Source organism: Serinibacter arcticus, assembly GCF_003121705.1.
Lineage (GTDB): Bacteria > Actinomycetota > Actinomycetes > Actinomycetales > Beutenbergiaceae > Litorihabitans.
Window position 1 is genome coordinate 2,818,199 of record NZ_PYHR01000002.1, and the last position, 57,671, is coordinate 2,875,869.

Genomic DNA, 57,671 nt, shown 5'->3' on the forward strand with positions numbered 1-57,671 from the left:
CCGTGGTGAGCACGTCGCTCCCCGTGATCATCGCCGACCTCGGCGGCGACCAGTCGGCGTTCACCTGGGTCGTCACGGCCACGCTGCTGGCGACGACCGTCAGCACACCGGTGTGGGGCAAGCTCGCCGATCTGTTCAACCGCAAGCTGCTGCTGCAGCTGGCGCTCACGCTGTTCGTCGTCGCGACGGCGATCGCCGGCTTCTCGACCACCACCGACATGCTCATCCTGATGCGCGTGTTCCAGGGTCTCGGCGCCGGTGGTCTCGCGGCCCTCTCGCAGATCGTGATGGCCGACGTCGTCTCGCCGCGTGAGCGCGGCCGCTACGCCGGACTGTTCGGCGCGGCCATGGCGCTCGGCACGGTCGGCGGCCCGCTCCTGGGCGGCTTCCTCACCGACACCCTCAGCTGGCACTGGAACTTCTACGTGGCGATCCCGTTCGCCGTCGCCGCCCTGGTGATGCTGCAGCGCTCGCTCCACCTCCCGAAGCAGACCCGCTCGAGCACGCGCATCGACTACCTCGGCATCGTGCTGATCTCCTCGGGCATCTCGCTCGTCCTGCTGTGGGTCTCCTTCGGTGGCGCGCAGTTCGCGTGGTCGTCGCTGCCGTCGTACGCGATGATCGGCGGCGCCGTCGCGATCCTCGTCGTGGCGGTCTGGTGGGAGCTGCGCGCGGCCGACCCGCTGCTGCCGCTGACGATGTTCCGCAACCGCACCTTCACCCTCGCGGTGATCGCCTCGCTCGCCACCGGCGTCGCGATGTTCGGCACCTCGGTCTTCCTGTCGCAGTACATGCAGCTCGCCCGCGGCGCGACCCCGATGGAGTCCGGCGTGATGACCATCCCGATGATGGCCGGACTGCTGATCACCTCGACCATCATCGGCAACGTCGTCAGCCGGACCGGCATCTGGAAGCGCTTCGTCGTGACCGGCTCGATCCTCATGGTCGTCGGGCTCGCCCTGCTCTCGACGCTGCACTACGACACCGCGTTCTGGATCGTCGGCGTCTCGATGGCCACGCTCGGCGCCGGCGTCGGCATGGTGATGCAGAACCTCGTCATCGTCACGCAGAACGCCGTCGAGACGCGCCACCTCGGCGTCGCCACGAGCGCCGTGACCTTCTTCCGCAGCCTCGGCGGCACCATCGGCGTCTCGGCGATGGGGTCCATCCTCGGGTCGGTCGTCGCGTCGCAGATCACGACGTCGATCGGCAGCCTCTCGCCGACCGACCAGGCTGCCGCGGCCCAGGCCCTGGGTGACGGCACCATCCCGAAGCTCGCCGAGCTCCCCGACGCCATCCGCGTGGTCGTCGAGGCCGCGTACGGCATCGGCATCGGGCGCGTGTTCCTCGCCGCCCTGCCGCTCGCCGTGATCACGGTCGTCGCCGCGTTCCTGCTCCCGAACGTCCCGCTCGGCACCCAGAACGCCGTCGAGAAGCGCGCCGCCGAGGCCGGGGAGGTCGTGGACGAGGGCGGTCTCCACCGCGTCAGCGCCGCCGAGGTGCTCGAGGAGGCGGAGGACCTGACGATCGAGTCGGCCTCCGCCGTCGCAGCCCTCCCGGCCGTCGGCTCCGGCCGTCGGGGTGACAACGTGCGCGACGGCTCGGGAGAATGACACCGTGACCGCGCCCGCCCCGACTCTCGCCGAGGACCCGACGCTCGACGACGTGCCGACCGCCGCCGTGCACGATCCCGCCGCCGTCGCCCTGGTCGAGGAGCAGATCAGCGTGCTGTTCCAGCGCGCCAAGCTCCTCTGGCGCCGGGCCGCGGAGTCGGTGCACCCCGAGCTCCAGCCGGTCGGGTACCGCATGCTGAGCCAGCTCGTGCACCGCGGCCCGACCAACGCCGGGACGCTCGCCGACTGCCTCGACACCGACAAGAGCGTCATCAGCCGTCAGGCGCGCGTCCTCGGCGACCTCGAGCTGATCACGGTCGAGCCGGACCCGAGCGACGGCCGCGGCCGCCTGTTCCAGGCGACCGAACCTGCGCGCGAGCTCGTCCTGCGCACGCGCGCCGAGATGTCGCAGATGTTGTTCGGCGGGCTCGGCGCGCTCGACGCCGAGGAGGTCGAGCAGCTGGGCGCCATGCTCGGACGGCTCAACGAGGCCGCCCGGCCCGCGGTGGGCTGACTCCCGCGGCGAGCGCCCGCACCGCCGCGGCGCCACACCACCCCGCACCACCGCGACCCCCGCGCAGCCGTCGCTGCCCGGGGGTCGCGGCATTCTCACCCGCCCTAGATGTAACGTGAGTAACACGTTAGGTAACCGTTTGGTTACGACTTACTTCTGGGGGTGCGTCCCGCTCTCTCGGCCTCTACGTTCGTCCCAGGTGAGCACGTCCCGCTGTCAGCGTGGCGCGCCACCGAGGCCGGGGGGCCCACGCCAGTGCAGGGAGCACCACCACGATGTCGACGACCGGCCGGCACCCCGCGAGTCGCCGCGGGCTGCGCCGTCGTCGTCGGGAGCGCACGGCCCGGCTGCGGTCCGCCGTCGTCGTCGTCCTCGCCCTCGTCGTCCTGATCTCCGCGAGCCCGGCCCTCGCGCTCCGCTTCGGAGCGGTGACGGTCGGCACCCCCGCGACCACCGCGACCCAGACCTACACGCAGGCCAGCACCCCCAACCAGACGGCGACGTGGACCACCAGCCCGACCTCGCTCTCGACGGGCACGACGAGCTGGCAGTGGTTCGGCATCACCGATGCGGTGCTGGGCGCCTCCGGCTTCCCCGCCACGGTGCCGACCGCCCAGCGTGTCGCCCGCTCCATCAGCGTGCCGGCCGCCGGCTGCAGCTTCACCGCCCCGCTCGTGACCGAGTGCGTGAATCGCGGCACGGTCACGGTGACGTTCGACCGCGCCGTCACCAACCCGATCCTCTACGTCGCCGGCCTGGGCGAGGCGCCCCTCCTCAGCTTCTACCGCATGGGGGCCTACCTCGACGTGACGACGGCGAACGTCACGATGGCCACTCCCACCGCCGGCGCCACCAACCTCCAGGTCGTGGGTGGCACGCGGCTGCAGACCGTCAACACGCGGCCGTCGGGGTCGTGCAACCCGCTGCTCGGCCTCGACAACCAGGCGGGCTGCGGCGCCGTGGTGCTCCAGGGAACGTTCACGTCCGTGACCTTCAGCACCGGGATCCGGGTCCAGGGCGAGATCGGCAGCGGCAACGTCGGCGCCGGCGTCGTCGACTCCCTCGCGCTCTACATCGCCCTTCAGGACCAGCCGCTCCCGGTCGCGAACCCCGACACCTTCTCGGCCGTCGCCGGGACGACCGGCGCCCCGCAGAGCCTGCTCGCCAACGACGTCGCGGCGGCGGGCTTCCCCCTCGTCCCCGCGAGCACGGTGTTCACGGCCACCACCGGATGGACGCTGACCAACAACAACCGCACGGCCACCGGCGCGGGCATCGGTACCGCGGAGATCAGCGCCACCACGGGCCTGGTCACGTTCGCGCCGGTCGCCGGGTACGCGGGTCCCTCGGGCCCGATCAACTACCAGATCACCGACAGCGTCGGCAGCACCGCCACCTCCACGGTGACCTTCAACGTGGCTACGGGCGCGCTCGCGTGCGGCACCACGGTCTACCAGATCAACGCCTCGGGCGAGGTGCGCGGTGTCCCGACGAGCGCGGTCGGCAACGCCGCGAACGCGACCTCGACGCCGCTACTCCCCGCCGTCAGCGGGACCACCGAGGCGAACGCCCTCGGCATCGCCGCCGGGGGCACCTCGGTCATCTACATCGCCACCCGCGGCGGCTCCGCCGTCGCCACCCGGTACGACACGGTGGCCGGCACCTACACCCACACGACCGTGACCCCGCCGGGCGTGCGCGTCGCGGGTGCCGTCAACCCCGTCAACGGCTTCTACTACTACGGCGGCGTGGCCACCGGCAGCGCGATCTACATGTTCAACCCCACCACGGGCGTCAGCTTCCAGGTCGGCACCTCGCCGGGCTCGGCCGGCGGCAACGGCGACTACGCCTTCACCTCGGCGGGGGACATGTTCATCCTCAGCGACGCCGTGATCACGGCGGTCAGGGCTACCGACCTCCCGACGACGCAGGGCACCGCTGCGATCACCGGCTCGGTGATCTCGAGCGGACAGTCCCAGACGAGCAACGGCATCGCGTTCGGCGGCGACGGCTTCATGTACGTCAACAACACGAACACGGGCAGCTCGAACCTGCAGCGCGTCGACCCGGTCACGGGTGCGCTCGGCGGGACGCTCGGCACCACGACGCGGGCGACGACGTCCACGTTCGCCAGCATCGACCTCGGGGCGTGCGCCCCGACCGCCAGCATCCGGGTGGAGAAGGACGTCGCCGCCCGCGCCCTCACCACCGACCAGTTCACCCTGCAGCTCGCCACGACCGGCGCCACCGCGCTCACCGGCACCACGACGGGCGCGGCGACCGGCGTCCAGAGCGTCGCGGCCGGGCCGATGATCGGCCAGGTCGGCCGCACCTACACCTTCACCGAGACCGGCGCCGGGACCCCGGCGGCCCAGCTCGGCGCCTACCGCCCGACCTGGACGTGTCGCAACGGCGCGACCGGTACGACGCTCACCACCGGCACCGGTGCGACGGGCACGTACGCCTTCACGGAGGCGAGTCCCACGACCGTCGTCTGCACGTTCCGCAACGCGACGGGTCCGCTGCTGTCGGTCGACAAGACGGCCTCGGCCACGAGCTTCACGGTCGGTCAGCCGGCGAGCTACGCCGTCGCCGTCACGAACACGGGTCAGAGCGCGACGACGGCGCCCATCACCGTGACCGACGTGCTCGCCACGGGCATCACGTTCACCGGGGCGTCCGGCGCGGGCTGGTCCTGCACGGGCACCGGCACGCTCACCTGCACGTACACGGGCACCCTCGCACCGGGCGCGACGACGACCCTCACGCTCGGCGTGACGCCCACGATCGCCGCCGTCACGGGCAACAACACCGCCACCGTCAGCGGTGGCGGTGACCCGACGTGCTCCGCGGCGGGACGCTGCTCCGACCAGGTCGCCGTCAGCCTGACGGCCAACTCCGGGCGCCCCGTGCAGTGCAACGCGCTGTGGGGGCTCGCGGGGGGCTCGCCCACGGCCACGCCGGCAGGCAACCAGGTCTACACGTTGGACACGACCACCGGGGCGGCCACCCGCTTCACCACCACCCCGGTCTCGACGACGAACAACGACCTCGGCAACACCTCGTCGCTGGCGATCGACCCGCGGACCGGACGACTGTTCGCGGCCGACAACCTCGGCACGCTCGCGATCCGCACGCTCGCTCCCGGGTCGACCACCTGGACCACGACGACGGCGGTCGTCCCCGGCGCGGCCGGCGTCAACGGCGTCGCCCGCGCGGTGATGGACGGCGGCGGCTTCCTCTACATCGGCCGGAACACCGCCGACAACGGGACGATCTACCGCTACCCGGTGGGTCTGGACGGGTCCGTCGGGGCACCGACGACGATCCCCGTCACCGGCATCCCGACCACGGGCCTGGGCGGCGGCGACTTCGCGATCGCGCCCGACGGCACGTTCTACCTCGGGGCGGCCAACGCCGGCACCGTCTCGCTCTACCGGATCGCCCCCACGGCTCCGGCGACGTCGATGAGCGCCGCGGCCGCGGCGACCGCCACCCTCGTCCCGACGTCGCAGACGGTGTCGGGCTCGACCGACCTCGGCGGCCTCGCCTTCCAGAGCGGGACGCTCTACGGCGCCGGGTCCACGGCGTCGCTCTTCCGGTTCAACCTCACCTCCTCCGGGCCGACCGGCACGTGGCCCGCCGCCGGCGGCACGACCGTGATCGGTCCCACCGGTGTGGCGATCTCCGACACGGCAGGCTGCGCGGGAGCGGCGACCGTCCAGCTGGCCAAGACGTCGGTCTCCGGGACCGGCACGTTCGGCTTCACCGGGCTGACGAACGTGGCCGACAACGTCGGCACGGCCGTCACCACCGACCAGATCACCACCACGACCGCGGGCACCACGGTGCGCTCCGCCTCCACCCACGTCGTCACGCGGCTCGCGACGGCCGTGACGGCGACCGAGACGCCGACCCCGGGCTGGAGCGTCGTCTCCGGGGCCGGCCTCTGCACCGACACCAACAGCGCCGTCACCGGCAACCCCGCCACGTTCGGCACGATCACCGGCGCCGGGGCGCTCGCCGTCCCGGCCGTCAACGTCCGCGCCGGCGCGGCGATCGTCTGCACGGTGACGAACACCCTCGACCCCGTCCTCGCGACGTCGAAGACGCTCGCGCAGGTCAACGGATCGGCGGCCGTGCCCGGTCAGACGGTGCGCTCCGGGGATGTGCTGACCTACACGATCACGACCGGCAACACCGGCGGGGCCGGGAGCGTCACGCTGACCGAGCAGGTCCCGGCGGGCACCACCTACACCGGCGCCGGGCAGGGCTGGAGCTGCGCCGGCGGGTCGACGGCGGGGACCGGGTGCTCGCAGAACGTCTCCGTCCCGGCCGGCGGCTCCGCGAGCCGCAGCTTCACCGTCACGGTCGGCGGTGGCACGCTGCCGGCGTCGATCTCCAACACGGTGTCCGCCTCGTCCGGCACGTGCGCCTCGTGCACGGTGACCACCGCCGTCACCCCGCTCGTGCCCGTGACGAAGGTGGTCGTGAGCCCGACGCTCCCGGCCGTCGCGGGCGGCACGGTGGTCACCTACCGCCTGACGCTCGCCAACGGCGCCGGGGTCGCGGGGTTCGTCGACCACCAGGACGTGTTGACCGGCGTCCTCGACGACGCCGTGTGGCCCAGCCCCGGCGGCGTCCCCGCGCAGCCGCAGGTCGCCCCCGCCGGAAGCGTCACCGCGAGCTACTCCGCCGCGACCCAGCGACTCACGCTCGGCGGCACGGTACCCGCCGGTCAGAGCGTCACCGTGACCTACCAGGTGCAGGTGAAGCCGTGGGACGAGGTGGCGGCGGGGGCGGGGGACGCGACGCTGCGCAACGCCGTCGTCCGCACCGGCGCCACCCCGCCCCCGACGTGCGCGCCCGGCTCCACGACCTGCACCACGACCCCGATCGCCAGCTACTCGCTGACGAAGTCGTCCCTGCCCGTGCCCGCCACCTCGGTCGACCCGGGCGAGCGGATCGACTACACCGTCACGGTCGCGAGCGCCGCGCGCAGCACCGGGCCGGTGACGGGCGTGCAGGTCACCGACAACCTCACCGACGTGCTGGCGGACGCCGCGTTCGTGCCCGGGTCCGTCGTGCTCACGGTCGGGGCGGGCGCACCGCAGCCGCTCGCCGTCGCTCCCGCGCTCGACCCGGTCACGCAGCAGTGGCTGCTCACCTCGCCCGCGTTCACGCTCCCGGCCGGCGCGACGGCGACGCTCCGGTACGCCGTCGAGGTGGCCGACGTCGCGTGGTTCGCGCAGCTGCGCAACGTCGCCGGCGTGACTGGGGGCATCCCGCCGGCGCAGTGCCTCTACGTGCCCGGCGCCCCGCCCGGCGGTCCCACCCTGCCGGCGTGCGAGAACGTCCACGTCGTCAACGGGTTCGTCGAGCTGGCCAAGGTCGGGCTGGACGGGTCGGGGAGCACGGTGCCGATGGCGGGCTCGGCCTTCGCGATCCACACGATCGTGGTGCAGGACGACGAGCCCGTCCTCGGGCCGGTGCTCGCGGGTGTGACGCCCGAGCCGGTGCCTGGCCTGACGGGGCGGTTCGCCGTCGCCGGCATCCCGGTGGGCAGCTACCTCCTCGTCGAGACCCGGGCCCCCGAGGGCTACTCGCTGCTCGCCCGGCCCGTCCCGTTCGAGGTGACCGCGCAGGGCACGGTCCTGCTCGACGGCGCGCAGGCGCCCGCGGTCACGGTCGCCAATCCGCCGGGGGTGACGTTCCCGGTGCTGACCGTGCGGGACGTCCCCCGGTTCGCCATCCCCGAGGCGGGAGGGACGGGCCAGAACCCGTTCCACGCCGTCGGGCTCGGCCTCCTCGCGGGTGCGCTCGCGATCCTGGGCCGTCTCCAGCTCCGGCGACGTGCCGGCACCCGCCCCGCCGTCGAGGGGAGGAGCTGACCGCCGCCGGGACGACGTGCGGCTGCTGACCCAGCCGCTCCCGAGCCGGGTCGACCACGGACGGTCGACCACCCGCAGTGCCTGCACGACGCCTGACCCGCTCGTCTCTCTGCACCACCCCTGCACGACCTTCTGCACCACCCCCTGACAGCTCGACCGACCACCGAGGAGTGGACACATGACTACGACGACCCGGACGCGCACACGCCGCGTCTCCGCCGCCGCCCTTGCCGGGGCGGTGCTGCTCGCCGTCGGCCTGGGCACCGCCGCCGTCGCGGCCCCCGTGATCGAGGAGGGCACGGTCGGCTCGCTGACCGTGCACAAGTTCCAGGCGCCCGACACCCTGCCCGACCTGCCGAACGACGGCTCCGAGATCACCGAGCCGATCGACGCCCTCCCGCTCGCGGGCGCCCAGTTCACGATCTACGAGGTCGAGGGGATCGACCTCACGGAGAACCAGGGCTGGCAGGACGCCGCCGCGCTGGAGGGGACGTTCGACCCCGCGACAGTCCTGCCCGGCTCCGTCCCGGCGACCGCCGGCGCCTACACGCTGACGCAGGTCGGTCAGCAGACGACCAGCGCGACCGGCGTCGCGGCCTTCACGGGCCTGCCGATCGCCCTCTACCTCGTGGTGGAGAGCTCGACGCCGACCGGCTTCACGCCGGTGCCCTCGTTCATGGTGACCGTGCCGCTGACGCTCACGGCCGAGGGGGCTACCGAGCAGGCCTGGGAGTACGACGTCCACGTCTACCCCAAGAACCCGAGCTTCACGGCCACGAAGACGGTCGCCGACGCGATCGACCAGGAGGACGCCGTCGTCGGGGACCAGATCGTCTACACCGTGACCGGTGACATCCCGGCCCAGGGTCTGGACGCGTACCGCATCGCCGACACGCTCGCGACGCAGCTCACCTACGCGCCCGACGACACCCAGTCGGACATCGTGCTCTCCGTGAGCGGCTCGGCAGGCGAGACGCTGACGTTCGGGACCGACTACACGGTCGCCGTCGCCGGCCAGACCCTCACGGTCGACCTCACCGCGGCCGGCCTCGCCACGGTGGCCGAGGCGAAGTCGCTGGACGCGACCGCCCAGGTCGTCATGGCGCTGACCGTCACGGTGAACGCTCCGGGCGAGATCTCCAACACGGCGAACGTCTTCCCGAGCGCCGCCGCGATCGCGAACGTCATCCCGACCGTCACGCCCGCGGTCGTGTCCAAGTGGGGCAGCGTCGCGATCGCGAAGACGTCCTCCGACACCACGATCACGGCCCTCGGCGGAGCGACCTTCGAGGTGTACTACACGACCGGGAGCGAGTGGGACGGCGACCCCGACACGGCCACGCAGGTCGACGTCAACGGCGTGACCACGTGGACGACGACGGCCACCGGCACCGTGACCATCGGCGCCCTGCGCTACAGCGACTGGGCGAACGGCGCGGAGGTGCCGGCCGGTGCGGACGACTTCCGTCAGTACTGGCTGGTCGAGACGGTCGCCCTGGCCGGTCACGAGCTGCTCGCCGAGCCCGTCGGCTTCCTCATCGAGGATCTCGACGAGACGACGACGACGCCGACCGTGGCGCCGGCCCCGATCGTCAACGTGCCGAGCAACGCCGGCTTCGAGCTGCCCTTCACCGGTGGCATCGGGACCGTGTGGTTCACGGTCGCCGGGGTTCTGCTGCTCGGTGGTGCCACGCTGCTGGTGGTGCGTCAGCGCCGTCGCACGCAGGCGTGACGTGCGGGGGCGTCCGTGGGGGCGAGACGCCCCGCGCGTGATGTCGAGCGTGTGACGCCGTCGGGGTGGGCGGGGCGGACCCGCCCACCCCGACGGCAGGTGGCGGCGTGCCGGGGGGCACGCCGCCACCGTCCTCGTCCCCCGGCTGATGCCGCGTCCGCGAACGACCCAAACTCGAGGAGAGGAGCACCGCGATGAGCCGGACCGTCACCACCGCCCGCCACGGCGCGGTACGCACGGGGCTGCTCGCCGCCTGGCGCCGGAGTTCCGCCATGACCTGGCAGCATTGGCTCGTCGTGGTCGTCGCCGTCGCCGGCGTGGGCGTGCTGCTCTACCCGACGGCGGCGAGCTGGTTCACCGCGAGGGTGCAGGCCGGCCAGATCGCGAGCTACAGCGAGAGCGTGGAGGCGATCGGGTCGCAGGAGGTCGATCAGATGCTCGCCGACGCGCGGGCCTACAACGAGTGGTTGCCCAAGGGCCCGCTGCGCGACCCGTTCCGCCCCGACGGCGTGGTTCAGACCGCCGTCGGCGACTACGTGGCGGAGTACTACAGCAAGCTCGCGGTCCCGGAGAGCGACGCGATGGCTCGGCTGAGCATCCCGGCGATCGGGGTGGACCTTCCCGTGCTGCACGGCACGGATCCGGCGGCGCTCACGCGCGGGGTCGGTCACATCTTCGGCTCCTCCCTTCCCGTGGGGGGTGAGGGCACGCACAGCGTGCTGACGGCCCACTCGGGCTACGTGAACGCGGTCCTCTTCGACAACCTGGCCCGGCTCGACCACGGCGACACCTTCTCCATCCACGTGCTCGGCGAGGACCTGCACTACCGCGTCGACCAGATCCTGGAGGTGCTGCCCGACGAGGCGGACAGCCTCCAGGTGGTGGACGGCCACGACTACGTCACCCTCATCACGTGCACCCCGATCGGGATCAACACCCACCGGCTGCTCGTGCGCGGCGAGCGGGTCGACGACCCGGACGCCGGCACCGGTCAGACGATCTCGGCGGCGTCGCCCCCGACCGCCCCCGGGTTCCCGTGGTGGGCGGTGGCGATCCTCGCGACGGCGGCGCTGTCCTACGGGGCGGCGCGGCTCTCGACTCCGGCGACGGCGTCTACTCCGGCGTCGCGGTAGCCCGGGTCCGCACGGTCCTGACCCGCGAGGGCCCGCCACGAGCCCGACTCAGCCCCCAGCGGGCGCACGGTCCGCCGCTGCTCAGGCCCCCTGCGGCAGCGAGACGGCTGCGGCCCGGAGCGCCGCCTCCTCGGCGCGGTAGGCCGGTGTCATGGGCACGTCCCGACCCTTGTAGCGCCAGGTGACGATCGATCCGATGTCGAAGCCGCTGCCGCACTCGCCGCACGACATCGGGTGGGCCGGGCGGCGGTGTCGCTCGGCCCGGTGACCCTGCGGGCAGGTACCGACCCAGTCGTGGGCGGGCGCCGCCGCGGTGTGGAGCGAGACGCGGCCGGTGGCGCCGATCTTGCGGGCGACCTCGCGCCACGCCTCGTCGTGCCCGTGGGTGGGTCCCACCAGCGCGTGGGCGATCTCGTGGAGCACCGTCTCGGTCACCTCGGACTCGTCCATCAGGGCCACGAGCGGGGCGCTGAGCACGATCGTCCGGCGGTCGTGGCGGCACGAGCCCGAGCTGGTCTTCGCCCGGCCGAACTCGAGCCGCCACGAGCCGACGCCGTAGCGGTGCATGAGGGTGACGGCGAGCCGTCGAGCCTCGAACAGATTCATGGTCCTCATCCCTTTCTCGAACGCGTGTGCGGTACGTGTCCGAGACTAGAGGTGGGGTCTGACATCGAGGCCGGCGGCCGCCGTCGTGCGACCCGAAGGGCCTCGCGAACGGACCCGAAGGGCCTCGCGAACGGACCCGAAGGGCCTCGCGAACGGCGACCGGCTAGCCCCCGAGCGCGCCGCTCGCCACGTGGGCGGTGAGCGCGTCACGGACGAAAGCGGCGCCGTCGGGCACGTCGTCTGCGGCGTAGTTCCGGGCGAAACGCGGGTCCGCGACGTACATCTCCGCCAGGCCGAGCACGTACGCCCGGGTCTGCTCCGGATCGCCCGCGGCGGCCGGCGTGCCCGGCGTCGCCGTGAGCCACGCGATGTGGCGCGCGCTGAGCTCGCGCGCGCGCTCGCCGTCGGGCGCCTCGCCGTCGCGCGCCGCCGCGATCCAGTCGGCCGACAGCTGGGCGACGCGGGCCTTGAACGCCGCTTGCTCGGCCGGTGTCAGCCCCCGCCACCAGCGGTCGCTCGCGGCGTAGGTCTCGCTGCCCCAGCGCTCGCTGACCTCGTCCTGGTACTGCGTGTGGTCGAACCCGTCGAACATGTCGCTCGTCATGGGCTCCTCTCCTTCCCGTGCCTCGATCGTGCGGCGCACCGCGCCGATCCGACGGTCGAGCGCGGCTCGCTCGACCTCCAGCAGCTCCAGGTGGGTGCGCAGGTGCGCGACGACGTCGCCGTCGCCGTCCACCACCTCGCCGATGGCGGCGAGGCCGAGCCCGAGGTCCTTCAGCAGCAGGATGCGCTGCAGCCGGACGAGGGCGTCGTCGTCGTAGTGACGGATCCCGCCCGGACCGACGAAGGACGCCGGGAGCAGGCCGATGGCGTCGTAGTGACGCAGCGTCCTGCTCGTGACGCCGGTGGTGCGTGACACGTCCTGGATCGTCCAGCTCACGGTGACCTCCCTGGGTGCGTGACCACGATGCATCTTGACGCAGCGTCAACCGCAAGTCGCCCTCGGTGACGCCGCCGCAACGCCGTACGACCACCCCGCCGTCGTCACGTCCGAGCGCCGGTTCCGGGGCAATCGCACCCGGAAGTGCAAGGATCGCCCCATGAACGCCTTCGACCCGCCCAACGACGCCGTCGAGCCGGTCCCGCCCACGCGCCGCGAGCGCCGCCGGGACCGCGCGAGCAGGCCGTGGTGGCACACCGCCGTCGTCTACCAGGTCTACCCCCGCAGCTTCGCGGACTCCAACGGCGACGGCGTCGGGGACATCCCCGGCATCACGGCGCGGCTGGACCACCTGGACGAGCTCGGCGTCGACGTCGTGTGGCTCTCACCGGTCTATCGCTCGCCCCACGACGACAACGGTTACGACATCTCCGACTACACCGACGTCGACCCGGCCTTCGGCACGCTCGCGGACCTCGACGAGCTCATCGCCGAGGCGGCCAGGCGCGACATCGGTGTCGTCATGGACCTCGTGGTCAACCACACCAGCGACGAGCACCCGTGGTTCGAGGAGTCCCGCTCGAGCACCGACAGCGCCAAGCGCGACTGGTACTGGTGGCGCGACGCCAAGCCGGGCACGACGGCGGGGGAGCCCGGCGCCGAGCCCACCAACTGGGGCTCGTTCTTCTCGGGCAGCGCCTGGCAGCTCGACGAGGCCACGGGGCAGTACTACCTGCACCTCTTCAGCCGGAAGCAGCCCGACCTCAACTGGGAGAACCCCGAGGTTCGCGCCGAGATCTACGCGATGATGCGCTGGTGGCTCAAGCGGGGCGTCGCCGGCTTCCGCATGGACGTCATCAACCTCATCTCCAAGCGCGTCGGTCGCGACGGGTCGCTCGAGGACGGCGCCCCGCGCGCCGACGGCTGGGGCAACGGCTTCCCGCAGTACGTCGACGGTCCGCGGATGCACGCGTTCCTGGCGGAGATGCACCAACAGGTCTTCGACGCCTTCCCCGGCACCTACCTCACGGTCGGGGAGACCCCGGGCGTCACGCTCGAGCAGGCGCGCGCCTACACCGACCCCGCCAACCGCGAGGTCGACATGGTGTTCCAGTTCGAGCACATGGGGCTCGACCACGGCGTCGGCGGCAAGTTCGACCCGAGGCCGCTGCACCTGCCCGACCTCAAGGCGAACCTCGCGCGCTGGCAGGACGGCCTGGCCGAGACCGGCTGGAACGCCCTGTACTGGAACAACCACGACCAGCCGCGCATCGTCAGCCGGTGGGGCGACGACGGCGAGCACCGCGTCGTCTCCGCCAAGACGCTCGGTACCGTGCTGCACCTCCACCGCGGCACGCCGTACGTCTACCAGGGCGAGGAGCTCGGCATGCCCAACGCCGGCTTCACCTCGCTCGAGCAGTACCGGGACCTCGAGAGCCTCAACCACGCGGCCGACGCCGAGCGGCTGGGCATCGACCCCGAGGTGCTGCTGCGCGGACTCGCGGCCCAGAGCCGCGACAACGCCCGCACCGGGGTGGCGTGGGACGGTGGCCCGCACGGCGGGTTCACCACCGGTGAGCCGTGGATCGGCTCGACGCCGGGCTGGGAGCACACCAACGCCGAGGCGGCCCGCGCCGACCAGGGATCCGTGTTCCACCACTACCGCCGGCTGATCGAGCTGCGCCACACCGATCCGGTGGTGGTGGACGGCGAGTTCGCCCTGCTCGCCCCCGAGCACGAGGAGCTGTGGGCGTTCACGCGTACGACGGCGGAGGCGCAGCTGGTCGTGCTGGCCAACCTGTCGGGTGACGAGCTGGCCGTGGACCTCGCCGAGCTCGGGCTGGCGGAGGGGGCGCCGCTGAGGGACGTCGCCGTCGCCTCGCACGCGGAGGCGGCGCGGCCCGACGGCGAGGGCCGCCTGGTGCTCCGGCCGTGGGAGAGCGTGGTGTTCCGCCGAGCGGTGTGAGCCGCCGTCGCGCCGCCGCCGGTGTGCGCAACCCCCTCGCCGATGGTGCGCAACCCCCTCGCCGGTGGTGGGTGACGGCGTCGGCGAGGGGTTTCTGCGCCACCGGCGAGGGGGTTGCGGCGCAGTCCGACGGTCGGGATCCTCCGGCGCCGGGTGTCGCGTGTCCGACGCCGGGCATAGGCTCTGCGCTGTTGCGCGGCTCACCCGAGCCCGGGGCCTGCACGGGGCAGGGGTCCGACCTCAGCGCACCCCGATCAACCGGAGGTCACCCATGGCACTCGACGACATCATCTCCAAGGCCAAGGACGCGCTCGGCGGCGGCAAGGCCGACGGCGCCATCGACAAGGCGGCCGAGTTCATCAAGGACAAGACGCCCGACAACATCGACGGCCACGTCGACACGGCGGCCGAGAAGGCCAAGGACTTCCTCGACAAGCCGTAGCTCGGTCGGTCACGACGGCGAGGCACCCACCGCGGGTGCCTCGCCGTCGTCGTTCCACCGGGCGCCGGCGACCGCGCCTCAGATCTCGGCGAGCGCCTTGCGGATCCGCTTCGCCGACACCGTGCCGCTCGTCCCGAGCTGCTGCGCGAACAGCGAGACCCGCAGCTCCTCGAGCTGCCAGCGCACGGCCGCGGCCCGCGCCCTCCGCGTCGGGGTGAGCGTCGGGCCGTCGACGACGGCGAGCGCGTCCGTCAGCTCCTGCACCTCCCAGGCGAGGGTCGCGTCACGCGCGGGGTTCTCCTGCGCCTTGGTCAGCCGCACGCCGTCGGCCCGCAGGTAGCGGACGAGGTGGCGCAGCGCCTCGGGCGGCGTCGTCACGAGGAAACCCGGGTGCACGAGCGAGGCCGCGTGCTCGCGGATCTGCTGCAGCGTGCCGAGCAGGGCGATCGACGTCGCGCCGCGGACGGCCGCCTCGAGCTCGCGGTACGCGACCAGCGCCTCGACCGTGCGGGCCACGACGCCGTACACGGTGTCCTCGAGCGACGCCCGGACGTCGGAGCGCAGCGTCCGGTAGGCGACGTCGTCGCGCACCCCCGCGAGGTCGCTCCCCTGGGTGAGCGCCGCGATCCCCGCCGCCTGGACGTCGCGCACCAGCGCCGCCGTCGTCCGGTACGGGCTGGACGCGAGCGTGAGCGCCTCGCGGCCGGTCCAGCGCGACGTGACGCGCGACTCCGAGAGCGCGAGGTCGGACAGGAGCAGCTCGCGCACGCCGGCGGCGTGGGAGGCCGCGGCCTGCTCGACGTCGGTGAGCACGCGCAGCGCGACGTGGCGCTCCTTCCCCGAGCCCTCGATGACGAGCGCCGGGTAGCCCTTGACCTCGAGGCCGCCGACGACGGTCGCCACCTCGCGCGGGATCGGGCGGCCGTCGAGCGACTCCCACGAGTCGACCTTCGCGACCTCCACCGCGCCCGACGTCGTCAGCCCCGACCCTCCCACCCCACCGAGAGGTGCGCCGGCAGCGCCACCCGAGGAGGGGATGCCGGAACGGTCCCCGGACGATGGCGGGTTTGGCGGGAGCGACCCGTCGCGCGAGGAACGAGCCGACCGGTCGCGGATGGCGGCCGAGGACCGTTCCGGCATCCCGCCCGCCCCAGCCCCGGCCTCCTTGAGCGCCCGCCGCACCGCGGACTGGACCGCCGACTGCGACTGCGCGGCGAGGCGGCGCTGCAGGTAGCGCAGGTCGCGGGACTCCTCCAGCACCTGGCCCCGCTCGCCGACCACACGGAACGTGATGCGCAGGTGGGCGGGCAGCTTGTCAGCGACGTCGTCGAACGCCTCGGGTGGCACGACGACGTCGCGCACCCGGCGCAGCGCCGCGGCGAACGCCGCGTGGAACCCGGGGGCGCCGTCGGGCGCGGGCGCGACGTCGGACCAGTCGGGCAGGAGGTCGACGGCGGCCGCCGCGGTGTCGGGGGCCGGCACGAGCTGGACGCGCACGGGCTTGGGCAGGGCGCGGATCGTCGCCGTCGTGAGCTCGGGCACGAGGGAGGGAACGAGCCAGTCGAAGCCGTCGGGGCGCACGCGCGGGAGGACGGCCAGCGGGATGTGGACGGTCACGCCGTTGGCGTCCTGGCCCGGCGAGAACTGGTACGTCAGCGGGAGCTCGAGCACCGTCGTCGAGCCGGGGACGACCTGACGCCAGACCTCGGGCAGCCCCGAGGTGTCGATCTCGGAGGCGCCGGGGGCGAGCAGGTCGAGGGAGTACGTGAGCAGGTACGGGTGCTCGCGACGGGCGTCCTTCCACCAGGCGTCGAACGTCCGCGCGGTGGCGATGTGCTCGGGCAGGACCGCGTCGAAGAAGGCGACCAGCGCCTCCTCGTCGGCCAGCAGGTCCAGCCGGCGGGTGCGCTCGGCCAGCTCGGACGCCTCGGCGCGCAGCTCGCGGTTGCGCGCGACGAAGCGGTGGTGGGTGGTCCAGGCGTCGTCGACGAGCGCGTTGCGGATGAACATCTCGCGCGCGAGCTCGGGGTCGACCTTCGCATACGGCACGATCCGGTCGGCCACGAGAGTGACGCCGTACAGCAGCACCTTCTCGTGGCACATCGCCGCGCCCTGCTTGCTCGACCAGTACGGCTCCGAGTGCGTGCGCTTGACAGTGTCGCCCGCCAGCTTCTCCGCCCACTCGGGCTGGATCCGCGCGGCGGTGCGCGCGAACAGGCGCGAGGTCTCCACCAGCTCGGCCGCCATCACGTAGGCCGGCGGCTTCTTCGCCAGCGCGGATCCGGGGAACGGGATGAACCGGGTGCCGCGGGCGCCCGCGTACTCGCGGCGTCGCTCGTCCCAGCTGCCGATGTGGCTGAGCAGGCCGGCGAGGATCGCGGTGTGGACGCCGTCGGAGTCGACGCGACGCTTGCGCACGACGGCGACCTCGGGCTCACCGTCGATCCGCAGCCCCCGCTCGGGATGGATCCCGACGGCGCCGGCCAGCTGGCGCAGCTGGCCGTGGATGTCCTGCCACTCGCGCACGCGCAGGAAGTGCAGGAACTCGGTGCGGCACATCCGGCGGAAGGCGCTGGAGCCCATGACCTGCTGCTGGTCGCCGAGGTAGTCCCAGAGCGTGAGGATGCCGAGGAAGTCCGAGGAGGAGTCGGCGAACCGGCGGTGCGAGGCGTCGGCGAGCTCCTGCTTGTCCACCGGGCGCTCGCGGACGTCCTGGACCGACAGCGCCGCCACGATGACCATGACCTCGCTGACGCAGCCCAGTCGCTGGGCCTCGATGAGCATCCGGCCCAGCCGCGGGTCGATCGGGAGCTGGGCGAGCTGGTGGCCGATGTGGGTGAGCGAGGGACCGCGAGGGGCCTGCGCAGCGTCGCCGACCTCCTGCTGCTCGGCGATGGCACCGAGCTCGGTGAGCAGCGCGACGCCGTCGCGGATCGCGCGGAGCTCGGGCGGCTCGACGAACGGGAAGTCCTCCATCCGGCCGAGGTTGAGCTCGGTCATCTGCAGGATCACGCTGGCGAGCGAGGTGCGCAGGATCTCGGGCTCGGTGAACTCCGGGCGGGAGGTGAAGTCCTCCTCGGAGTACAGGCGGATCGCGACGCCGTCCGCCACGCGTCCGCAGCGCCCGGAGCGCTGGTTGGCGCTCGCCTGCGAGACGGGCTCGATCGGGAGCCGCTGCACCTTCGTGCGGTTGGAGTAGCGGGAGATGCGGGCCAGGCCGGTGTCGACGACGTAGCGGATGCCGGGCACGGTGAGGCTGGTCTCGGCGACGTTGGTCGAGATGACGACGCGGCGGTACGGGTGCGGCTCGAAGACGCGGTGCTGCTCTGCGGCGCTCAGGCGCGCGTACAGCGGCAGCACCTCGACGGCGCCGGGGACGGTGCTCGAGGCGCCCGGCAGGGTGAAGCGGTTGCCGAGGTGGTCGCGCAGCGCGTCGGTGGCGTCGCGGATCTCCCGCTCGCCGGAGCAGAACACGAGGATGTCGCCGGGGCCGAGGTGGGAGAGCTCCTCGACGGCGCGGGCGATCGCCGTCGGCTGGTCGAGGTCCTCCTGGGCCGGCGCCTCGGGGTCCTCGCGGTCGGGGACGAGCGGGCGGTAGCGGATCTCGACCGGGAACGTGCGGCCGGTGACCTCGATGACCGGGGCGGGCTCCGCGCCGTCGGGCAGATCGCTGCCGGGGCGCGTCGCGGGGACGACGTGGCCCTTCGCATCCTGCGCGGAGTGGCTCGCGAAGCGGTCGGAGTCGATGGTGGCCGACGTGATGATGACCTTGAGGTCGGGGCGCGTCGGCAGCAGGCGGCGCAGGTAGCCGAGGATGAAGTCGATGTTGAGCGACCGCTCGTGCGCCTCGTCCACGATGATCGTGTCGTAGCGCGACAGGGCTGGATCCCTCTGTATTTCAGAAAGCAGGATGCCGTCCGTCATCACCTTGATCAGCGTCGTCGCGCTGACCTTGTCGGTGAAACGGACCTGGAAGCCGACGACGCCGCCCAGCTCGCCCCCGAGCTCCTCCGCCAGACGGTCGGCGACGGCGCGCGCCGCGATCCGGCGCGGCTGCGTGTGGCCGATGGTGCCCTCGACGCCGCGGCCCAGCTCGAGGCAGATCTTCGGGATCTGCGTGGTCTTGCCCGAGCCGGTCTCGCCCGCGACGACGACGACCTGGTGGTCGCGGATCGCGGCGGCGATGTCCTCGCGGCGGGCCGTGACAGGCAGCTGCGGCGGGTAGGTGATCTCGGGGACCGCGGCGCGGCGCGAGGCGATCAGCTCGGGGCTGGGCGGCAGCGGGCCGCGGCGCGGGCCCTGGCCGCGGCGGTGCTCGCGGGGGCGCGGTTCTCGCGGCGCTCACGCGGGGGTCGGTTCTCGCGGGGCTCACGGGGCTCACGAGGTTCGCGGGGTTCGCGCTCCACGCCCTCGCGGTTCTCGTTCGGCCCGCCCTGGCGCTGCCCACCCCGGCCCCGGCGGGGACGACGACGGCGCGGCTGACCCTCGGGGGGATCGGCTGCGGCGCCGGCATCGGCGTGGGGAGGCGGGACGGCGTCGGACATCCCTCCCATCATCCCAGCCCGGTCCACCGGTTACTCCCGCGGATCGTGCCTGGCTGCGGAGGGCGAGGCGTCAAGCGCTCGACGGCGTGGAGCGCTCAGTCCTCGCGCTCGCTCGCGGGCCGCTCGGACCCGGTCGTCTCGCCGTCGCCGGCCGCCGCCGACACCTCCGACAGCGTGCCGGACGACAGCTCCTCGGCGTCGTCCGAGTCGGGGTCCTCGTCGTCGGACGGCGGCTCCGCGAACGCCGGGTACGGGCCGACCGATGCGGCGCTCTCGCCCCACTCCCGGTCCGCCCACGCCACGGCGGCGGCCCCCAGCTCGGCGAGCACCGGAGTCGTGACGGTGAGCCGCATGGCGAGCCAGGACCAGCGCGAGCGCAGCAGCTGGCGGCGCGTGGGCGAGGGCACGCCGTCGGGGCCGATGGGGCCGTCACCCTCCAGGGCCCGCGGCAGCAGCCACGAGGTGGTCGCGACGATCCAGATCGCGGACGCGACGTCGACGTCGCCCCGCCACTCGTCGCGGTCCGTGATGTGCGGGGCGTGGCCGGACAGCGCGAGCGTGAACGCCGAGAGCATCTGCTCGGTCAGGCCCTCGGGCGGGTCGAACGCGCACCAGCAGGTCGCGAACGGCAGCGCCGGATAGGCGGCGACGAGAGCCGCGTGGCTGACGTCGGTGCCCTCGAGGTCGAGGAAGACCCACCCGGAGCCCGTGGCCAGAGCGTTGTCGGGGCAGGTGTCGGTGGGCCAGGCGACCTCGGCACCCTCCGTCTCCAGCAGCGCCTCCATGGTGTCGAGGTCGTCGGCGGCGCGCTCCGGGTCGACGCCCGCGAGCTCGGCCAGGCGTGCGACGCCGTCGCGCAGCGCCGGGGTCGGGTCGTAGACCTGGACGCCGGACAGCTCGGTGCGCACCGCCGCGAGGTCGTCCACGGAGCGTCCGGCGACGTCGCCGAGCGCGCCGGCCCACGCGATCGCGGCGGCCCACGCGGCATCGCCGTCCTCCCCGAGCAGGTGGTCGGCCAACGTCGGGGCCTGGCCGACGTCGCTCATCAGGACGAGGTGGGTCTCCGGATCGCTCGCCAGCATGGTCGGCGTGCGCGGCAGGTGGCGCAGCCCGACGGTCTCGCGCAGGAAGCTCGTGGCGGCGTCGTCACCCGTGAACTGCTTGGCGACGACGGTGCTCCCGTCCGCGAGCGTCACCCGCAGCACCCGGGACCGCGCCGAGCCCCCGAGGTCCTCGGTGGCGGTGGGCTCCTCGCCCAGCAGGCGGGTCAGGACGTCCTGGGACTCGGGCATGGTCGATCCTCACACGGTCGGACGCCCGTGAGGGCGACCCATCCGCGCCGACGACGACGCTGCGGGCATCGCCGTCGGTGCGGAGAGATCGCCCTCGCGGGTGCAGCGTGCGAGTGGGGGAGCGTGGCGTCAGCGCTTGCCGCCGCCGAGAAGGCCTCCGAGCAGGTCGCCCAGGCCGCCGCCGGGGCCCGAGCCCGCGCCGGCCGAGCCGCCCTGGGTGCCGAGGACGCCGCCGAGGATGTCGCCGAGGCCGCCGCCCCCGCCCGTGCCGCCGGAGCCGCCGCCGAGGATCCCGCCGAGGACGTCACCGATGCCTCCGCCGAGACCGCCGCCACCCTGCGCCTGACCGCGCCCGGTGCCGGACCCGCCCGCCCCGCCGCCGAGGAACTTCTTCGCGAGCCACGCCAGCACGATCGGCGCCAGGATCGGGAGGAGCTGCTTGAGGAGGCCCGAGCTCTGCGCGCCGGGCGCGGCACCGAGCGTGGCGACGACCTGGTCGGTGTTCTCCCCGAAGACGTTGCGGACGATCTTGGCGCCGTCGGCGCTGTCGACGTCCGCGAGGTCGATGCCGCCGTCGACGAGGGAGGCGTCCTTGGTCTGCAGGGCCGAGGCGAGCGACGCCGCGCCCGCCGGGTCCTGCGCGTTGGCCTGGAGCCCGGCCAGCAGGGTGGGGAGGGCGGCGACGATGCCGGCCTGCGCCGTCGGCTCGTCGACGCCGAGCTGGGCGGCGACCTGGTCGACCGGGATCAGGCTCATGAGTTCGGTGATGTCTGACATGGAGGTGCCCCGTCCGTGAGGGAGCCCGTCGGTGGGCCCGGGTGGCACGAGGCTAGGCGCTGGTCGGGGTGGGGGTCACGCCGTCGGGGAGGTGTTCACGGGTCGGTGCCGCCCGGTCGCGGTCGATCTCGGCCCGGCCGTTCGGGGCGTGCTCGCCTACGCTCGTGAGGTGTCCCCGCACCGCACGACCTCCGCCCGCGTCGCCGTCGTGACCGTCTCCGACCGGTCGGCGTCGGGCGAGCGCGCCGACGCGTCCGGTCCAGCCGCTCGCGAGGCGCTGGTCGCGGCGGGGTTCGCCGACGTCGTGGTGACCGTGGTGCCCGACGGCGAGGCCCCCGTCCGCGAGGCCCTCACGGCCGCGCTGGCCGACGGCGCCCGCCTCGTGCTGACGCTCGGCGGCACCGGCGTCGGGCCCCGCGATCGCACGCCCGAGGGCACGCGCGGCGTCATCGAGCTCGAGCTGCCCGGGATCGCCGAGGTGCTCCGCGAGCGCGGCCGGGCCGCCGTCGCGACCGCCGCCCTGACCCGCGGGATCGCCGGGACCGTCGGCGACGCTCTCGTGGTCAACCTGCCCGGCTCGCCGAAGGCCGTGCTCGAGTCGTTCGAGGTGCTGCTGCCGCTGGTGGGCCACGTGCTGGACCAGCTGGCCGGGGGAGACCACTGATGACGGTCGCGATCGCGCGCGTGACGACCGACGTGCTCGACGTCGCCGAGCACCTGGCCGCCGTCGACGACCTGGCGTGCGGTGCCGTCGTCACCTTCGTCGGACGGATCCGCGACCACGACCCGGGCGCGCAGGGCGAGGTCACGGGTATCGAGTACTCCGCGCACCCGGACGCGAGCCGCACCATCGAGGAGCTGGCGGCGCGCGCCGCCGCGAGCGACGTCGTCGGCGGCGTGGCGCGGGTGGCGGTGAGCCACCGGATCGGGGCGCTCGCCGTCGGGGACCTCGCGCTGGTCGCGTGCGTCGCGACGCCGCACCGGGCCGACGCGTACGAGGTCTCGCGGGTGCTGGTCGAGCAGATCAAGGCGGAGCTGCCGATCTGGAAGCGGCAGCACGAGGTCGACGGCCGCACGCACTGGGTGGGGCTGTGACCGGGGTGACGACGTGACCGGGGTCCCCGTGTCGATCGGTCGGCGCCGGCCGGACGAGCGGTGGTCGGGGTCGGGTGCCGTCGGCGGTCCGGACCTGGGCCGACCGGGCGAACCGCTGGTGGACACCTACGGACGCGTCCATCGCGACCTGCGGATCTCGCTGACGGACCGGTGCTCGCTCCGCTGCACCTACTGCATGCCCGAGCAGGGGATGGAGTGGCTGTCGCGGACGTCCATCCTGACCACGGACGAGATCGTCAGGATCGCGCGGATCTGCGCCGAGTCCGGGATCACGACGTTCCGGCTCACCGGCGGCGAGCCGCTGCTGCGGCGCGACCTGCCGGAGGTCGTCGGGCGGCTCGCGGCGCTCCGTGGGCCCGACGGCGAGCCCGTCCAGATCGCGATGACCACCAACGGCATCGGGCTGGACCGGGCGCTGCCCGAGCTCGAGGCCGCGGGGCTCGCTCGCCTGAACATCAGCCTCGACACGCTGCGGCCGGAGCGTTTCCGCGACCTCACGCGGCGCGACCGGCTCGACGACGTGCTGCGCGGCATCGCCGCCGCGCAGGCCTCGGGGCTGCGACCGCTGAAGATCAACGCCGTCGCGATGCGCGGGGTGAACGACGACGAGCTGGTCGAGCTGGTCGAGTTCGCCGTCGCGCACGACGCCCAGATGCGGTTCATCGAGCAGATGCCGCTCGACGTCGGGCACACGTGGGACCGTGCGGCGATGGTGACGCGCGAGGAGATCCTCGACGCGCTCGCCGTGCGCTGGGACCTCACCCCCGTGCCGGGGCGCGGCGGGGCGCCGGCGGAGCGGTGGCGGCTGGGCGACAGCGAGCACACGGTGGGCGTGATCGCGTCGGTGACGGCGCCGTTCTGCGGTGACTGTGACCGACTGCGCCTGACGGCGGACGGTCAGCTGCGCAACTGCCTGTTCTCGAACGCGGAGTTCGACCTGGTGCCGGTGCTGCGGGGCGAGGGTGCGGAGGCCGACGCCGCTGGCGTCGACGGTGGGGTCGACGCGGTGCTGCGCGCGGCGATCCACGCCAAGCTGCCTGGCCACGCGATCAACGACCCGGGCTTCCTGCAGCCGGCCCGAGGCATGAACGCCATCGGCGGCTGACCCCACCGGCGAGGGGTTTCTGCACCACCGGCGAGGGGTTTGCGCACACCGGCGAGGGGCTTCTGCACCACCGGCGAGGGGCTTCTGGTCACCACGTCCGCGGCCTCACCGTGATCCCGAGCAGCTCTCCCAGCTCCCGCTCGAACGAGTCGTCGTCGCCGAAGATCCGGTCGAACGTGGCGATGACGAACCGCCAGGCCAGCTCGTCGGACAGGCGGGCGCGCCGAGCGCCGTCGTGCTGGACGTCGGCCTCGTCGCTGTGGAACTCGCGGCCGTCGTACTCGGCCGCGACGCGGAAGGCGATGTAGGCGGCGTCGAGCCAGTACTCCCGTCCACGATGCTGGATCCGGTGGTCGACCTCGGGGACGGGGAGGCCGGCGTCGATCATCCGCAACCGCATCCACGACTCGCCGTGCGACTGGGCCCGCGGGTCGATGAGCGGCGCGAGCTCCTGCGCCTGACGGGTGCCCCGAAGCCCGCGGATCTGGCCGACGTAGGCCATCACGTCCTCGCGACGAGCGACGCCGGCGCGCACGAGAGCGTCGGCCGCGGCCAGCGCGTGCGGCCTCCAGGTGAGCCGCAGGAGGTCCGCGATGGTCCGCAGGGGAGAGGTGACCGGTAGGCCCGCGATCGTGACGACGTCGGGATCGGGCATCGTCGTCTGGCGCATGGCTGCGCGGCTCGGGTGGGAACGGCTCGTCCCGTGCTTGACCACACACATGGGGCGGAGCTCCCGGAGGGCGCCCGGCGGGTACGTGTCGACGCCGTAGACCCAGGCCGCGGAGTGGTCGCTGATGATCGCGTGGGCCGGGAGGACGAGCGCGAGCGCGGCGACCCGCAGCTCCCGGGAGTCCGGGACGGAGGCGTCGACCAGGACGCCTCGGAACACGCGTCGCAGGCGGTGGGTCTGGACCAGGCGCCGGACGCCGTAGCGGTCGAGGCCGAGCGTGGGGGCTCGCGAGACCAGGAAGGGGGCGCCGTCGTTGATGAGGTCAGGCTGCGGGTGATCCATCCAGGGATCGTGGCGTAAGCACGCGAGACGGCGTCAAACGACTCCATAGATTGGGGATAAAGCTGTGGACGAGCGGGTGTGTCGTGCGGATGGTGCGTAAGCCCCTCGCCGGTGGTGCGTAAGCCCCTCGGCGATGGTGCGTAAGCCCCTCGCGGGTGGTGCGGAAACCCCTCGCCGGGGGTCAGCCGCCGGCGAAGGGGGGCAGGACGTCGAGCGTCGAGCCGGCGGGGACCGGGGTGGCCGGGTCGTCGGTGCGGACCCCCGCGACCAGGAACGAGCAGCGGGTCAGGACGTCGGCGGTGCCCGGGCCGCCGTCGCGCGCGAGCGTGGCGACCACGTCGGCGAGGGTGGCCGCCTCGATCGTCGCCTCCTCGGCGCCGTAGGCCTCGGCCGCGCCCGCGAAGAGGCGGACCGTCACGGCCGTCACTCCGACTCCTCCGGCTCCTGCGGCCGCGCGAGCGCGACGTCCTGCACCTGACGCGCCAGGCGCGCGAGCTCCTCGCCCACCGGCTGACCGGCCGGGACCGCGCGCCCGACGGCGAGCCCCAGCAGGAACGTCGTCAGCGGGGCGGCCGGGCGCGCGACGCCGTGCGCCACGTCCCGCGCGACGTCCAGCACGACGGCGACGTCCGCCGTCGGCTCGACCTCGCCCTCGAGCCCGTACAGCGCGGCGACGCCGGCCAGCCAGTCGTCGAGGGCCTCGGGCGGAAGGTGGTGAGCGCTGGTCATCGCGGGTCCTCGGTCTGGTCGGCTGGATCTGGGACGTCGGGGTCCATCGTCGCAGCAGCGCGGGCCGCGCGGAGGTCGGCGGGGGTGTCGACGTCGCGCGTCGCGCCGGTCGGGTCCGTCACCGTGCCCAACGTCAGGCTCCGCAGCGCGGCCCGCACGGGGAGGCCGGTGAGCCCGCCCGGCTCCCGGTGCGCGACGGCGTCGACTGCCTCGCGCAGGGCCCCGAGCCGGTACCGGGCTGCGAGCCACTGGTCGCGGCCGTCGCCGTCGCGCACGACGACGCCGTCGCACCCGTCCGGGACGCCACCGTCGAGCAGCGCGACGAGCGCCGCCGCGCGCGGGAGGTCGCAGGCGAGGACGAGCACGTCGCCGTCGCCGTCCAGCAGCGCGAGACCGGCACCCAGCGCGGCGAGCGGGCCCCCGAACGGCGGGTCCTCCCGCGTCCGGAGCACGCCGGCGGGCACCTCCGCCTCCGGCCCGACCACGACGGACCGCGCGGCCGGCACCCCCGCCGTCGCGACGGCGTCGAGCACCCCCGCGAGCAGCGTCCGGTCGCCGACCACCAGCCCGCCCTTGTCCACGCCTCCCAGCCGCGACGCGCGACCGCCCGCGAGGACGACGGCCGACAACGCGCTCACCGCCTCACTCCCGGAACCAGTCGCCGGACTTCCCGCCCGTCTTCGCCTCGAGCCGGATCTCGCCGATCCACACGCCCTTGTCGAGCCCCTTGACCATGTCGACCAGCGCGAGCGCCGCGACCGACACAGCCGTGAACGCCTCCATCTCCACGCCCGTGCGGTCGGCCGTGCGGACCGTCGCGGCGATCGCGACGCCGTCGTCGGCCAGCTCGAGGTCCACGCTCGCGCCGTGCACGCCGATGACGTGCGCGAGCGGCAGCAGCTCGGCGCACCGCTTCGCGCCCGAGATCCCGGCGATGCGCGCGACGGCGAACGCGTCGCCCTTGGGCACGGTGTCGTCCCGCAGCGCCGCGATCACGCCGGGCGGGCAGTGGACGAACCCGGTCGCCGTCGCCGAGCGCACCGTCGGCAGCTTCTCGGTGACGTCGACCATGCGCGCGTGACCGGCGCCGTCGAGGTGGGTGAAGGTCATGAGGCTCCTCAGATCGGCGTGGTCGAGACGGTCGGGGTGGTCGGCGTCGTCAGCATGGTCGGGAGGACGCGGCCCCTCACGTCAGCGGGTGGTCGGTGCCGATCACGACGGCGTCCACCACCTCGCCCGCGTGCACCCGGTCGACCTCCGCGGGCACGATCGCGTAGCCGTTCGCCGCCGCGAGGCTGCCGACGAGGTGCGACTTCGAGCCGCGCGACGCGACCGGCGTCGCCACCAGCGAACCGTTGACCAGCGTCATCCGCGCGGGCAGGTACTGGGTCCGGCCCGGGGGAGTGCCCCAGTCGGCCCCCGCGGTGGCGCGCGACGGCGTGACGGTCAGCTCGCTCACGGGGGCGCCCTGCAGCGCGAGCAGCGCCGGCAGAACGAAGACGTGGAACGAGACCCACGCGCTGACGGGGTTCCCGGGCAGGCCGAACAGCAGGGGTCCGGAGGGCAGGCGCCCGAACGCCTGCGGCTTGCCCGGCTGCATCGCCACGGACGCGAACCGGACGTCGTCGGACCCGGCGAACACCTGCTTGACCGGGTCGTAGGCGCCCGCGCTCACGCCGCCGGTGAGCACGACGACGTCGCTCCCGCCCGCGCGCGCGATCGCGGCCTCGAGGGCGGCCGGCTCGTCGGGGACACGCAGCACGGCGAGGACCTCGCCGCCCGCGCGGCGCACCAGGCCGGCCAGCAGCAGCGAGTTGGAGTCGGGGATCTCGCCCCGGCGCAGGGGGGCGCCGGGCGCGACGAGCTCGCTGCCGGTGGAGATCACGGTGACGCGCGGCGCGGGGTGCACCCGGACGCTCCCGTGCCCGGCCGAGGACAGCGCCGACAGCACGGTGCCGGTCGCCGTCGTGCCCGCGGCCGCCACGAGGGCGTCGACGCCGAGGTCCTCGCCCGCGCCGCGCAGGTGCTGCCCGCGCTCGACGGTGCGCAGCACGGTGACGGTGTCCGCGACCCCGGCCATCGGGTCGGTGCGGTCGGTGTGCTCGAGCTGGACGACGGCGTCGGCGTCGGTCGGCAGGACGGCCCCCGTCATGATCCGGGCGCACTCGCCGGGCGCGAGGGCGGGGTCCAGCGACGACCCGGCGGGCAGATCGGCGACGATCCGCAGCGTGACGGGCGCGTCGGGACCGGCGTGCGCGACGTCGTCGTACCGGACGGCGTAGCCGTCCATCGCCGAGTTCTCCCACGCGGGGATCGGCACGAGCGTGCGGACGTCGGCCGCGAGGCGACGGTCGTACGCGTCGGCGAGCGCGACCTCGTGCGGCGGCAGGGCGACGACGGCGGCGAGGACGCGCGCGAGCTGGTCGGCGACCGTGACCATGCCGCCCCGCGACGTGGCGGCGCCCATCAGCGCTGCCCCGCCGTCCGCGCGAGGGTGCGCAGCTCGTCGACGCCCGCGGGGGTCAGGGCGAGTGCGGTGCGGCCGACGACGGCGAGCGGTCCGAGCGCGCGGACCGACCGGATCCCGGCCGCGCAGTAGGTGACGAGGGTCGCGTCGGCGGGGACCCCGGCGTCGTCCAGCAGGGTGGCCAGCGCGGCCGTGCCCGACCGCTCGGCCTGGCCGAGCGCCGAGATCGGCACGTTCACCGCGCCGGCGAGCGCGTCGGCCGCGAACTCGGCCGGCTCGCGCACGTCGAGGAGCACGACGGACCCCTCGAGCTCGAGGTACCGGGTGGCCCCGATCTCGACGGTCGCCTGGCCGCGAGAACGCTCGGGCTCGCGGATCGCGGCCGTCCGCCGCGAGCTGGACCGTTCTCGCGCCGGTGTGCCGCCCACCAGCGGGACCTCGCGGATCCGCATCGTCAGGGCGTCGACCACGGCGACCCGGCCCAGCAGCACGTCGCCGGCACCGACGATCAGCTTGATCGCCTCGGTCGCCATCATCGCGCCGACGATCCCGCACAGCGCCCCGAGCACCCCCGCCTCGGCGCACGAGGGCACGGTGCCCGGCGCGGGCGGCTCCGGGAACAGGTCGCGGAGCGTGATGCCCGCGACGTCGCCCGGCGGCTGCGACCAGAAGACCGAGACCTGGGCGTCGAACCGCAGCACGGAGCCCCAGACGACCGGCACCCCCAGCGCGGCGCACGTGTCGGAGACGAGGTACCGGGTGGGGAAGGTGTCGGTGCCGTCGAGCACGAGGTCCCAGCCGGTGAGGAGCTCGGTCGCGTTGGCGTCGTCGAGCCGCACCCCGTGCTGCACGACGGCGACGTCCGGCGCGAGCTCGCGCAGTCGCCGGGCGGCGCTCGCGACCTTGGGCTCGCCCACCGACGCGGCGGAGTGGATGACCTGGCGGTGCAGGTTGGACAGGTCGACCACGTCGTCGTCGACGATCCCGATCGTGCCGACGCCCGCTGCGGCGAGGTAGGCCAGCACGGGGGCGCCGAGCCCGCCGGCGCCGATCACGAGGACGCGCGCGGCCGCGAGGCGTCGCTGTCCGCTCTCGCCGATCTCGGGCAGCAGGGTCTGGCGCGAGGTGCGGAGCGACTCGGCGGCCGCGAGGGCCGGACCGGGCTCGACGAGGGGAGGGAGGCGCACGTCCGTCAGCCTAACGAGCGGACGCCGAACCACCCCGTCCCGGTCGGGTGCGCCCCCGTCGTCGCGGGAATCTCTACGAACGTGGTGGACGCCCGGTGGTTCGCCGGGTGACTCCCCCCGACCTCTGTCACGATGACGGAGCCGCGGATGAGGGTCCGGGGCGAGGGCCACCGGGCGATCGTCCAGCGGCGGGGGACGGGTCGTCGGCCGAGGTCGACGACCGGGAGGTGGTGGACATGGCCAGGTTCTCGACGCCGAGACCGGGGGTGGGGCGACGACGGTGGGCCGCTCCGGCGCTCGCGCTGCTCCTGACGATCGTGGGGCTGGCACCGGCGACGGCCGGACCCGCGGACGGGTCGACGGCGGAGGGCCCCGCTGCGGCGCCGTCCCCCGGCCCCGGGTCGCCGGGTGATCCCGTCGGCCAGGTCCCGAGGCCCGGGGCCCCCGAGCCGGTGGACCCGGTCGAGCCGGTGGCCACTGTCGAGCCCGCCGAGCCCACCGAGCCCGCCGAGCCCGTGCAGTCGGCCGAGCCCAACGACCCCGTGCAGCCGGCTGAACCCACCGCACCTCCCGCCGAACCCGTGCCGCCCGCCCGTCTCGCCGCCGAGGAGGTCCGCTACCTCACGTCTCCGTGGGCCCCGGTGATCTACCGGGCGACCCCCGCGGCGTCGGCGCCGATCAGCTACGCCGACTGGGCGGCGGCGGGTTTCCCGGCGCCGGAGAGCGCGCTCGTCGGGATCGTCCGGCTCCCGTGGTCCGCATCGGTGTACGGCGTCCTGTCCTTCGCCTTCGACCGCACGCTGCCCGGTACCGAGGCGGTGCACCTCTCGGGCGCCCAGTGGGGCGGGCTCGCTCCCGCCGACCGGGCCCAGCTGCGGCTCACGGCTCACGTCACCGGTTCGCGCTACGTCTCCTGGGAGACCGCACCCGGGGAGCTGTCGGTGATCCCACCGGACGGCGTCGAACATCGCCTCACATTCGCTGAGTGGCGCGCCGCCGGCACGCCGCCGGCGTCGGTCAGGCCGGGAGGATTCGTCACGACGCCGTGGTCCGGGACCATCTGGCAGGTGGGGAGCCTCGGCCAGGGGACGTCAGGGACCGCGCTCACCCGCGCCCGCTGGGACGCCCTGGCGAACCCCACGCCGCAGCAGCGCGTCACGGTGCCGGGGGCGTCGTACTTCGCGTGGGAGTCGAACCCCGCCCAGCGCTACGTCCGGCTGCCCGACGGCGTCGAGCACCGCTTCTCCCTGGCCGAGTGGAACCGTGCCGGCAACCCCGGCCAGAGCATCCGGGCGGGCGGCTTCCTCCGGGTTCCCTGGTCCAGCTCGATCTGGTTCTTCCCGAACCTCGCGTCCGCCCAGGGTGGCCGGGCGCTGACCGGTGCGGACTGGGCCTCCTACGACAGTCCCGAGCCGCGGACGGTCGGGAACGTGCCCGGTGGGCGGTTCACCCAGCTCTGGGGCGAGAGCGCCGTCGTGCACTCCGCGCTCGGGCGCGAGTCGCACGTGCCGGCGTGGGGCTGGGCGGCCGCGGGGCCGCAGTCCCTCGACGTCGTCTGTCCCGTGTTCGTCTACGGCACGCTGCGCCCGGGCGAGCCGGCGTGGGGACGGTTGTCCGGCGTCGCGACGTCGGCCCCGGAGACGCGGATCGCGGGGTCGAGCCTGTACGTCCAACCGGGACGGGCCTTCCCGTACCTGGTCCCCGGTGGTGCCGGCGTGACCGGGAACCTCGTGCACGTGCGCTCGGGCGCCTGCGGGTCGACGATCCCGCAGCTCGACGCCTACGAGAAGTTCGTCACGGGGGCGCCGATCCACGGGCAGGCGTACTACCGGGACGTCGCGACGATCGACGGCGTCAGGGCCTTCGTCTACGTGGCGGGGCCCGCCAAGGCCGCGGCCCTGCGCGGCGGGGCCGGCGTGCTCATCCCGAGCGGCGACTGGAAGCGGCGCTGACCCGCGCCGGGTCCGGTCACCCCCGCGACCCTGCCAGCACCCGCGCCGGCAGCGTCGCGGCCGCCGCGTCGTAGCGCTCGAGCACGAGCGCGGCGAGCGCCGGGTCGGGCGCCAGCGCCTCGGTCACGACGTCGGCGCCGGACCGCAGCACCACGTCGAGGAAGTAGCCGGGCGCGAGGAGGTAGGAGGCGACGACGACGCGTCCGCCGTCGGGCACCTGGGTCTGCGCGACGGCGTCAGGCACCCGCGGGTGCGCGCCCGCGCCGTAGGAGGCGATCACGCCGCGGCCCAGCAGCTGCGCGAGGTCGCGCGTCACCGCGGCCACGGCCTCGGCGGCCTCCGGGTCGCTCGATCCGGCAGCGGCCAGCACGACCTGGTCCTGCGGCTGCAGGTCGTACGGCGCGAGGCGGTCGGCGAGCAGCCGGACGAGGGTCGTGTGCGGTCCGAGCGGCGGCGCGGCCACGACGTCGTCGCGCACCGTCGCGCCCTGGATGTCCTCCTTGACGTGGAACCCGGTCGACAGCAGGACCGGCACGATCACGGCGGGTCCCTCGACCCCGGCGACGACCGTGTCCAGGCGCGGCTCCTGGACGTCGACGAACGCCTCGCGGACCTCGAGCCCCGGCCGGGCCGCGCGCACCTGGTCGAGCAGCGCGCGGATCGCGGCGCGCCCGGTGAGGCTGGCGGTGCCGTGCGAGCAGCCGATCAGCACGGGGGCGGCGTCCGCCTGCGCGGTGTGGTGGGCGGTGCCGTTCTCGGTCATGCGTCCTCCTGCGTCTCGAGCCGGTAGCCGCGCTTCACGACGGTCCGGATCACCTGGCGTCCGACGGCGTCGCGCAGCCGCGCGATCGCCACCTCGGCGGCGTGGGGGTCGGTCGACCCGCCGGGCAGCGCGCCGAGCACGGCCTCGCGGCTGACGACGGACCCGATGTTGTCGGTCAGCAGCCGCAGCACCGCGAGCCCCGACGGCGTGAGCGCGAGGTCGCGGCCGTCGAGCACCGCGCCGCCGCGCCGCAGGTGGAGCGCGCCGGCCGACGTGGCGACGCCGGGCTGCGAGGCGAAGTGTGTGGTGAGGGCGCGCACGAAGGAGCCGAGCCGGCCGCGGTCGGGGATGAGCGGCTCGATGCCGGCGTCCCGCAGCGGCGCGGCCGTGATGGGTCCGACGGCGGCCCACAGCACGTCGTCGCGATCGATCACCGCCTCCAGGATCTGCGCGTCGCGCGCGACGCCGAGCCACGCGGCGGCCGCGGGGGCGGAGGTGAAGGTGACGGCGTCGATCTCACCGTCCGCGACGGCGCGCACCGACTCCAGCACCAGCGCCGGATCCTTCGGCGGCCCCCACCGGTAGACCACGATGTTGTGGACCTGGGCGCCGGCGTCGCGGAACTGCTCGTCCAGGCCGTCGGCCCCGGCGCCGTGGTGCTGGATGACGATGTCGAGCCCCTCGACGCCCTCGTCCAGGAGCAGCTCGGCCACCTCCTCCGACGTCTCGGACTCGGCGACCCAGTCGGCGGTGAGCCCGGCCGCCTGGATGGCGCCGCGGGCCTTCGGGCCGCGCGCGATGAGCCGGGCCCCGCCGATCGCCCGCACGAGGTCCTCGGCCAGCCCGGCGGTGTCGGCGGCCTCGATCCAGGCGCGGAAGCCGATACCGGTGGTGGCCAGCACGACGTCGGGCGGGTTCGCGATCACCTCGCGCGTGCGTTCCAGCAGGAGCTGGTCGTCCGCGTGCGGGAGCATGCTGAGCGCGGGGGCGTGGCGCGTCTGGGCGCCGCGCCGGACCAGGGCCGCGGCGAGCTCGGTGGCCCGCCGTTCGGCCGTGATCAGCACGACGCACCCGGTCAGGACCTGGTCGATGTGGCTGTTCACGAGTCCATTGTCGCGGCGGCCGGGGCGGCGGCACGAGCAGGTCCGGATCGGCCACCGCGCCCAGGACGACGACGGCGGGCGCCCGGACCCCGCGCTCGACCGCGACGGCGGCCACGGTACCGAGCGTGGCGTGCGTGACGCGCTGCGTCGGCAGCGTCCCGTTCTCCACGACGGCGACAGGCAGGTCCGCCCGCACGCCGGCGTCGATCGCGGTGGCGGCCAGGTCGCCGAGCACGCCGACCCCCATCAGCACGACGACGGTGCAGCTCGCCTCGCGCAGACCCGTCAGGGCGGCGCCCGAGAACCCGTCCTGCCCGTTCATGACGAGCACGCTGCCGACCACGCCGCGGTGGGTGAGCGGGATCCCGGCGGCCGCGGGCGCCGCGAACGCGCTGCTCACTCCCGGGACGACCGTGACCGGCACGCCGGCCTCGCGGCACGCGAGGACCTCCTCGCCGCCGCGGCCGTAGACGAACGGGTCGCCGCCCTTGAGCCGGACGACCTGCTGGCCGCGGCGCGCGTGCTCGACGAGGAGGTCGCCGATCTGAGCCTGCGTGAACCGGTGGTGGCCGGGAACCTTGCCGACGTCGATGACCAGGACGCTCGGCGGCAGCTCGTCGAGCACCCCCACGGGACCGAGCCGGTCGGTGACGACGACGTCGGCCTGCGCGAGCGCGCGCCGTCCCTCGACCGTCATGAGCCCCAGCTCGCCGGGACCGCCGCCGACCAGGGTGACGTGGCCGTGACCGGGGCGCGGCTCGCGACGGCGGCGCAGGTCCACCGCACCCTCGCGCAGGTGCGCGGCCATCGCGTCGCGGGCCGCGATGCTGCGGCGGGGGTCCGCGGCGCCGGTCGAGACGACGCCGAGCACGAGGTCCCCGGTCCGGGTCGTCGCAGGGGTGCGGGCCGAGCCGGCGGCCGGGCGGTTGCTGCCGCCGGCGTCGATGCAGAAGATCCGTCGCTCGTCGGCCCACGCCAGCACGGCCACGTCGGTGACGGAGTCGCCGGTCGCGGTGTGGACGAGCCAGCAGCCGTCGAGGTCGCACGGCTCGACGTCGCGCCGGTGCAGCGTCACCTCGCCGGCCAGGGCGAGGTCGCGCAGCGTCTCGCAGACGTCGGGGGCGACGACGGTGACGGCGGCGCCGTCGGCCAGCAGGGCCTGCGCGCGGCGGGCGGCGACGGGCCCGCCGCCGACCACCAGCACGTCCCGGCGGGTGAGGTCGAGGCCCATGAGGGTGGTCACGACGCGCTCCCCTCGGTGGCGACCGCGGCCGGTGCGACGCTCGGGGTCCCGACCTCGACCACGCCGTCGACGACCCGGACCGGCCAGGTGCGCAGCCCGCCCTCGCCCGGCAGCGGTTCCTTGCCGGCGGCGTCGAGGCACTCCCCGGTCCGCAGGTCGTACACCTGCTTGTGCAGCGGCGAGGCCAGCGTGGGCACCTCGACGCCGTCGACCAGGCGCGAGCCGACGAGCCCGCGGGCCATGACGTTCGCCCCGGTCACGGGGTCGCGCTGCTGGACGGCGAACACCGTGTCCCCCACGACGCGGACGAGAGCGATCTGGGTGCGGTGCGGCTCGCCGTTGATCGTCTCGTCCAGCAGCGCGGCCGCGCCGCGCTCGGGGGTGAGGTCGGTCAGCGCGCAGATGGCGCGGTGCTCGACGGCGGTGGTGGCGTCCGCGACGGCGGAGCCGGCGGTCCCGATCACGGTGCTCACGAGCGGACCTCCAGGGTGGCGGGGGCGACGAGGACGGCGCCCTCGCGGCGCTCGGCCGCGGTGGCCGGGCGCATCTGGCCGCGGACGGGGACGTACTGCAGGTCGGGGTCGCTCACGCCGGGCGCGTTCACGAACGGGGCGAACTTTCGCAGCTTCTCGGGGTCCTCCAGGGTGGCTCGCCACTCGTCGACGTACTCCGCGACGTGGGCGTCCATCTCGGCGTCGAGATCCGCGGCGATGCCGAGGGAGTCCTCCAGGACCACGGCTCGCACCGTGTCGAGGCCGCCCTCGAGGTCCTCGATCCACGGGGCCGTGCGCTGCAGCCGGTCGGCGGTGCGGACGTAGTAGAGGAGGAAGCGGTCGATGACGCGGATGAGGGTGTCGGTGTCGAGGTCCTCGGCGAGCAGCTGCGCGTGCCGCGGCGTGAAGCCGCCGTTGCCGCCGACGTAGACGTTCCAGCCGTTGTCGGTGGCGATGACGCCGACGTCCTTGCCGCGGGCCTCGGCGCACTCGCGGGCGCAGCCGGAGACGCCGAGCTTGATCTTGTGCGGCGAGCGCAGGCCGCGGTAGCGCAGCTCCAGAAGCACGGCGAGGGCGACCGAGTCCTGCACCCCGAACCGGCACCAGGTCGAGCCCACGCACGACTTCACGGTGCGCAGCGACTTGCCGTAGGCGTGGCCGGACTCGAAGCCGGCGTCGATCAGCCTGGCCCAGATCTCGGGCAGCTGGTCGATGCGGGCGCCGAACATGTCCACGCGCTGGCCGCCCGTGATCTTCGTGTAGAGGCCGTAGTCGCGGGCCACCTCACCGATCGCGATGAGCCCCTCGGGCGTCACCTCGCCGCCCGCCATCCGCGGCACGACCGAGTAGGAGCCGTCCTTCTGGATGTTGGCCATCACGTGGTCGTTGGTGTCCTGCAGCGAGGCGCGCTCGCCCTCGAGGACGTGCGCGGGCGCCGTCGTCGCGAGGATCGAGGCGACCACCGGGCGGCAGATGTCGCAGCCGCGGCTGCCCGTGCGACCGAACCGCTCGACGATCTCGCTGAAGGTGCGGGTGCCGGCCAGCCGGACGGCGTCGTAGAGCTGGGCGCGGGAGAGGGCGAAGTGCTCGCACAGCGCGGTGCTGACGGTGATGCCGAGGCGGGCGAGCTCGGTGCCGACGAGCTTCTTCACCAGCGGCAGGCAGGAGCCGCAGCTCGTCCCGGCCTTCGTGCACGCCTTCACGGCACCGATGTCGGTGCAGGCGTGCTCGGTGACGGCGGCGCGGACCTCGCCGGCGGAGACGTTGTTGCACGAGCAGACGGTCGCGCTCTCGGGCAGCTCGAGGTCGGGGGCGCCGCCGGTGCCCTCGGGAAGCAGGTAGGCCGAGGGGTCGCCTGGGAGCTCGGCGCCGACCATCGGGCGCAGCGACGCGTACGCCGAGGCGTCGCCGACGAAGACGCCGCCCAGCAGGGTGCGCGCGTCGTCGGACATCACGAGCTTCTTGTAGACGCCGGCGACCGGGTCGGCCCAGACGATCTCCATCGAGCGCTCGGTGGTGCCGAACGCGTCGCCGAAGCTCGCGACGTCGACGCCCGAGAGCTTGAGCTTGGTGGCCGTGTCGGCGCCCGGGTAGGTCGCCTCGCCGCCGAGCAGGCGGTCGGCCACGATCTCCGCCATCGCGTAGCCGGGGGCGACGAGCCCGACGCAGGCGCCGCGGATGCTGGCGACCTCGCCGATCGCCCAGACGTGCGCGACGTCGGTGGCGCACGTGTCGTCGACGACGACGCCGCCGCGCGGCCCGATCTCCAGGCCGGCGGCCCGGGCGACCTCGTCGCGCGGGCGGATGCCGGTGGCCAGGACGACGACGTCGACGTCGAGCCGCGTGCCGTCCGTGAAGTCGAGCCGCCCGACGCTGCCGGTGCGCCGCGAGGCGACCATCTTCTCCGTCGCGGTGTCGACACGGACGCCGACCTCCATGCCGTTGATGAGGCGCTTGAGAGCCTCGCCGCCGCCGAGGTCGATCTGGGCGTTCATGAGGTGGGAGCCGAACTGGATCACGGTGGCCTGCGCGCCCAGGGCCCGCAGCGCGCCGGCGGCCTCGAGCCCGAGCAGCCCGCCGCCGATGACGGCGCCGCGCACGGGGCGGTCGTAGGACGTCCCGCGGCCCGCCTCCTCGCGCTCGGCGACCCAGCCGCGCAGCGCGGCGACGTCGTCGATCGTGCGGTAGACGAAGACGCCGGGGAGGTCGGCGCCGGGGATCGGCGGGACGGCGGCCGAGGAGCCGGTCGCGAGCACGAGCTCGTCGTAGCGCGTGACGCGGCCGAGGTCGTCCGTGACCGTGCGCGCGTCGGTGTCGATCTCCGTCACCGGGGTGCCGGTGTGCAGCGTGACGAGCTCGTCGGCCCACAGCGCGTCGTCGCCGAGGGAGAGCTCCTCCGGGTCGCGCCTGGAGAAGTACGACGTGAGCGCGACGCGGTCGTAGGGGCGGCGCGGCTCGTCGGCGAACACGGTGATCCGCCAGCTGCCGGCGGTGTCGCGGGAGCGCAGCGCCTCCACCAGCCGGTGGGCCGTCATGCCGCCGCCGACCACCACGAGGTGGCGGGGTTCGGACGTCTGGGGCATGGGATCCTCCGGGCCTGCCGTCGATCGCCGGGCGGTCGCTCGGCTCGTCGACGACGCTACGAGGGCCGTGTCTCGGCCCGGAACCGCGCCGGTTACGAGCCGGGAACAAGTGGTGCACAGGGGGCGGTTCGGCGCTGTGAGGTTCCGGTGATCTGGAGGCGGCTCTCGTCGACCGGCCGTAACTAGACAAACAAGTTTGTATAGTTAAGACGCCGGCGGCTGCCGACCCGACCACCCACCGAAGCGGAGAACCTCCATGAGCACACCGTCCCCGAGCTCGCCCACCGTCCTCGTCACCGGAGCCACCGGCAAGACTGGTCGACGCGTCGTTCCCCTGCTGCGGGCTCGTGAGGCCGCGGTGCGCGAGGGGTCGCGACGGACCGAGCCGCCGTTCGACTGGGACGACGCCGGCACCTGGGGCGCCGCGCTCGCCGGCGTGGACGTCGTCTACGTCGTGATGCCCGACCTGGGCGACGGCGCCGCCGTGGAGCGGACCGCCGCGTTCGCACGGCAGGCGGCGGCCGCCGGCGTCGGTCGGGCCGTCCTGGTCTCGGTCCCGGCCGGTGGCGGGATGGACGACGGCGTCGTCGCCGCCACCGAGGACGGGTTCACCGACGCCGGGCTCGCGCCGACCGTGCTGCGCCTGAGGTCGTTCTTCCAGAACTTCACCGAGGACTTCTTCGCCGACGCCGTCGCCGAGGGGGTGCTCCGCGTCCCCGCCGGCCAGGGACGCGAGGCGTTCGTCGATGCCGACGACATCGCTGCGGTGGCCGTCGAGGCCCTGCTCGACCCCACCCACGCAGGACGCTCCTACGAGATCACCGGGCCGCAGGCGTTCTCCTTCGCGGACCTGGCCTCGACGATCAGCGAGCAGACCGGTCGCGCCACGACCTACGAGGCGCTCAGCCCCGAGGAGTACGTCGACGACCAGGTCTGCCACGGCGTCCCCGTCGAGCTCGCCGAGTTGCTCGGCGGGCTGTACGAGCAGATCGCGGCCGGGGCCCTCGACTCGGTCTCGGGCGACGTGGAGGCGGTCCTCGGCAGGCCGCCGCGGACCTTCGCCGCCTTCGCCCGCGCGGAGATGGCCCCGGTGGTCGCCTGACGGGTCGGGTCAGACCCCGGCCGCGTCCCTCGCGGGAGCCGACGCCTGCTCCGGATCGGACTCCCGCAGCCACTCGACCACCCCGCCGACGGCGTCGGCGCACCCGCCGCAGCCCGTCGTGGCCCGCGTGCACGCCGCGACGTCGCCGACCGACCGCGCGCCGTCGCGCCACGCGGCCACGACCTGGCCCTTGGTGACGCTGTTGCAGCGGCAGAGCGTGGCGGAATCGGGCATCCGCAGCGGTGAGTCGGTGGTCACGGCGGCGCCCGCGACGGGCCGGAGCAGCAGCTGGGCGGGGTCGGCGGGCACGAGGGTGCCGCGGGTGTAGGCCGCCACGAGGTCGGAGGCCACCCGGCCGCCGCCCACGCACGTCGCCCCGACCACGCGTCGGTCGAGGACGACGAGCTCGAGGTACCGGCCGCCGTCGGGGTCGGCGAGCGCGAGTCGCCGCGCGCCGTCGGGCCGGTGCGTGCCGCCGCTCACGCCCATGCTCACGACGTCGATCCCCGCGCCCTTGACGCGCACGACGTCCGTGCCGCCCGCCGGAAGGGGGAGCTCGCCGCCGTCGGCCGGGTCGATCGGGTCGGTCGGGTCGGACTCCGCCACGGGCGGCTCACCGGAGGTGAGCGCCGCGCGACGGCGCTCGATCACGACGGCGAGGCGCCGCGCCTGCTCCCAGCCCTGCGCCACGAGCCCGGTCGAGCCCTGCGGCGGCTGCGCGCAGTCGCCGACGGCGAACACCCGCGGGTCGCCGGGGCTCGCGAGGTCGGCCCCGACGACGATCCCGCGGCTCACCGGCAGGCCGGCGGCGCGCGCGAGGTCGACGTCGGGCTGCGTGCCCGCCGCCAGCACCACCAGGTCGGTGAGCAGCTGGCTGCCGTCGGCGAGGGTCAGCGAGGTCACGCGCCCGTCGCGGTGCCCGACGGCGGTGGGCCGGGCCCCGGTGCGGACCCGCACCCCCGCGGTCTCGAGCGCCCCCGCGGCCGCGGCCCCGGCGGCCGGGCCGAGCTGCCGGTCCATGACGGTGTCGCCGCCGTGCACGAGCGTGGTCGCCAGGCCGTGCCCGACGAGGGCGAGGGCGATCTCCAGGCCGAGCACGCCGCCGCCGACGACCGTGGCCCGGCGGGCGTCGTGCACCTGCGCGAGGATCCCGACGGCGTCGTCCACCCCGCGCAGGACGTGGACGCCGGCGTCGGCCAGGAGCGGCAGGTCGGCGAGGCCCTCGACGTCGGGCACCCGTGCGGAGGCGCCGGTCGCCAGGATGAGCGCGTCGTACGGGTGGGACTGCCCGGCGTCGTCGACCACCAGCCGCGCGGCCCGGTCGAGGTGGACGGCACGGCGCCCGGTGAGGATCCGTCCGCACCGCTCGCCCAGCGCCGGCAGCCGGATCGAGGAGGGCGCGTAGCGCCCGGCGACGACCTCAGAGAGCAGCACCCGGTTGTACGGCTCGGCCTGCTCGGCGCCGAGGACGACGACGTCGTCGACGTCGCCCGCCGGCCGGTGCGCGGCCAGCTCGTCCAGGACCCGGTGCCCGACCATCCCGTGACCCACGACGACGACGCGCATCAGGCGACCGCCCCGCCCGCGAGGACGGACTCGTCGAGGAGCGACACGTCGTCGAGCACGCCGTCCGGACCGTCCCACCGCTCGACGGCGACGGCGCACACCTTGAACTCGGGCATCCCGGAGATCGGGTCGGTCGCGTCGGTGGTGAGGCGGTTGGCGCTGCTCGCGCCGCTCCAGTGGAACGGCAGGAAGACGGTGTCGGGGCGGACGTCGGTGGTGAGGTGGGCGCGGGCGACGGCGCTGCCGCGGGGGGTGGTGAGGCGCACGAGGTCGCCGGGCTCGACCTCGAGGAGGTCGGCCAGGAGCGGGTGGATCTCCAGCAGCGCCTCCGGGGCGCTCGCGACCAGCTCGGCCACGCGCCGGGTCTGCGCGCCGGACTGGTAGTGCGCGAGCACCCGCCCCGTGACGAGGTAGGTCGGGGCCCCGGGATGGACGTCCTCGGTCGGGCCGACGTGCTGGACGGGGACGAGCCGGGCCCGGCCGTCCGGCCACGGGAAGCGGTCGAGGAACAGGCGCGGGGTCCCGGGGTGCGGGGATTCGCCGTCGCGCGCGGCGGGGACGGGCCAGAACAGGTCGTCCTCGGCGTCCAGGCGCGCGTGCGAGAGGCCGGAGTAGTCCGCGCGGCCGCCGGCCGAGGCGCGGGCCAGCTCGTCGAACACGAGCGCGGGGTCGGTGGGGAAGGCGACGTCCGAACCGAGGCGGGCCGCGAGCTCGGCCAGCACCTCGAGCTCGCTGCGGACCCCGGGCGGGGGAGCGATCGCGCGGCGGCGGCGCAGCACGCGCCCCTCGAGCGACGTCATCGTCCCCTCCTCCTCCGCCCACTGCGTGACGGGGAGCACGACGTCGGCCAGCAGCGCCGTCTCCGACGGCAGGAAGTCGCAGACCACCAGCAGGTCGAGGGCGGCCAACCGGTCCCGGACCGTGCGCGCCGCTGGCGCGCTGACCACCACGTTCGAGCCGTGCACGAGCAGGGCCCGCGGGCCGCCGGGGTGCCGAGGCGCTGCAGCAGCTCGACGGCGGGGACCCCGGAGCGCGGCAGCGTCGCGGGGTCGACGCCCCAGACGGCCGCGACGTGGGCGCGCGCGGCGTCGTCCTCGATCGAGCGGTAACCCGGCAGCTGGTCGGACTTCTGGCCGTGCTCGCGGCCGCCCTGACCGTTGCCCTGGCCGGTGATGGCGCCGTAGCCCGACCCCACCCGGCCCGGCAGCCCCAGGAGGAGCGACAGGTTGATCGCCGCGGTGACGGTCGCGGTGCCCTGCGAGCTCTGCTCGACGCCGCGGCCGGTGAGCACGTAGGCGCCGGCACCGCCCCGCGCGGGGGACGCGGCGGCGAGCAGGCGGGCGAGCTGCCGGAGGGTGGGGACGTCGACGCCCGTGACCTGCTCGGTGCGCTCGGGCCACCAGGCGGCGACGCTGCGGTAGAGCTCGTCGACGCCGGTCGCGCGGTAGGAGAGGTAGTCGAGGTCGGCGAGGTCCTCGGCCAGCACGAGGTGCGCGAGGCCGAGCAGGAGCGCCAGATCCGTGCCGGGGACGAGCTGGACGTGGAGGCCGGCGCCGTCGGCGGTGAGCGCCGCCGTCGCGCTGCGCCGGGGGTCGACGACGACGAGGCCGCCGCGCGAGCGCACGCCCGCGAGGTGCTGCACGGCGGGCGGCATCGTCTCGGCGACGTTGGAGCCGAGCAGGAGCACGGCCTGCGCGCCGCCCAGGTCGGCGAGCGGGAAGGGCAGGCCGCGGTCGACGCCGAGCGTCCGGTTCGCGCCGGCCGCCGCGCTCGCCATGCAGAACCGGCCGTTGTAGTCGATGAAGCGCGTGCGCAGCACGGTGCGGGTGAACTTCCCCAGGGCGTAGGCCTTCTCGTTGGTCAGCCCGCCGCCGCCGAAGACGGCGATGGTGTCGGTGCCGCTCTCCGCCTGCAGCGCGGTGATGCGCGAGGCCACGAGGTCGAGAGCCTCGTCCCACGTGGCCGGGTGGAGCTCGCCGTCGTCGCCACGGACGAGCGGGGTGCGCAACCGGTCGGTCGCCGTCAGGACGGAGCCGCTGGTCCAACCCTTCTGGCACATGCCGCCGCGGTTGGTGGGGAACTGGCGCGCGGTCACCGTGACGGGGCCGGTCGGGTCGCCGGGCGTGGCGTCGAGCTGCTGCGCGCACTGGAGGGCGCAGTACGGGCAGTGGCTCGCCGTCGTCGTCATGCGTCAGACCACCGTCGTGCCGAACGCGCTGCCGCGTCGGGCGTAGGTCCACCAGGTCACGAGCGCCATCACGGCGTACAGCCCGATGAAGGCGAGGAGCGCGGCCTGGATGGAGCCCGTCGACGAGGTGGAGGCGGCGAAGGCGCGGGGGACCGCGAACCCGCCGATCGCGCCGACGGCGCCCGCGATGCCGATGCACCCGGCCGCCGCCCTGGCCCGCTGGGCGCGCTCGGCGTCGTCGGTCGCACCGTGCCGGAAGACGACCGGGATCATGCGGTAGACCGACCCGTTGCCGATGCCGGTCGCGGTGAACAGGACGAGGAACGATCCGAAGAACAGCACGACGTCGCGCTGCCGGAGCGCGAGGACGGCGCCGGCCGCGCCGGCCGCGATGAGGGCGAACGCAGCGACCGTCACGCGGGCGCCGCCGAGCCGGTCCGCGACCATGCCGCCGAGCGGGCGGGCGACGGAACCGACCAGCGCCCCGAGGAAGGCGAGGGACAGCGACACCTCGGGGAAGGTGGCGGCGAGCAGCGTGGGGAACGCGCCGGAGAAGCCGATGAACGAGCCGAACGTGCCGATGTAGAGGAACGAGATCACCCACGTGTGGCGGTGGTTCGCGGCCTTCGCGTAGGCGCGGGGGTCGGAGGAGGCGTCGGTGAGGTTGTCCATGAAGCGCCAGGCGAGCATCGCGGCCAGGAGGATGAACGGCACGAACATCAGGCCGGCGCGCTCGAGCTGCATGCCGGCCGCGCCGACGATGACGAGCGGCACCGCGAGCTGCACGACGGCGGTGCCCAGGTTGCCGCCCGCGGCGTTGAGGCCGAGGGCCTTGCCCTTCTCCGCCTGCGGGTAGAAGAACGAGATGTTGGCCATCGAGGAGGCGAAGTTGCCGCCGCCGAAGCCGGCGAGCGCCGCGATCGCCACCATGACGCCGAACGACGTCTCGGGCCGCTGCAGCACGATCGCCATCGCCACGGTGGGGATGAGGAGCAGCAGGGCGGACACGATCGTCCAGTTCCGGCCGCCGACCAGTGCGACGGCGAACGTGTACGGGATCCGCAGCGCCGCCCCCACGAGGCTCGGGATCGCGATCAGCCAGAAGCTCTGGTCGACCGTGAGGGCGAAGCCCGCGGCCGACAGCTGGGGCACCACGATGCTCCACGAGGCCCAGACGGCGAACCCGAGGAACTCGGCGAAGACGCTGAGCCCGAGGTTGCGGCGGGCGATCCGGCGTCCGCCGCCCTCCCACTGGGCGTGGTCCTCGGGGTTCCAGCCGTCGATCCACCGGCCGCGGCGGGTGGTGAGGGGGCGGGTCGCTGCGGGCGGGGTGGTCGCGGGGGGTGCGGCGGGGGGTGCGGGCGCGACGTCGAGCGTGGCGGCGGGGGCGAGCCGGGGATCCAACGGGGCCGGGGCGGTCATGGCGGGTCTCCTCGTGCCGGGTCTGCGTCGGGGCTGCGCAGCGCGGTTGACCCGACGCTAGGAGCGCCGTGTTTCCCGGGACGTGCCCCCGCGTCACATCCGTGGTGCATCTTCCGCACAGGCGACGCGGGCCCGTTGTGAGCCGGAGGTCGCGGGCCGGTTCGTCACTAGGGTGACGGGATGGCCCGAACCACGCAGCGCCGACCGGTGACGCGACTGCGCGTGGGGCGCGCCGCCGTCGTGCGCCCCGACACGCTCGCGGCCGAGGAGCCGCTGGAGATCCGGGTCGCGGGACGCGCGTTCGCCGTCACGATGCGCACCCCGGGGCACGACTTCGAGCTCGCGGCGGGGTTCCTGGTGTCCGAGGGCGTGATCGCCCGCCGCGAGGACTTCGCGGCCGCCGACTACGCCCCCGGCCGGCTCGCGGACGGCTCGAACACGTTCAACGTCGTGGACGTGGCGCTCGCGGCCGGCGTGGCGCCGCCGGCGCCGGAGCTGACGAAGGCGTTCTACACGACGTCGTCGTGCGGGATCTGCGGCAAGGCCTCGATCAGCGCGGTCCGGACGGTCTCGCAGCACGCCGTGGTGGGCGACCCGGTCACCGTCGAGCTCGAGCGCCTGCTGTCCTTCCCCGACCTGCTGCGCGAGCGCCAGGCGATCTTCGACAGCACGGGCGGGCTGCACGCGGCCGGCCTGTTCGACGCGGCGAGCGGCGAGCTGCTCGTGCTGCGCGAGGACGTCGGGCGGCACAACGCCGTCGACAAGGTGGTGGGGTGGGCGCTGCTGAACGACCGCCTGCCGCTCACGGGGTGCGTGCTCCAGGTGTCGGGGCGCGCGAGCTTCGAGCTGGTGCAGAAGGCGTCGATGGCGGGGATCCCGGTGCTGTCGGCGGTCTCGGCGCCGTCGTCGCTCGCGGCGGATCTCGCCGACGAGATCGGGCTGACGCTGGTCGGCTTCGTCCGGGGCGAGTCGGCCGTCGTCTACACGCGCCCCGACCGGATCCTGGCCCTCGACGCCCCGGCCCCCTGATCCGCGAGGGGTTTCCGCACCGCCGGCGAGGGGGTTCTGGCGAACTGTCGCCGAAAACCCCTCGCGGGTGGTGCAGAACCCCCTCGCGGGTGGTGCAGAAACCCCTCGCCGGAGTGCTCAAGCCCCTCGCGGATGCGGGGCGACGGCGGGGTCCGGCGCGCAGGTGCGGCTGGGGAGTGGTTCAGTGGGCGCATGACGACGCGCGACATCAAGGTCTCCGAGGCTGCAGCCCTGCTCGGCGTCAGCGCCGACACCGTCCGTCGGCGGGCCGCGGCGGCCGGGATCGAGCCGAGCACGACGGCGGGCGTCACCGTCTACCCGGCCGCCGCCGTCGCGCAGCTCGCCGCGCAGGAGGCGGCCGCCGCCGCGACGCAGCGGGACGACCTCGGCGACCTCACGCCGTCGTCCGCCCGCAACCGCCTGCGCGGCATCGTCACGCGCGTGGTCCGGGACGGCGTGATGGCCCAGGTCGAGGTCCAGGCCGGCCCGTACCGGCTCGTCTCCCTCATCTCGCGCGAGGCCGCCGACGAGCTCGGGCTCGAGGAGGGCTCGCTCGTCGCCGCCACGGTGAAGGCGACCAACGTGGGCATCGAGGGTCTGGGCCGCTGACTCCCCGCGCGACCGCCTAGGCTCCCGAGTCGTGCCCTTCACCCTCGCCCACCCGGCGGCCGTCCTGCCGCTGCGGCGCGGCCCGCTCGTCACCGCCGCGCTCGTCGCCGGCGCGCTGAGCCCGGACGTCCCCTACTTCCTCCCGCTGCCGCGCTACGCCGGCGCCTGGTACGAGCCGTTCGTCAACGCGACGACGTCGCACGCCTGGCCCGGCGCCCTCACCGTCGCGGTGCCGACGGCGGCCGTGCTCCTCGCCGTCTGGTGGTTCGTGCGGGCGCCGCTGGCCGACCTCGTGGGGGTCGACGGCGGGGCGCCCGGTCGCGGGCCCCGTCGCCGGGGGTCGGGCGGATCGGCTGGGCGGGCTGGATCGTCGCCTCCCTGGCGATCGGCGTCCTCACCCACGTGGTCTGGGACTCCTTCACGCACGGCGACGGGTTCGTCGTGCAGCACGTCGCGTGGCTGCGCGAGCCCCTGCTCGGCGACCTGACGGCGGCCCGCGTGCTGCAGCACGCCAGCACCGTCCTCGGCCTCGCCGCGCTGGCGGCGTGGGGACTCGCCGGTGTCCGGCGCTGGATCGCCTCGGGGACCTGGCGCGTCGGACGACGCCGCGCGCTGCTGGTCGCCGCGCTCGCCGCCGCCGGGGTCGTCGGCGCCGTGGTCGGCGTGGTGACGCTCCTGGGCGAGAGCGCCTCTCCCGGCCTCGAGAGCGTGCTGTCCGCGGCCGCGAAGACGGGGGGTACGACGGCGGTGGCGGCCGTGCTCCTGTACGCGGCGGTGTGGTGGGTCATCCGACGCGATTGAGGCGTCAGCCCAAACTTGAAGTCGCAGATGCGGCTCCACCGTGGTTGTGTAGGCGCATGAGCGAGATCACCGCACCCCGTTCCTCCCGCCGCCGGGCCGTGCTGACGACGGCGGTGCTCGCCGCCGTCGCCCTGCTCGCCTCGTGCGCCGGCCCGGACGCGGGGTCGGACGCGTCGCCGTCGGACACCGATCCGTCCGCGTCCGCCTCGGAGTCCACGGCCTCAGCCGTCGAGCAGGTCACCGGCGACCTCGTCGTCTTCGCCGCGGCCTCCCTCCAGGGAGTCTTCGAGGAGCTGGGAACCACGTTCGAGGAGCAGCACCCCGGCGTCAGCGTGACGTTCAGCTTCGCCGCGAGCTCGGCCCTGGCCGAGCAGGTCAACTCCGGCGCCCCGGTCGACGTGCTGGCCACCGCGAGCGCCTCGACCATGGAGCAGGCCGCCGCCGAGGTGACCGACCCGGTCACCTTCGCGAGCAACACGCTCGTGATCGTCTCGCCGACCAACAGCCAGGGCGGCGTCACGGGGCTGGCGGACTTCGCGAACCCCGACCTCACGCTGGCCGTCTGCGCCGTCGAGGTCCCGTGCGGGGCGGCGGCCTCGACGGTGTTCGAGGCCGCGGGCGTCACGCCGTCGGTGGACACCTACGCCGAGAACGTCACCGCCGCGCTGAACCTCGCGGCCTCCGGTGAGGTGGACGCGTCGCTCGTCTACGCTACGGACGCCCGCAGCGCCGGAGACACCGTCACGACCATCACGTTCCCGGAGGCCGCCGAGGCCGTGAACGACAACCTCATCGCGGTCGCCACTGCGGCCCCGAACCCCCACGCGGCCCGGGCGTGGGTCGACCTCGTCCTGTCGGCGGAGGGCACCGCCGTGCTCGAGGCGGCGGGCTTCGACCTGCCGTGACCCACCCGTGAGCACACCGACCGACCCCCTCCCGCGCGCCGCCCGCCGCCGTCGCCCGCCGCTCGCCCTGCTGCTCCCGGGGCTGGCGGCGCTGGCGTTCCTCGGCCTGCCCCTGCTGGCGCTGCTGCTGCGCGCCCCGTGGTCGGAGCTGATCGCCCTCGTGGCGACCGGTCCGGTCGCCCAGGCGCTGTGGCTCTCGCTCCGCACGGCGGCGACGGCGACCGCGATCAGCCTCGTGCTCGGCGTGCCGCTCGCGTGGCTGCTCGCGCGCGGTCGGCTGCCGGGCGGAGGCGTCATCCGCGCCGTCGTCACCCTCCCGATGGTGCTGCCACCGGTGGTCGGCGGCGTCGCGCTGCTGAGCCTGCTCGGCCGCCGTGGGCTGGTCGGGCAGCACCTCGAGACGTGGTTCGGGTTCACGATCCCGTTCACGACGACGGCGGTCGTCCTCGCGCAGACGTTCGTCGCGCTCCCGTTCCTCGTGCTGTCGGTCGACGGCGCCCTGCGCGGGCTCGACCGCCGGTTCGAGGACGTGTCCGCCACGCTCGGCGCCTCCCGCTGGACGACCTTCCGCCGCGTCACGCTCCCGATGGTGGCTCCGGCGGTCGGTGCCGGCGCGGTGCTCTGCTTCGCGCGGGCGCTCGGCGAGTTCGGCGCGACGATCACGTTCGCCGGCAACTTCCCCGGCACCACGCGCACCATGCCCACCGCGATCTACCTGGCGATGGAGCAGAGCCCCGACGCCGCCGTCGCCCTCTCGATCGTGCTCGTGGTGATCTCGGCGGCCGTGCTGATCCTGCTGCGCTCGCGCTGGCTCACCGCGTTCGGGGGGACGCCGTGAGCGGCCAGGTAAGCGGCACGCTCGAGGTGCGCGACGCCGTCGTGCGCCGCGGCGAGTTCGAGGTGCGCCTCGACCTGCGGATCGGGCCGGGGGAGGTCGTGGCCCTCACCGGCCCGAACGGGGCCGGGAAGTCCTCGCTGCTGGGCGCCGTCGCCGGCCTCGTGCCGCTCGTCTCCGGGGAGGTGGCGCTGGGCGGTGCGGTGCTCGACGGCGAGGCGGCCTTCGTCCCGCCCGAGCGGCGCGGCGTGGGGCTGGTCCCGCAGCAGCACCTGCTGTTCGGGCACCTCACCGCGCTGGAGAACGTCGCCTACGGGCTGCGGGCGCGCGGCGTCCACCGGCGCGAGGCGCGCGCGGAGGCGGGGGAGTGGCTCGACCGGCTGGGCCTCGCCGACCGCGCCCAGCTGCGCGCCGACCGGCTGTCGGGCGGGCAGTCGCAGCGGGTGGCCATCGCGCGCGCGCTCGCCTCGCGGCCTCGCGCGGTGCTGCTGGACGAGCCGTTCGCGGCGCTGGACATCCGGGTGCGCGACGACGTCCGTCGCCTCGTCCGCGACGCCCTGGTCGAGCTCGGGGTCCCGGCGCTGCTGGTCACGCACGATCCGGCCGAGGTGGACCAGCTCGCGACGCGTGAGGTGCGGCTGGCCTAGGGCTCAGGGTCCCTCGACCTCAGGATCTCTTATGTCGGGGATCGAAGAAAGTTTGCTTTTGCAGAGCGGAACCTCTGGACCTGACGACGCAACCGTGTTTTGCTGGCGACGTTAGTACGCGGCGACGACGGCGGAGACGGCGTCGTCCCGCGCGGCTGATGACTGTCCCCCCAGTGAGATCCCAGGAGCAACGATGCCCTCAGCACGTCCCCCAGCCCTGCGACGGAGCGGCCTGCGCCGCACCGTCGGGCTGTTCGCCCTCAGTGCCCTCGTCGGCACCGCCGCCCTCGCGGGCGGCGCCGTCTCGGCGACGGCGGCCCCGGTCGACCCGGGCGCCCTCCCGCCCCAGGAGCCCGGCGTCACGCTGCGCACCTTCCAGGTGCCGCCCGGCATCAGCCAGCTCTGCACCCTGCGGGGTGGCACCACGCCGAACGTCGACAAGCTCATGCCGGTCGTGGACTTCACGACGGACGACGACTTCGGGCTCGTGGACAACTTCCTCACGCACGTGCGGGCCAACCTGATCGTGCCCGAGGCCGGCAGCTACGGCTTCCGCGTCACGAGCGACGACGGTTCGCGCGTCACGCTCGACGGCCAGCAGATCCTCGACAACGACGGCTTCCAGGACTCGACCTCGGTCGAGACCGCCGTGACGCTGGAGCCGGGCGCGCACGAGCTGTTCGTCGAGCACTTCGAGGGCGGCTACGGACAGCGTCTGCTGCTGCAGTGGAAGCCCCGGGCGCGGCCGACTGGGCCACGATCCCCAGCACCAACCTCAGCACCGACGCCGGTGTGGTCCGCGTGACCGCCCCCGGCACGAAGTACTGCGAGGGCGCCGAGGACACGGCCGGCGACGGCCTGCAGCTCGACTCGGTGAACCCCAACTACACGCTGACCGACCTGCGCCCGGCCGACTTCGAGCCCAAGGTCTCCGGCCTCGCGTTCAACGACGCGGACCAGCTCCTGGTCACGACCACCGGCTCCGTCAGCGCCGGCGGCTGGGTCCCCGACGCCGAGCCGGGCGAGGTCTTCCTCCTCGACAACGTGGTGGGCGAGACGAGCGCCGAGGAGGTCGTGCACACGAAGATCGCCACCGACCTGCTCAACCCCATGGGCATCGACGTCATCGACGACCTCATCTACGTCTCCGAGCGCCACCAGCTCACCGAGCTCAGCGACCCGGACGGCGACGGCTTCTACGACACCCACCGCACCGTGGCCGAGTGGCCCGACGGCGGCAACTTCCACGAGTTCGCGTTCGGCCTGATCCACGACGAGGAGAACTTCTACGTCAACCTGTCGGTCGCGATCGACAACGGCGGCGCGACGACGAACCCGCAGCCCGCCGAGGGCCGCGGCACCACGCTCCGCATCGACCGTGAGACCGGTGAGGTCGAGGTCGTCGCGGGCGGCCTGCGGACCCCGAACGGCATCGCGTTCGGCCCCGAGGGCGAGATCTTCGCGATGGACAACCAGGGCGGCTGGCTCCCGAGCTCCAAGTTGGTGCACGTCGAGGACGGCCGGTTCTTCAACCACTACACGAACCCGGCCGGTCCGTTCGACGACGAGCCCGTCACCCCGCCGGCCCTGTGGATCCCGCAGAACGAGATCGGCAACTCCCCGAGCACGCCGATCCTGCTCGACGAGGGTCCCTTCGCTGGCCAGATGGTCTTCGGCGACGTGACGTACGGCGGCCTCCAGCGTGCCTTCCTCGAGGAGGTCGACGGCGAGTACCAGGGCGCCGTCTTCCGCCACACCGCCGGCCTCGAGGTCGGCGTCAACCGCGTCATCACCGGCCCCGACGGCGCGCTGTACGTCGGCGGCACGGGCGAGGGCGGCAACTGGGGCGAGTCCGGCAAGCTGGTATACGGCCTGCAGAAGCTCAGCCCGGTCAACGAGAGCACGTTCGACATGGCGTCAGTCGCCGTCGTCGAGGGTGGCTTCGAGATCACCTACACCGAGCCGATCTCGCAGGAGACGGCCGACGCGATCGCGACCGCCTACCGCGCGGAGCAGTGGCGCTACGTGCCCACGGCCGCCTACGGCGGTCCGAAGGTCAACGAGCAGATCCTCAACGTCACCTCGGCCACCGTGTCCGAGGACCGCACCACCGTGACGCTGCAGCTCGACGGCCTCGAGCCCGGCAACGTCGTGCACCTGCGCTCCCCGCGTCCGTTCGAGTCGGAGTCGGGCCAGGAGCTGTGGAGCACCGAGGCCTGGTACACGCTGAACTCGCTCCCCGGCTACGAGGCCCCGGCCGACCGCGGCTGGTACGAGGCCGAGTACGGCCAGATCACCGGCAGCGCCGGGATCGACCGCGAGCACAACGGCTACTCGGGTGACGGCTTCGTCGACAGCTTCGACACGGTCGGCGCCGGTGTCACCTTCCCCGTGACGGTCGACGAGGCCGGCACCTACCCGCTCAACCTCCGCTACGCCAACGGTCCGAACCCCTACCAGGGTGACAAGGACGTCTCGCTCTACGTCAACGGCGAGAAGGTCGGGCCGTGGACGCTGCCCGACACCGGCGCCTGGAACAGCTGGGGCACCGACACCACCGAGGTCGCGCTCCGCGCCGGCGTCAACGCCGTGAAGCTGCAGTACGACACGGGCGACGACGGCAACGTCAACCTCGACCTGCTCACCGTCGGCGACGGGCTCGACATCTGCGCCCCCGCCGAGCTCGAGGACGGCTACACCGGTCTGTTCGACGGCACGCTCGCCAGCTTCGAGGACTGGAACATGGCCGGCCCCGGCTCGTTCGGCCGTCAGGCCGACTGCAGCCTCCGCGGCGACGGCGGCATGGGTCTGCTCTGGCACGGCGAGGAGCTCGGCGAGTACAGCCTCAAGCTGGACTGGAAGCTCATCAAGGACGACAACGGCGGCGTGTTCGTCGGGTTCCCGGACCCGGGCACCGACCCGTGGGTCGCCGTCGACGAGGGTTACGAGATCCAGATCGACGCGACCGACGAGGACGACCGCACCACCGGTGCGATCTACACCTTCCAGGGCGCCGACCTCGAGGCGGTCGAGGCCAACCTCAACCCGGTGGGCCAGTGGAACGCCTACGAGATCGTCGTGCAGGACCAGACCATCAAGGTCTTCCTCAACGGCGCGCTGGTGAACGACTTCACCAGCACCGACCCGGCCCGCGACCTGGCCTCGGGCTTCATCGGTCTCCAGAACCACGGCGGCGGCGAGGCGGTCAGCTACCGCAACGTCCGCGCCCTGGACCTGGCCGAGCGCACCGCCGTCACCCCGGCGGCCGTGACGTTCGCCGACGTGAGCGGCACCGACGACGACACGTTCACCGTGCCGGCGGTCGAGGGTGTCGCCTACCTCGTCGACGGCGACGTCGTGGAGGCCGGGACCTACCCGGGCACCGGCACGGTCACCGTGACGGCGCGCGCCACCGAGGGCTTCGTGCTCGTCGGCGGCGTCGACCCGCAGTGGGTGTACACGTTCGACGACACCGTGAGCAACGTCGTCATCCCGTCCGAGCAGGTCTCGATCGGCATGTACTCGCTCAAGCCGTGGGTGGACGAGGTGGGCGTCGAATCCGTCGTCGACCGCCTCTCCTCGATCGGTCTGGAGAACATCGAGCCCTACGGCGAGACGTTCGGCGACTACACGGCGCTGGAGTTCCGCAACCTCGCCGACGAGCTCGGTCTCGCCGTCCCGTCCTCGCACTACGACGTCGCGGAGGACACGTTCGAGGACACGCTGGACTTCGTCTCCACGCTGGGACAGTCCTACGTCGGTTCGGGCGGGTTCCCCGCACCGGGCCTGGGCGGCTTCGACCGGGAGCCGACCTACGACGAGGTCGTCCAGACCGCGGCCGCGATGGACCGGCTCGGCAAGCGCTCCGTCGAGGCGGGGGTGGGCAAGTTCTTCGGCCACAACCACTCGTGGGAGTTCACCACCTCGTTCGTCGAGGACGGCGTGACGAAGACGGCCTGGGAGATCCTGGTCGAGAAGACCGACCCCGACTACGTCACGTTCCAGCTGGACGTGGCCTGGGCCGCTCACGCCGGCATGGACGTGGTCGACCTGCTCGACCGCTACGACGACCGCGTGGAGCTGCTCCACGTCAAGGACGCCACGGGCCTGACCACCCAGCCGTGGCCGACGTTCGTCAACCTCGGTGAGGGTGACGTTCCGCTGCAGGCGATCCTGGCCAAGGGCCAGGAGATCGGCGTGGACTACTTCGTCATGGAGTACGACCTCGCGCCCGACGGCGAGGACTTCGTCGCCGAGGGCTTCGAGTACCTCACCGGCGTCCCCGCCGGCGAGCCGAACGATCCCGAGCCCACCGACCCGGTCGTCGTGCCGGTGGAGGACGTCTCGATCGGGATGTTCTCGCTGTTCCCGTGGACGAACCAGGTCGGCGTCGCGCCGGTCCTGGAGCGCATGTCCTCGATCGGTTTCCAGAACGTGGAGCCGTTCGGCGCGAACTTCACCGGCTACACGGCCCCGGAGTTCCGGGCGCTCACGGACCGCCTCGGTCTGAACGTGCCGACGTCGCACTACAACACCAAGGTGGACACGTTCGACGAGACCCTGCAGTTCGTCGGGACCCTCGGGCAGCGGTACGTCGGTTCGGGCGGGTTCGCCGACCCCGGCATCACGTCCTACGAGAACGTGCTGGCGACGGCGGCCACGATGAACCAGCTCGGTCAGCGCTCCGTCGACGCGGGGGTGGGCAAGTTCTTCGGCCACAACCACGACGGCGAGTTCACGACGACGTACGAGCACGAGGGCGAGGTGCGCTCGGCCTGGGAGATCCTGGTCATGGAGACCGAGCCCGAGTGGGTGACGTTCCAGGTGGACGTCGCGTGGGCCACGCACGCCGGTGTGAACGTCGTCGAGCTCCTCGAGGAGCACGGTGAGCGGATCGATCTGCTCCACGTCAAGGACGCCGTCAACCTCGGCGGCACGCCCGCGAAGGCGAGCCCGACGTTCGTGAACCTGGGCGAGGGCAGGGTCCCGCTGCAGGCGATCCTGACCGAGGCGCAGGAGCAGGGCGTCGAGCTGTACACGATCGAGTACGACCTCGCGCAGGACGGCGAGAGCTTCGCGGCCGAGGGCTTCGAGTACCTGACCGGTCTCGAGGCCGGCGACCCCACGCCCGTGCCCTTCGTGGACGTGCCCGTGCTCACGCAGTTCTTCGACGAGATCTCGTGGCTGTTCGAGAACGAGATCTCCACCGGTTGGGAGACGGAGGCGGGGCGCGAGTTCCGTCCGCTGACCCCGATCGCGCGTGACGCGATGGCGGCGTTCCTCTACCGCCAGGCGAACTCCCCGGAGTTCACGGCGCCGACGGTCTCGCCGTTCGCGGACGTGTCCACCGACAACCAGTTCTACAAGGAGATCACCTGGCTGTACGAGGAGGGCATCTCGACCGGATGGGTGAACGCCGAGGGTCGTGAGTTCCGTCCGCTCGAGCCGATCGGTCGCGACGCGATGGCGGCGTTCCTGTACCGGATGGCCGACTCGCCGTCCTTCACCGGACCGGTGGTCTCGCCGTTCACCGACGTGGCTCCGTCCACGCAGTTCTACAAGGAGATCACCTGGCTGGTGAGCGAGGGGATCGCGACGGGGTGGGTCGGCAACGACGGGACGGCGGAGTACCGCCCCGTGAGCCCGATCAACCGTGACGCGATGGCCGCGTTCCTGTACCGCTACGACGACGCGGGCTTCTCCGACGTCGGCTAGTCCCAGGTAGCTCGCCGCCGCCCCCGGGCCCCTCGGACCCGGGGGCGGCGTGCGTCCCGCCGCCGTTGCGCGCACGGATGGTCGGTTCCGGGACGCCGAAGCGACCACCGGCGCGCGCAACGCGCCGCCGGCCGCGAGGATGGATGCATGACGCGCCACGCCCGCACCGCAGCCTGGGCCGCCGTGGTGCTGGTGGGCGCCGTCGGGCTGACCTCCTGCGCGGGGATCACAAACGGCGCGTGCACGGCGATCGGGTGGTCGAACGTGCTGACGGTGCAGCTCGACGGCGAGGCGTCCGACCTCGCCGAGGTCGCTGAGGTAGCGCTGTGCGTCGGCGACGAGTGCGTCACGGGCGAACCGGAGAGGACGCCCCCGGCCACCCTCGGGACGTCCTGGGCCGTTCTCGGGGCGGTGTCGCTCTTCCCGCGGGACGACGACGACGGGCCTTGGCTCTACGCGATCGACGGACGGCCGGAGGAGCTCACGGTCCGGGCGAGCGCCGCCGACGGCACGGTGCTGACCGCCACCCCGGTGACCCTCGACTGGAAGCGGGTGGGCGGCAGCGCCAGGTGTGGCGGCCCCCACGAGGCGTCGGTCGCGGTCGATCTCTGACCCGGCCTGACCCGGCCTGACCCGGCCCGGCCCGGCCCCCGCGCCCGCCGTTGCGCGCACGGTTGGTCGGTTCGGGGGCGCCGAAGCGACCATCGGTGCGCGCAACGCGGCGTCCCGACCTGACCGACGGCGCCCGACCTGACCGGCGGCGCCCGACCTGACCGGCGGCGCCGGACCTGACCGGCGGCGGGCGCCCCGCCGTCGGGATGCCGTCAGGGAATCACGCCCGGCCGTATGGGTTCCGTGAGGATGGCTCACCCGCCCCCGGCGACGGGTGTGGAGTCGGAGCCGTGATCATCTTCCAGACCGTCGCGGCCGTCCTCGGCGTCGCCGCGCTCGGCTACCTCGTCCTCGCCCTCCTCACGCCCGAGCGGTTCTGATGAACCCGGCCCTCGCCGCCCTGCTCCCGGTCGCGGTCCTCGCCGTCGCCCTCGCCGCGATCCACCGCCCGCTCGGCGACCACCTCGCCCGCACGTACACCTCGGGCCGCGACCTCGCGCTCGAGCGCGGCCTCTACCGCCTCACCGGCGTCGACCCGCGCGGCGAGCAGACGTGGCGCGCCTACCTGCGCGGCGTGCTCGCGATCTCCGTCGTCGGCATCGCGCTGCTGTTCCTGCTGCAGCGCACCCAGGCGATCCTCCCGTACGCCCTCGGCCTGCCGGCCGTCCCGGCGGACCTCGCGTTCAACACCGCCGTCTCGTTCGTCACGAACACGAACTGGCAGTCGTACTCGGGCGAGCTCACCCTCGGCTACACGGTCGCGATGCTCGGCCTCGCGGTGCAGAACTTCGTCTCCGCCGCGGTGGGACTCGCGGTCGCGATCGCCCTGGTCCGCGGCTTCGTCCGCCGCCGCAGCGGCACGCTCGGCAACGTCTGGGTGGACGTCACGCGCAGCATCACGCGCGTCCTGCTCCCGCTGTCGATCGTCGCCGCGCTGGTCCTCGTCGCCGGTGGTGTGGTGCAGAACCTCACCGGGTTCACCGAGGTCACCACCCTCGCGGGCGGGACGCAGCAGATCCCGGGCGGGCCGGTCGCGAGCCAGGAGGCGATCAAGCTGCTCGGCACCAACGGCGGCGGCTTCTTCAACGCCAACTCCGCCCACCCGTTCGAGAACCCCGGCGCGTGGATCAACCTGCTGCAGGTGTTCCTCATGCTCGCGATCCCGTTCAGCCTCCCGCGCACCTTCGGCACGATGCTCGGTCAACCGCGTCAGGGCCGCACGATCCTCGCCGTCATGGCGGGCCTCTTCCTCGCCTCGCTCGCCCTCACCACGTGGCTGGAGCTGCGCGGTGCCGGCGCAGCCCCCGAGCTCGCCGGTGCGGCGATGGAGGGCAAGGAGCAGCGGTTCGGGATCATCGGCTCGGTCCTGTTCGCCGCCACCGGCACCCTCACCTCCACGGGCGCCGTCAACTCGATGCACGACTCCTACACCTCGCTGGGAGGCATGCTCCCGCTCGTCAACATGATGCTCGGCGAGATCGCGCCCGGTGGGGTGGGCTCCGGCCTCTACGGCATGCTCGTGCTCGCCGTCGTCGCGGTGTTCCTGGGCGGCCTCATGGTGGGCCGCACGCCGGAGTACCTCGGCAAACGGCTCGGCCCTCGCGAGCTCACGCTCGCGAGCCTGTTCATCCTCGTGACGCCGCTCCTCGTCCTCGCCGGCACCGCGCTGAGCTTCGCGATCCCCGCGGTGCGGGCCGACGTCGAGGCCACCTCGATCGCCAACCCCGGCATCCACGGCCTCACCGAGGTGCTCTACGCGTTCACCTCGGCCGCGAACAACAACGGCTCCGCGTTCGCCGGACTCACGGCGGACACGCCCTGGTTCAACCTCGCGCTCGCCGCGGCCATGCTGCTCGGCCGGTTCCTCCCGATCGCGATCGTGCTGGCGCTGGCGGGATCGCTCGCCGCGCAGGACACCGTCCCCGCCACCGCCGGGACCCTCCCCACGACGAGGCCGCTCTTCGCCGGCCTGCTCGGCGGCGTGACCCTCGTGGTCACCGCCCTCACCTACTTCCCCGTCCTGGCCCTCGGGCCCCTGGCTGAAGGCCTCTGATGTCCCCGACCACCCTGCGCCCGACGGCGCCCACCCCCTCCGACCCGACCCCCTCCGACCCGACCTCCACCGCCCCCGCGCCCCGCAGCCGGAAGCGGCGCGCCCTGACAGCCGCGCAGGTCCGACAGGCCCTCCCGGTGGCCCTGCGCAAGCTCGACCCGCGCGAGCTCTGGCACAACCCCGTGATGCTCGTCGTCGAGGTCGGCGCCGCGTTCACGACGGCGCTCGCGATCGCCGAGCCCTTCCTGGGCGGTCCGCAGGACTCCGGCGGTGCCCCGATCCCCGCCGCGTTCACCGCGATCATCGCCGCGTGGCTCTGGCTGACGGTGCTGTTCTCCACCCTCGCGGAGGCCGTCGCCGAGGGGCGCGGGAAGGCCCAGGCCGACAGCCTGCGCGCCACCCGCAGCACGACCCCCGCCACCGTCGTGCGGGTCTACGACGCGGTCCACGACCCGGCGGCCGGGAGGGCCGCCACGACCCAGGAGCCGTCCTCCGACCTCGTGGTGGGCGACGTCGTCGTGGTCGTGGCGGGCGAGCTGATCCCGGGCGACGGCGACGTCGTGCACGGCATCGCCTCGGTCGACGAGTCGGCGATCACCGGTGAGTCCGCCCCGTGGTGCGCGAGAGCGGCGGCGACCGCAGCGCCGTCACCGGCGGCACCCGGGTGCTGAGCGACCGCATCGTCGTCCGCATCACCAGCAAGCCGGGGGAGACGTTCGTCGACCGGATGATCGCGCTGGTCGAGGGAGCCTCGCGGCAGCGCACACCCAACGAGATCGCGCTGAACGTCCTGCTCGCGAGCCTCTCGGTCATCTTCCTCGTCGTCACCCTGACGCTGAACCCGATCGCCTCCTACGCGGCGGCACCCGTGAGCCTCACGGTTCTGGTGGCGCTGCTGGTGTGCCTCATCCCGACGACGATCGGCGCTCTCCTGTCGGCCATCGGCATCGCCGGCATGGACCGCCTCGTGCAGCACAACGTGCT

Annotated in this window: 42 protein-coding genes and 3 pseudogenes (2 of these 45 running past the window's edge); 25 read left to right on the plus strand and 20 right to left on the minus strand. The window is 73.9% G+C overall.

Annotated features, from left to right (window positions below; genetic code table 11):
- From C8046_RS12635 to C8046_RS12655, 5 genes are all read left to right on the plus strand, one after another.
- Nucleotides 1-1,613: the 3' portion of an MDR family MFS transporter gene (locus C8046_RS12635; protein ID WP_328587597.1), read on the plus strand. 157 nt of this gene lie to the left of the window's left edge; only the last 1,613 of its 1,770 coding nucleotides appear in the window; its start codon lies beyond the left edge, outside the window; its stop codon occupies nucleotides 1,611-1,613.
- 4 nt (nucleotides 1,614-1,617) lie between these two features.
- On the plus strand, nucleotides 1,618-2,127 hold the full coding sequence (locus C8046_RS12640; protein ID WP_109229759.1) for a MarR family winged helix-turn-helix transcriptional regulator: 510 nt from the start codon (nucleotides 1,618-1,620) through the stop codon (nucleotides 2,125-2,127).
- 275 nt (nucleotides 2,128-2,402) lie between these two features.
- Nucleotides 2,403-8,018 (plus strand): SpaA isopeptide-forming pilin-related protein, encoded by a 5,616-nt coding sequence (locus C8046_RS12645; RefSeq protein WP_109229760.1) that lies wholly within the window; start codon nucleotides 2,403-2,405, stop codon nucleotides 8,016-8,018.
- Nucleotides 8,019-8,196: 178 nt separating this feature from the next.
- The gene (locus tag C8046_RS12650; RefSeq protein ID WP_109229761.1) at nucleotides 8,197-9,750 is read left to right on the plus strand and encodes a SpaH/EbpB family LPXTG-anchored major pilin; all 1,554 of its coding nucleotides are present in this window, start codon (nucleotides 8,197-8,199) and stop codon (nucleotides 9,748-9,750) included.
- Nucleotides 9,751-9,944: 194 nt separating this feature from the next.
- Complete coding sequence (locus C8046_RS12655) at nucleotides 9,945-10,883, plus strand: class C sortase (RefSeq protein ID WP_109229762.1); 939 nt, start codon at nucleotides 9,945-9,947, stop codon at nucleotides 10,881-10,883.
- A gap of 81 nt (nucleotides 10,884-10,964) precedes the next feature.
- Here C8046_RS12655 and C8046_RS12660 read toward each other — a convergent pair whose 3' ends face one another.
- Together C8046_RS12660 and C8046_RS12665 are read right to left on the minus strand one after the other, a co-directional pair.
- The gene (locus C8046_RS12660; protein ID WP_158277212.1) at nucleotides 10,965-11,489 is read right to left on the minus strand and encodes a SprT-like domain-containing protein; all 525 of its coding nucleotides are present in this window, start codon (nucleotides 11,487-11,489) and stop codon (nucleotides 10,965-10,967) included.
- Between the two features lie 163 nt (nucleotides 11,490-11,652).
- Nucleotides 11,653-12,429, minus strand: coding sequence for a MerR family transcriptional regulator (locus C8046_RS12665; RefSeq protein ID WP_199224471.1), 777 nt, complete (start codon nucleotides 12,427-12,429; stop codon nucleotides 11,653-11,655).
- Nucleotides 12,430-12,589: 160 nt separating this feature from the next.
- Between C8046_RS12665 and C8046_RS12670 the strand changes: the two genes are divergently transcribed.
- Together C8046_RS12670 and C8046_RS12675 are read left to right on the plus strand one after the other, a co-directional pair.
- Nucleotides 12,590-14,395, plus strand: a complete 1,806-nt coding sequence (locus C8046_RS12670) for a glycoside hydrolase family 13 protein (RefSeq protein WP_109229765.1) — start codon at nucleotides 12,590-12,592, stop codon at nucleotides 14,393-14,395.
- A 271-nt stretch (nucleotides 14,396-14,666) separates the two neighbouring features.
- A complete protein-coding gene (locus C8046_RS12675; protein WP_109229766.1) occupies nucleotides 14,667-14,837 on the plus strand; it encodes an antitoxin in 171 nt (56 codons plus the stop codon).
- A gap of 78 nt (nucleotides 14,838-14,915) precedes the next feature.
- On the opposite strand, the gene hrpA is transcribed toward C8046_RS12675, so the two are convergent.
- From hrpA to C8046_RS12695, 3 genes are all read right to left on the minus strand, one after another.
- On the minus strand, nucleotides 14,916-19,118 hold the full coding sequence (hrpA, locus tag C8046_RS12680) for an ATP-dependent RNA helicase HrpA (protein WP_199224570.1): 4,203 nt from the start codon (nucleotides 19,116-19,118) through the stop codon (nucleotides 14,916-14,918).
- 358 nt (nucleotides 19,119-19,476) lie between these two features.
- Nucleotides 19,477-20,673 carry a hypothetical protein gene (locus C8046_RS12690; protein WP_109229769.1) on the minus strand — a complete coding sequence of 399 codons (1,197 nt, stop codon included), beginning with the start codon at nucleotides 20,671-20,673 and terminating at the stop codon, nucleotides 19,477-19,479.
- Between the two features lie 129 nt (nucleotides 20,674-20,802).
- Nucleotides 20,803-21,450, minus strand: coding sequence for a DUF937 domain-containing protein (locus C8046_RS12695; protein ID WP_109229770.1), 648 nt, complete (start codon nucleotides 21,448-21,450; stop codon nucleotides 20,803-20,805).
- Between the two features lie 169 nt (nucleotides 21,451-21,619).
- On the opposite strand from C8046_RS12695, the gene C8046_RS12700 reads away from it, so the two are divergent.
- Genes C8046_RS12700 through moaA form a run of 3 tightly spaced genes read left to right on the plus strand, consistent with a single transcriptional unit; the run spans nucleotide 21,620 to nucleotide 23,671 of the window.
- Nucleotides 21,620-22,114, plus strand: a complete 495-nt coding sequence (locus C8046_RS12700; protein WP_235866317.1) for a MogA/MoaB family molybdenum cofactor biosynthesis protein — start codon at nucleotides 21,620-21,622, stop codon at nucleotides 22,112-22,114.
- Nucleotides 22,114-22,545 (plus strand): molybdenum cofactor biosynthesis protein MoaE, encoded by a 432-nt coding sequence (locus tag C8046_RS12705; RefSeq protein WP_328587598.1) that lies wholly within the window; start codon nucleotides 22,114-22,116, stop codon nucleotides 22,543-22,545. The genes C8046_RS12700 and C8046_RS12705 overlap by 1 nt, the downstream gene beginning before the upstream one ends.
- Before the next feature lie 13 nt (nucleotides 22,546-22,558).
- A complete protein-coding gene (moaA, locus tag C8046_RS12710) occupies nucleotides 22,559-23,671 on the plus strand; it encodes a GTP 3',8-cyclase MoaA (RefSeq protein WP_419183558.1) in 1,113 nt (370 codons plus the stop codon).
- Nucleotides 23,672-23,759: 88 nt separating this feature from the next.
- Here the strand turns inward: moaA and C8046_RS12715 are convergent, their stop codons facing one another.
- The 7 genes from C8046_RS12715 to C8046_RS12740 form a co-directional block, all read right to left on the minus strand.
- A complete protein-coding gene (locus C8046_RS12715; protein WP_109229772.1) occupies nucleotides 23,760-24,683 on the minus strand; it encodes a hypothetical protein in 924 nt (307 codons plus the stop codon).
- A 181-nt stretch (nucleotides 24,684-24,864) separates the two neighbouring features.
- Nucleotides 24,865-25,110 (minus strand): MoaD/ThiS family protein, encoded by a 246-nt coding sequence (locus C8046_RS12720; RefSeq protein WP_109229773.1) that lies wholly within the window; start codon nucleotides 25,108-25,110, stop codon nucleotides 24,865-24,867.
- Nucleotides 25,107-25,412 carry a DUF6457 domain-containing protein gene (locus tag C8046_RS18815; RefSeq protein ID WP_199224472.1) on the minus strand — a complete coding sequence of 102 codons (306 nt, stop codon included), beginning with the start codon at nucleotides 25,410-25,412 and terminating at the stop codon, nucleotides 25,107-25,109. The genes C8046_RS12720 and C8046_RS18815 overlap by 4 nt, the downstream gene beginning before the upstream one ends.
- Nucleotides 25,409-26,050, minus strand: a complete 642-nt coding sequence (gene mobA, locus C8046_RS12725; protein ID WP_235866318.1) for a molybdenum cofactor guanylyltransferase — start codon at nucleotides 26,048-26,050, stop codon at nucleotides 25,409-25,411. Before mobA ends, C8046_RS18815 begins: the two co-directional genes overlap by 4 nt.
- A 4-nt stretch (nucleotides 26,051-26,054) precedes the next feature.
- Nucleotides 26,055-26,522 (minus strand): cyclic pyranopterin monophosphate synthase MoaC, encoded by a 468-nt coding sequence (gene moaC, locus C8046_RS12730; protein WP_109229774.1) that lies wholly within the window; start codon nucleotides 26,520-26,522, stop codon nucleotides 26,055-26,057.
- Between the two features lie 76 nt (nucleotides 26,523-26,598).
- Complete coding sequence (gene glp / locus C8046_RS12735; protein ID WP_235866319.1) at nucleotides 26,599-27,879, minus strand: gephyrin-like molybdotransferase Glp; 1,281 nt, start codon at nucleotides 27,877-27,879, stop codon at nucleotides 26,599-26,601.
- Nucleotides 27,879-29,066 carry a ThiF family adenylyltransferase gene (locus C8046_RS12740; RefSeq protein WP_109229775.1) on the minus strand — a complete coding sequence of 396 codons (1,188 nt, stop codon included), beginning with the start codon at nucleotides 29,064-29,066 and terminating at the stop codon, nucleotides 27,879-27,881. Before C8046_RS12740 ends, glp begins: the two co-directional genes overlap by 1 nt.
- A gap of 236 nt (nucleotides 29,067-29,302) precedes the next feature.
- Between C8046_RS12740 and C8046_RS12745 the strand changes: the two genes are divergently transcribed.
- Nucleotides 29,303-31,018 (plus strand): gamma-glutamylcyclotransferase family protein, encoded by a 1,716-nt coding sequence (locus tag C8046_RS12745; RefSeq protein WP_146197159.1) that lies wholly within the window; start codon nucleotides 29,303-29,305, stop codon nucleotides 31,016-31,018.
- 16 nt (nucleotides 31,019-31,034) lie between these two features.
- Here C8046_RS12745 and C8046_RS12750 read toward each other — a convergent pair whose 3' ends face one another.
- From C8046_RS12750 to nirB, 5 genes and pseudogenes are all read right to left on the minus strand, one after another.
- Complete coding sequence (locus C8046_RS12750) at nucleotides 31,035-31,781, minus strand: sirohydrochlorin chelatase (protein ID WP_109229777.1); 747 nt, start codon at nucleotides 31,779-31,781, stop codon at nucleotides 31,035-31,037.
- Nucleotides 31,778-32,884, minus strand: a complete 1,107-nt coding sequence (locus tag C8046_RS12755; RefSeq protein WP_109229778.1) for a uroporphyrinogen-III synthase — start codon at nucleotides 32,882-32,884, stop codon at nucleotides 31,778-31,780. Before C8046_RS12755 ends, C8046_RS12750 begins: the two co-directional genes overlap by 4 nt.
- Before the next feature lie 106 nt (nucleotides 32,885-32,990).
- A pseudogene (gene cobA / locus C8046_RS12760) lies at nucleotides 32,991-34,115 on the minus strand (uroporphyrinogen-III C-methyltransferase); the annotation flags it as partial.
- A gap of 8 nt (nucleotides 34,116-34,123) precedes the next feature.
- Nucleotides 34,124-34,591: a nitrite reductase (NAD(P)H) small subunit gene (locus C8046_RS12765; protein ID WP_235866466.1), complete on the minus strand. Its 468-nt coding sequence runs from the start codon at nucleotides 34,589-34,591 to the stop codon at nucleotides 34,124-34,126.
- A gap of 5 nt (nucleotides 34,592-34,596) precedes the next feature.
- On the minus strand, nucleotides 34,597-37,203 hold the full coding sequence (gene nirB / locus C8046_RS12770) for a nitrite reductase large subunit NirB (RefSeq protein ID WP_109229779.1): 2,607 nt from the start codon (nucleotides 37,201-37,203) through the stop codon (nucleotides 34,597-34,599).
- Between the two features lie 256 nt (nucleotides 37,204-37,459).
- On the opposite strand from nirB, the gene C8046_RS12775 reads away from it, so the two are divergent.
- Nucleotides 37,460-38,305 carry an NmrA family NAD(P)-binding protein gene (locus C8046_RS12775; protein WP_109229780.1) on the plus strand — a complete coding sequence of 282 codons (846 nt, stop codon included), beginning with the start codon at nucleotides 37,460-37,462 and terminating at the stop codon, nucleotides 38,303-38,305.
- Between the two features lie 9 nt (nucleotides 38,306-38,314).
- On the opposite strand, the gene C8046_RS12780 is transcribed toward C8046_RS12775, so the two are convergent.
- The 3 genes and pseudogenes from C8046_RS12780 to C8046_RS12790 all read right to left on the minus strand — a co-directional run bounded on the left by C8046_RS12780 (nucleotide 38,315) and on the right by C8046_RS12790 (nucleotide 43,481).
- A complete protein-coding gene (locus C8046_RS12780; RefSeq protein WP_109229781.1) occupies nucleotides 38,315-39,871 on the minus strand; it encodes an FAD-dependent oxidoreductase in 1,557 nt (518 codons plus the stop codon).
- Nucleotides 39,871-42,059: pseudogene (locus C8046_RS12785) on the minus strand (molybdopterin oxidoreductase family protein). Before C8046_RS12785 ends, C8046_RS12780 begins: the two are co-directional and overlap by 1 nt.
- A 3-nt stretch (nucleotides 42,060-42,062) precedes the next feature.
- Complete coding sequence (locus tag C8046_RS12790; RefSeq protein ID WP_109229782.1) at nucleotides 42,063-43,481, minus strand: MFS transporter; 1,419 nt, start codon at nucleotides 43,479-43,481, stop codon at nucleotides 42,063-42,065.
- 180 nt (nucleotides 43,482-43,661) lie between these two features.
- Between C8046_RS12790 and fdhD the strand changes: the two genes are divergently transcribed.
- From fdhD to kdpB, 13 genes and pseudogenes are all read left to right on the plus strand, one after another.
- On the plus strand, nucleotides 43,662-44,510 hold the full coding sequence (gene fdhD / locus C8046_RS12795; RefSeq protein WP_109229783.1) for a formate dehydrogenase accessory sulfurtransferase FdhD: 849 nt from the start codon (nucleotides 43,662-43,664) through the stop codon (nucleotides 44,508-44,510).
- Nucleotides 44,511-44,702: 192 nt separating this feature from the next.
- Nucleotides 44,703-45,119: a TOBE domain-containing protein gene (locus tag C8046_RS12800; RefSeq protein WP_109229784.1), complete on the plus strand. Its 417-nt coding sequence runs from the start codon at nucleotides 44,703-44,705 to the stop codon at nucleotides 45,117-45,119.
- 31 nt (nucleotides 45,120-45,150) lie between these two features.
- A complete protein-coding gene (locus C8046_RS20010; RefSeq protein ID WP_199224473.1) occupies nucleotides 45,151-45,606 on the plus strand; it encodes a DUF4184 family protein in 456 nt (151 codons plus the stop codon).
- On the plus strand, nucleotides 45,522-45,920 hold the full coding sequence (locus C8046_RS19485; RefSeq protein ID WP_419183559.1) for a DUF4184 family protein: 399 nt from the start codon (nucleotides 45,522-45,524) through the stop codon (nucleotides 45,918-45,920). Before C8046_RS20010 ends, C8046_RS19485 begins: the two co-directional genes overlap by 85 nt.
- A 56-nt stretch (nucleotides 45,921-45,976) precedes the next feature.
- Nucleotides 45,977-46,825, plus strand: coding sequence for a molybdate ABC transporter substrate-binding protein (gene modA, locus C8046_RS12815; protein ID WP_109229786.1), 849 nt, complete (start codon nucleotides 45,977-45,979; stop codon nucleotides 46,823-46,825).
- A gap of 7 nt (nucleotides 46,826-46,832) precedes the next feature.
- Nucleotides 46,833-47,663, plus strand: coding sequence for an ABC transporter permease (locus tag C8046_RS12820; RefSeq protein WP_109229787.1), 831 nt, complete (start codon nucleotides 46,833-46,835; stop codon nucleotides 47,661-47,663).
- Nucleotides 47,660-48,307: an ABC transporter ATP-binding protein gene (locus C8046_RS12825; protein ID WP_109229788.1), complete on the plus strand. Its 648-nt coding sequence runs from the start codon at nucleotides 47,660-47,662 to the stop codon at nucleotides 48,305-48,307. The genes C8046_RS12820 and C8046_RS12825 overlap by 4 nt, the downstream gene beginning before the upstream one ends.
- A 193-nt stretch (nucleotides 48,308-48,500) precedes the next feature.
- On the plus strand, nucleotides 48,501-49,112 hold the full coding sequence (locus C8046_RS19490; RefSeq protein ID WP_235866320.1) for a PA14 domain-containing protein: 612 nt from the start codon (nucleotides 48,501-48,503) through the stop codon (nucleotides 49,110-49,112).
- Nucleotides 49,034-54,022: a family 16 glycoside hydrolase gene (locus C8046_RS19495; RefSeq protein WP_235866321.1), complete on the plus strand. Its 4,989-nt coding sequence runs from the start codon at nucleotides 49,034-49,036 to the stop codon at nucleotides 54,020-54,022. The genes C8046_RS19490 and C8046_RS19495 overlap by 79 nt, the downstream gene beginning before the upstream one ends.
- A 147-nt stretch (nucleotides 54,023-54,169) precedes the next feature.
- Nucleotides 54,170-54,634: a hypothetical protein gene (locus C8046_RS12850; protein ID WP_109229789.1), complete on the plus strand. Its 465-nt coding sequence runs from the start codon at nucleotides 54,170-54,172 to the stop codon at nucleotides 54,632-54,634.
- Nucleotides 54,635-54,924: 290 nt separating this feature from the next.
- The gene (gene kdpF / locus C8046_RS18830; protein WP_199224474.1) at nucleotides 54,925-55,014 is read left to right on the plus strand and encodes a K(+)-transporting ATPase subunit F; all 90 of its coding nucleotides are present in this window, start codon (nucleotides 54,925-54,927) and stop codon (nucleotides 55,012-55,014) included.
- Complete coding sequence (gene kdpA, locus C8046_RS12860) at nucleotides 55,014-56,687, plus strand: potassium-transporting ATPase subunit KdpA (RefSeq protein WP_109229791.1); 1,674 nt, start codon at nucleotides 55,014-55,016, stop codon at nucleotides 56,685-56,687. Before kdpF ends, kdpA begins: the two co-directional genes overlap by 1 nt.
- A pseudogene (gene kdpB / locus C8046_RS12865) lies at nucleotides 56,687-57,671 on the plus strand (potassium-transporting ATPase subunit KdpB) (it continues 1,210 nt past the right edge of the window). Before kdpA ends, kdpB begins: the two are co-directional and overlap by 1 nt.

Bases quoted from the DNA above. Each gene is read 5' to 3' on its own strand.
- C8046_RS12650 (WP_109229761.1), top strand. From the start codon at position 8,197: ATGACTACGACGACCCGGACGCGCACACGCCGCGTCTCCGCCGCCGCC.
- C8046_RS12750 (WP_109229777.1), bottom strand. From the start codon at position 31,781: ATGACCGAGAACGGCACCGCCCACCACACCGCGCAGGCGGACGCCGCC.
- nirB (WP_109229779.1), bottom strand. From the start codon at position 37,203: ATGCCCCAGACGTCCGAACCCCGCCACCTCGTGGTGGTCGGCGGCGGC.
- glp (WP_235866319.1), bottom strand. From the start codon at position 27,879: ATGGGCGCCGCCACGTCGCGGGGCGGCATGGTCACGGTCGCCGACCAG.
- C8046_RS12690 (WP_109229769.1), bottom strand. From the start codon at position 20,673: ATGCCCGAGTCCCAGGACGTCCTGACCCGCCTGCTGGGCGAGGAGCCC.
- moaC (WP_109229774.1), bottom strand. From the start codon at position 26,522: ATGACCTTCACCCACCTCGACGGCGCCGGTCACGCGCGCATGGTCGAC.
- C8046_RS19490 (WP_235866320.1), top strand. From the start codon at position 48,501: ATGCCCTCAGCACGTCCCCCAGCCCTGCGACGGAGCGGCCTGCGCCGC.
- C8046_RS12775 (WP_109229780.1), top strand. From the start codon at position 37,460: ATGAGCACACCGTCCCCGAGCTCGCCCACCGTCCTCGTCACCGGAGCC.
- C8046_RS12670 (WP_109229765.1), top strand. From the start codon at position 12,590: ATGAACGCCTTCGACCCGCCCAACGACGCCGTCGAGCCGGTCCCGCCC.
- C8046_RS12675 (WP_109229766.1), top strand. From the start codon at position 14,667: ATGGCACTCGACGACATCATCTCCAAGGCCAAGGACGCGCTCGGCGGC.
- C8046_RS12780 (WP_109229781.1), bottom strand. From the start codon at position 39,871: ATGCGCGTCGTCGTCGTGGGTCACGGGATGGTCGGGCACCGGGTCCTG.
- C8046_RS12800 (WP_109229784.1), top strand. From the start codon at position 44,703: ATGACGACGCGCGACATCAAGGTCTCCGAGGCTGCAGCCCTGCTCGGC.
- fdhD (WP_109229783.1), top strand. From the start codon at position 43,662: ATGGCCCGAACCACGCAGCGCCGACCGGTGACGCGACTGCGCGTGGGG.
- C8046_RS12790 (WP_109229782.1), bottom strand. From the start codon at position 43,481: ATGACCGCCCCGGCCCCGTTGGATCCCCGGCTCGCCCCCGCCGCCACG.
- C8046_RS12655 (WP_109229762.1), top strand. From the start codon at position 9,945: ATGAGCCGGACCGTCACCACCGCCCGCCACGGCGCGGTACGCACGGGG.
- C8046_RS18815 (WP_199224472.1), bottom strand. From the start codon at position 25,412: ATGACCAGCGCTCACCACCTTCCGCCCGAGGCCCTCGACGACTGGCTG.
- kdpA (WP_109229791.1), top strand. From the start codon at position 55,014: ATGAACCCGGCCCTCGCCGCCCTGCTCCCGGTCGCGGTCCTCGCCGTC.
- C8046_RS12705 (WP_328587598.1), top strand. From the start codon at position 22,114: ATGACGGTCGCGATCGCGCGCGTGACGACCGACGTGCTCGACGTCGCC.
- C8046_RS12715 (WP_109229772.1), bottom strand. From the start codon at position 24,683: ATGGATCACCCGCAGCCTGACCTCATCAACGACGGCGCCCCCTTCCTG.
- modA (WP_109229786.1), top strand. From the start codon at position 45,977: ATGAGCGAGATCACCGCACCCCGTTCCTCCCGCCGCCGGGCCGTGCTG.
- C8046_RS12850 (WP_109229789.1), top strand. From the start codon at position 54,170: ATGACGCGCCACGCCCGCACCGCAGCCTGGGCCGCCGTGGTGCTGGTG.
- C8046_RS12745 (WP_146197159.1), top strand. From the start codon at position 29,303: ATGGCCAGGTTCTCGACGCCGAGACCGGGGGTGGGGCGACGACGGTGG.
- C8046_RS12660 (WP_158277212.1), bottom strand. From the start codon at position 11,489: ATGAATCTGTTCGAGGCTCGACGGCTCGCCGTCACCCTCATGCACCGC.
- C8046_RS12645 (WP_109229760.1), top strand. From the start codon at position 2,403: ATGTCGACGACCGGCCGGCACCCCGCGAGTCGCCGCGGGCTGCGCCGT.
- C8046_RS12695 (WP_109229770.1), bottom strand. From the start codon at position 21,450: ATGTCAGACATCACCGAACTCATGAGCCTGATCCCGGTCGACCAGGTC.